Raw genomic sequence first — 49,492 nt, forward strand, 5'->3', positions numbered from 1 at the left:
TGCGCGGACTTTGGCTTGGTACGAGTTGCGGCAGTTGCGGGAGGGTTTGAGTAAGACTATTCGGAGTTTGGATCGGAATGCGGATGCTTATATGCGGGCTCATTTGGAGGAAACGCGCGATCGCATTTCTAAAGTTTTGAACGCACAGATTCAGTCGAATTAATGGGATGTGATTACTTTCCCCACTTATCAGTGTAGGTTATCTTCAACTCCCAACTCGGTTTCTGGACGGCGAGGCGTAAGTTTTGGTAAAGTTTTGTAACAAATTGGTGTGTCAGCGCATAAAATCTCCAACGACACCCTGATAGACATATAGTGAGCTCGTTCTCTAGGATGCCAAAAAGCAACCCCAACCCAACTATCCACTCTGAGGTATATGTGAAAAAATTCAAAAAAATGTTTGAACAAACTTCCTCTAGCGGGTTTGTTCAAAGTTGTCTGTCGCTGACTGCTTTGACTTTATTGGGATTTACCCCAGTTGAACCAGTCAGCGCCGCCAGTCTCCATACAGGTTTCGCTTCCTATACCATTACCGATCTCGGCCCCGGCAACACTTACAGTATCAACAATTTCGGACAAGTGGTAATGGGTAAAAATGGTGTGGGTTGGATTTGGGAAAACGGTCAATTGACTGAAGTTACCAACAGCACTTGGGCTTACCAAATCAACACTTCCGGTCAAGTTGTGGGCCGCTATCTCAGCGAAAATTGGACGGATAATGCCTATTTGTGGGAAAACGGTCAAAGGACAGACCTCGGTTATTTTGGTGGCATTAGCAGTAGCGCTAGTGACATCAATGAAGCTGGGCAAATAGTTGGTAAGTTTAACATTGCCCAAGATAAATTTAACCCCTTTTTATGGCAAAACGGTACGATGACCGATCTGGGTACTCTTGGTTTCAATGGCGGGGCTATGAGTATCAATAACAGAGGGCAAGTAGTTGGTTATTCCGGTCTTGTTTTCGGGATAACTCATGCTTTCCTGTGGGAAAACGGCACGATGAGGGACTTGGGAACTCTGGAAGGAGACAACGACAGCATTGCTTACGATATCAACGATCTGGGACAGGCGATCGGCTATTCTGCTAATAAAAACACTCAGCAAAGTAAACCTGTTATCTGGTCAAACGGTAAACTTACTGAACTCAAAACTCTCGGTGGCAATGTCAATTACGGGGTGGCAATTAATAATAAAGGACAAGCAGTCGGTTTTGGTAACACCAGTGTCAATGGCAGCCTAAGTCACGGTTTAATCTGGGAAGACGGCGAAATGGCTAACCTTAACAGCCTGATTCCTGCTGATTCTGGGTGGTTTTTACAGCAAATCAACGGCATTAACGATCGCGGTCAAATTGTCGGTCAAGGGATTAACAGCAAGACTGGTGCAAATCATGCTTTTCTGCTCAATCCCGTCAGCGGTAGTTCTCAGCGCAATCCTGTATTACCTGATAATTTTGAGGATGGTTGGCATATTTTTAATAATGTCACAAGTCGCCTGTGGTTTGATCCGCCAACCTCGGCGGGTTTTGCGTTCAAAATCGGCGAGGTTGGGGGGTCAAGTCCGATCGCATTTAATCCCAACCCAACCGAACCATCGCTATTTACAAAAATTCTCAGTTTGCCCAGTGGAATTGATGCTGACGAACTATTTTCTGTAATAGTTGGCGGTCAAGAAATCGGTAAGTTTCGCCCGAATGAAGTGGTTGATTTTGTTGCCTTACTCGGTTACGGCGTTTCCGAGTTTAACGTTACGGGCATTGATGCGCTAATCGATCCGACAAATCCCCTAGCGTTTCCGATTAAGTTAGAATCAAACCACGATAATTTCTCTTTTAAAATGCGGGCGATGGATGGTGCTGAAGCTGTTCCAGAACCTTCGGAAATCGGGGGGATAGTAACTGCGGCTGCGGTTTTTGGTGGTATGTTGTGGAAACGCAAACGCAGCCATCGAAAAGTGCAAGTCAAGTAATCTCTTGTGCGGGCGATCGATTATATTTAATTAGGTTTTGCTGAATAATCGATCGCTCGCAAACAACAAGTGCGATAACCATCAACGACATCCTCATGTTTGGCTGTGGGTTCACTCAGGGGCATGGCAACTCCATTGACTAGCTCAAATGACCTGCCGGATTTGTCATCCCAGTTAAGAAATTCCTCGAAGGAAAGGGTTTTTTGGGCGATCGCAACCATTGATATTAACCTTTTGCGTAGGTTGGCTCTCTGTTGTCTGTTTTTAGCTTAACGCTTTCGATCGATCTCCATTTTAGTTTGCATCAGAGGGGTAGCTTAGCAATACGATCGACCCATTCCTCTGCACTAGACGCTGCCCAAATCAAGAGTAGTTCTTCGATGACAACTTCCATGGGTATTTTTTGGGAAATAATAATGACTCCAGCACTTTGATTTGTAGTAATGAACTCAGCAAATTCGGATGGCATTGTTTTGCGATCGTGGCTGACAAGAACACGTCTTTGCTGTGCTGCTATTACCAGGACATCTAAATCTTTAATGCCTTCTAACCCAGCAGCAAAAGCAGTTTGAAAGTCGATTGTAGATTCTCGTCGCAGTAATCCTGTGACGATCGCCTGATTCAAGTCCGCATCAGCTTGATAGCGCACATTCACGATCGCACCTGCTTTCTTGCTGCTTTAGCTGTCATTAGTCTATTGTACAAAGCTGGATCGCTAGTTTGTAGAGGTTGAGGCATGGCATCAAATGCGGCTTCTTCGGCGGCTAAGTAAGCGTCGATTTCAGCGCGGTTGGCTAGATAAAAGGCGATCGCCCCATAAACCTGTTCCAGTGTCAGTAGTGGGAATGACTGAACAATACTTTCGGGCGATAGTCCTTGTTGGAAAGCATAGGCGATCGAGTCAAGAGAAATCCGAGTTCCTTCAACCCAATAGGCATCGCTGCGATACTCTATATAAGTTTTAACTGCTACAACTGGCATACATATTTTGGGATTTTAACTACTTATTATAGACGGATTCGCTCTAGTTCGTCGGGAGTGAAATTGCGATCGACGAAAAACCAAGAGAGCGATCGCTTATTAATTGACAAAACCTCCGCTTCTCGGTGTTACTGTCCGCGTCCTGGTTTGCAATCTACGAAACCTAATGCTTCTGTGTCGAGAAAACTGGCGATCGCCATTTCGATCACCGCTGCGATCGGATATTCAATTTCCGCAGCACGCGCAATCAGAGCCGCTTGAATTCGTTCTGGCAAACGTCCCAAAATAACTTCGGCATCAGCAGGAGAAAGTTGTTCTTGAAGTTTGGCTTGCATGGCATTCACCTTTGGGTTGGAATTTGAACGTTGTACGGAGGTTCAGTGGCTCTTAGAATGATGGCTTCTAGTTCCAATAGTAACGCAGGGTTTTCACAGTGAGAGATTAATTGCATTGCAATCCGCACATCCTCGTCATTGTACTTATCGAGCCACGCCCATAAAAAAGCCTTGTGCCCGCCGCTGAAGCGTCCTCGTAGGCTCTTGGTTTTACCGATGTAAAGTAATCCGTCAGTTATGTGCCTGACTGCATAGATGCCAGGGCGAGCAGGAATCTTATCAAACTCACGGGTCAAGGGTTGACATTGCTCGAAAGGAGTGAAGGCGATCGCATCTACAATTCTCCGCGCTTGGGCTTGCAGTTCAGAATCGTTTGTTGGCATGGAAGCAAGAAGGCTAATTGCACAGAAATCATGTTCCCACAAATTCTGTTGATTGTAATGATAACAAGACTGGTGTGGGCGATCATTGTAAGGTATTGAGAGCGATGCTTCTAATCTCTCAGACCACTTGAACCATGTCTTCTACAGAATTTTTAAACCCCAAGTATTTGAGCAATGAGGGGCATAAGCTTATTGCCGGACTCAACCAAACGACTTCCACTTGGCAGGCTTGCCATAATTGCTTTTAAAGTTTTAAAAGCAGCTCTTGCTGAAGATTGCTTTTGTGCATTATGAATATTTACAGCATTAGATAAAATTTGTACCTGTTCCAATGCCTCATTTTTGTCAGCTAAAGACAAGTTTACATCTAAATCAATTGCATCGATTAGTTGGGATAACAAGTCTTTTATGCTTTCTTGTTCTTTAATCCCTAACTCAGGTTCCTTACCAATAGAGATAATATCCGTTTGATGATGTCCTGACAGATATATTACATTATTATCAGAACCGCTTACAGTAACAAATTCTTTAACTAGATCTTCAGTTTTATAGGCTCTTCTTAATACAGCCTGTGCTACTATTTTTGAAATTGGATCAATGAATGGATATATCAAGAAGAGAATTGAAAGTCTTGCCGATAAAGCTACTATACTACCAAAGAACGGAATCGCATCAAATACTGGTGGTACTATGATAAAAATCAAACATAAAGTTATAAATTTTGTTAACTTATATCTTTCATCTTCAACCTCTTTTAATGAGCCAAGAATAAACTCAACTTCTCCGTTTGTATTATGAGGAGTCATAGTTAGGCTTTCACCTTCAGTAGGAACTACAACGAATCTAAAGATTATTTTTTCACATTTCTTAAGGGACGAAATCTTATATCTTTTTTCATGATTTTCCAATTTAAAACTTGGATCATTTTTTAATTCCTCAACCCCCATTTCTTTCTTGACATCGGGAGTAAAAACATCTATAAATTTAGTTCCCTTAGAAAAATCAAATCTGATGTATTCATCTTTAATAGCAAGGCTTCCAGTGTTTTTAACCTCACAAACAACATAATAAGAATCGTTTGCAATTTTTTGATCGTTGTAAAGTATACTGATTTTTTCTTGAAAATCCTTCTCAACCTCAACAATACCTTTTTTTATGGAGGTGTAATGAGAGAGCTGATGTTTTGGTTCATCCTTCTTTTTAAGGACTTGCAATGTATAGTTTGCGGCTAAAGTAGCTATCGCAGATACTACAGCGATAGCTACTTTAGCCCAAAAATCTTGCTGTGAATAGAATCGAGAGTTTATGGATATATTGGGAGAGCTAATTGCTCCAGGTGACTCAGGTGACGGCTTTGGAGAAGGTTTGACTTGAGAAGAAGATGTCGGAATAGGAGGAGCTTGCGCTACTATTTCGGATAGTGAATGTATAGTGAACAGTTCATTAGCCATCGCTTTTGTTAACGAAGGAGCAATCAAGATTGAAGAAGCAGATAAAGCTATCAACGTAAAAAAAAATATCAATTTTTTCGTATTTATTTGAATCACAGTTAATTACTCCTTGTAAATAAGCAGAATAAATCGGTTGCTTCTGACTGACTCGCTTGAACTGAAGACTTGGATGATAAGGATATTCCTGCCAAAGGGCATAAGCTTTATCGGCTTGTTCCTGAACTGATGCAGGAAGACTCTCTAGCCGCGTGCGAAATGACTTTGTAACACTTGATTTCATTTTTGTGTTGGGAAAACCTCATCAAGTGGAACCGTTTCTCCTCCCGCAATCTCTTGACGTACCATTGCAGCCATCTGATCCCATTGATCGTCTGTCGTGTCAGCAAAACGAGTTTCCCATTTTTGCTCCTCTTGCAACTCTGCCAAAAACCGAGCCGCGATCGCATCTTGCCGATCGGGTGGGAGTTTTTGGATTTGGGCGATCGCCTGTTGAAGGAGTTCAGTCATGATTTTGTTTGAAACCTGTATCTCTAGCTTACTTCATTTATCGATCGAAATTCACACCGCGATATAATTCTGCGATCGCAACTTCCAGCTCAATACTCTGCAACATCACGATATCACCCGCACCATAAACCACCGTTTCCCATCGTTCCCCAGCCCCATCTTTCACCCGACGACGACACTCAACTCGCATCTCATCCTGCGAGATTAAAACATACTCTTCCAATGATTCCAACTGTCGATAATCCTCAAACTTATCAGTGCGATCCTCTTCGAGGGCTTCGCTAACGAACTTTTCCGTTGCAGGTGAAAGCACCTCAGCAATCAACTTAGGATAGCGCTTCACATAGCGATCGCTCCTATCTCGCGGATCGCACGTCACAAAGGCATCGGGATAATAGAAAAACTCACCCGCATAATTCACCTTTACGTCACCGGAAAAAAACTGACAGTCCCCATCACGCAGGTGAAAATTAATAACCGTTAAAAAATTAATCCCAAGACGGCTATGATCGTCGCTACCTCCCGCCATTGCGTAGACTAAACCGCGCCGATATTCATGCCGGATAGTATTCTCATGTTCGATGGAAAGGTACTCTTCGGGGCTAAATCCAGAGGGGATAGCAATCATAGTATGGCTGGCAATTTTGATACTTTAATTGTAGCGAGTATTGTCTGAAATCTTTGTCTATAGTTTACTTTATTTATCGATCGAAATTCACACCGCGATATAATTCTGCGATCGCAACTTCCAGCTCAATACTCTGTAACATCACTAAATCACCCGCACCATAAACCACCGTTTCCCATCGTTCCCCAGCCCCATCTTTCACCCGACGGCGACACTCAACTCGCATCTCATCCTGCGAGATTAAAACATACTCTTCCAATGATTCCAACTGTCGATAATCCTCAAACTTATCACCCCGATCGAACTTTTCCGTCGAAGGGGACAACACCTCAGCAATCAACTTAGGATAGCGCTTCACATAGCGATCGCTCTTATCTCGCGGATCGCACGTCACAAACGCATCGGGATAATAGAAAAACGCATCCCTATAATTCACCTTCACATTACCCGATCGCACAGAGCAACCACTATCTCGAACCTTCTCGCGCAAAAGTTCAATGAGATTCAACGACAGTTCATCATGATCGTCGCTACCTCCCGCCATTGCGTAGACTAAACCGCGCTGATATTCATGGCGGACTGTATTGTCATGTTCCAGAGAAAGGTACTCTTCGGTGCTAAATCCAGAGGGGATGGCAATCATGGTATTACAGGCAAATTTGATAGCTTAATTGTAGCGATTTTCGACCACTATCAGGTATTATTTGTTCGTCCAAGGCAACAACATCATACTCGTGTAATACCAATTTAATGTGAAGTTGCACATATCTCGATCCCCCTAAATCCCCCTTAAGAAGGGGGACTTTGAGAAGATTCTTGTCCCCCCCTTCTTAAGGGGGGCTAGGGGGGATCGGATTCTATGCAGCCTCCTAAAAAATTGGTATAACGTCTTCATAATTATGATTATACTATACTATAATAGATTTATTTGCCCGCCCAGCCATGTATCGATCGAAGGTTGTGTATTCTCCAGCTTTGTAATCAGCACGAGCAGCTTGAATTTCAGCAATATCTTCTGAAGAATCGTCCTCATTCGCGAATAATTCAGCTTCCAAAAATTCCCATATTTTGTATCTTTCAGCAATTCCCAGTGACGAAATAGCTTCCAGCAGTGATTGGAATGAGATGTCTACTTTCACGGTATTCTCAGCCATCAGGACTTTCCTCCACTTTTAATTTTATACTATGCTAGAACCAAACCCAAAAATGGCAAAGCAACCGATGCCTATATTAAACCTCTACGAGACAGATTTCTACGCTTGGACACAGGAACAAGCAACATTACTCCGTAGCAAAAATTGGAGTCAAATCGACTTACCAAACCTGATTGAGGAGATTGAATCTTTGGGTAAGCAGCAACGCCAGGAACTTCGTAACCGTTTGAGCGTGTTGATTGGGCCTATGCTGAAATGGGAATATCAACCACAAAATCGTAGTCGGAGTTGGCTGGCAACTCTTCGCATCCAACGTCGCGATACGTTACGGCTACTCAAAGATAACCCAAGCCTCAAACCCTATCTTGATGATGCACTGCAAGAGTCTTATGAGAATGCCAGAGACTTGGCAATGGGAGAAACTGAACTACCAGAGCAAACCTTCCCTTTGAGTTGTCCTTATAGTTTGACTGAGATTTTAGACGATCGCTTTTATCCTGGTGAACCGAGTGAATTGGTAGATAATTCAGACTTTATTTAAGGGCAAATTAACGCAGAGGTATGAAAGGGACGATCGTTATGATTATGATTAAGTGATAGCAATCAATTGACTTGGTTCTGCAAGTTCTTTTTGCAGCTTTTTACTAAAATAAATCACTTCATAGTCTGGCGCTAGTTCCTGGCGTAGCTGATGCCATATACTAATTCCTTCTTGCTCAAAAGTCTCTTGAGCTTCCTCACTAGCGAACCCTGATGAAGCTGGATCGTTCCAATTGAGAGTTGCTTCGTAAATTGTGATCCAAGCAAGCAAACGCCTGAGAGTTTTTTGACTTAAAGGTAATGTCGTTGGTTCGATATTGCCAATTCTCCCAGGAGAAGCCCACCACAACGGATGGCTGCCATAGTCAGCATTTAGTTTAATGATTTCTTTCATGTTCATTCACCTTAATTTATGAAAGGGAAGCGGGGTTAGCACAAACTAGATAACCGTTGCTACCGACTGTGACTGCGATGAGCTGAATTTTACTCTTAAAAGTGACTTGATAAATTGGTCGAGTTGGAGATTGATAGCCTATAATTTCACCGAATATCACAGCCTCCATCACTGCATCTGGGATTTCTGCTTCAGATATATCTCTTGCTGCAAAATCTCGCCTGTGATTGTTCACAATATGTTGGAGGCCAGAGGCATTGTTTCCTATTTCTAAAAATACTATTGTACCATCAATTAGCTTGGCTATCCGAAGTATTGCTTCAGAACTATGTTTAATTCTGGCTTGCCTTAGTTCGTCAATGAGGGCGACTTTTTCCTTGTTTGGTTCAATAGGTTGTGAGATTTCATTTTCCGAGTTGTTCAATGGCGATTACCTCTGTCCAATTTATAGATATCACAAGAATACCCAGAGCCCCGACTTCTTTAAGAAATCGGGGCTCTAACAGAAAACTACATCACAACTGCACTAATCAAAGCGTGCACATTGTGGACAACAGCAGTAGTAAAGTTGTGAGTAGCAGGTAAACTATCCACTACGATTCCAGCACATAATAGCATCAGATACAGAATAGAGTATTTAAAGAGCGATCGCGCCGCATTCTTATCCTCTGGAGTCTGCAACAGCAACCAAGCTTTTTGAGCAAAAATCGCTCCCAGGAAAATCGCAGTACCCGCATACACCGGGCCGGCTAAATTCAGCGGATACACTAGCAGCAAAGTGGCAGGAAGCATCAATAACGTGTAAATCCAAATTTGGCGGGCTGTCTCTTCATCGCCCTCAATTACCGGCAACATCGGCACGCCTACTCCCTCGTATTCGTCGCGAATCATCATTGCTAATGCCCAAAAATGTGGCGGTGTCCACAGGAAGATAATCCCAAACAACAGCCACGCACCCCAACTCAAATCTCCCGTCACCGCAGCCCAGCCAACTAGCGGCGGAATAGCGCCTGCTGCACCGCCGATGACGATGTTTTGCACGCTGTGGCGCTTCAGCCAATGGGTGTAAATTAGGACGTAGAAAACGATGCCAGACATGGCTAGCAATGCTGCTAATAAGTTGGCAACAACTGTCAGTAATGTAAAGGAGATTGTCGCTAGGGCGATCGCAAAAATCAAAGCATCCCGTTTCTTGACGCGCCCGGAAGGAATCGGCCGCCAGCGGGTGCGCTCCATAATATAATCGATGTCGCTGTCGTAAATGCAATTAATTGTATTAGCAGACGCGGAAGCTAAAGCGCCTCCTGCGATCGTTGATACCAACAATAGCGGATCGACTTCTCCTTTGGCGGCCATCCACATTCCTGCTGATGTGGTGATTAGCAACAGTAAAATAATTCTGGGTTTTGTCAGTTGGTAATAACTTTTCACCACTTGCGAAAAGTTTTCGTGGAGGCGAGGGCTATGGTTTGTAAGAACTTCTTGCATTTGTGATTAATTATTAGTTGTTAGTTGTCACTTGTCATTTTTGATTGGGCTGTAGGGGCGGGTTTTACGAGAGATATTTGCTGTAGGTAAAAGGATTAATAAACCCGCCCCTCTCTTAGTCCGCCTCCGCGGCCGAAAGTTTGACTCGCTTTGCGGTTTCAACCGCCGAACCATCAACGCGCCCATCTCAAGCTGATAAAACCCGATCGCGCCAAGCCAAAACACTAAAGGCTACCAAGGTTGCCAACAAAGCAGCACCGACGGCTTGGTGGGCGACTGTCAGGGGTTCTACCTGAAGATGCAGCCGGAAAGTTGCCAATCCTAACACTAATTGAGCTATCAGACAAACACTAGCTAAATTTCCTAGTTTTCGCAACTTTCCACTTAGTGCCGGCTGCCGCCAAGCCATGATTGCTACTGTTAAAGTCGCTGCGGTAGCTGGTACTACCCCGATGATGTGGCTGTTCATTACCGAGCACAATTCTGAGGAACCAAAACATTGGTGCAACGCCCATCTAGAGCCTACTAATGCTCCTAGCAAACTTTGCAGGTAAACTAACAATGCTGCGATCGAACTTACCCAAGCTAATTTCCCCGTATTGCCTGTAGCTTCGTAGGGAGTTAGCATGAAACCGATGACTAACAGAGCGCAAAAAAACAGTAAAGCTGTTCCCAAGTGAGCGGTAACGATATCAAATCTGAGCAGTTGGGTTACTGTCAAACCGCCCAATACGCCTTGAAAAACGATTAAAAATAGTGCTCCAGCGCTGGCAATCGGGAGCCATTTTGGGAGGCGGTTGCGGTAAAACAAAGATAGTCCTAAAAGAGCGATCGCACTTAAGCCGATCGCCGCGGCATCCAAACGGTGAAACCATTCCAGAAATACCTGCAAATTCATTTGCGCTGTGGGGATTAATTGACCGTAGCACAGCGGCCAATCCGGGCAAGCGAGTCCCGCATTCATCACCCGCGTGGCACTGCCTACAGCCATCAGCAGCCAGGTGGCGATCGCTATTTTCCAGACTAAGCCGCGGACAATATCCTGTGGCTGCCACTGCACTCCTGCTGCGGTTGGCTGATTTAAAACTGAGTTTGCCATGAAATTCACCTTAGCCTTTGTTATCGATGGAACTTAATTAAATAGTGAACTTTTTTTTCTGGTGGCTTTCTCCGAGCTTAACACTGTTTTTCTTTAATAAACCGCCCATTGATTTGAGATTTGATTTTTGAAATTTTAGATGGGAGGACTGAAGAATTGACTTTATGTTACAAAAGATTTATCTTATTTTCCTAAACTTAAAAAAAGCTTAATCTTTCCCCTCAACCGTTTATACTGATACCAATTCCCTCAAGTCGAGCTTTGGGGTCAAAAATAAAGATATAATTAAGAAAAACTATTTATCAAACAAGTGTGATAAATGATACGGAAACTAAAGATTAAAAACTCAACAGCATTAAAAAACTTAAAAAATAGCATTAATCACAAACCAAATTTTGCTGATTGTTCTACCCTAGTAGGGGTAGGACGGCTAGTAAAACCGCAGTCAACAAATTAAACAAGCCGTAAGCCAGCGACTCCTCAGTCCAGGCGTCGCAGCCCTTACTCAAGGAGTTGAAGGATGGAAAAAGAAACAGGAAAAATACCAGCTTCGCTGTTGACCCTAGTTGGTGGACTAGCGATCGCAGCAATCAGCTTCTGGTATGGTCAAAACAACCACCTAATGCCAGAGCAAGCTTCAGAACAAGCGCCACTGGTAGACAATTTTTTTAATCTGATGACCACGATCGCCACAGCCCTATTTATAGTGGTAGAAGGCGCGATCGTCTATTTCGCGGTCAAATTTCGCTACCGCCCCGGAGACGAAACCGACGGTCCACCCATCAGCGAAAACTTTGCCTTAGAAATCTTCTGGACAGCAATACCAGCAATTCTGGTGATTGGTGTGGGCATCTACAGCGTGGAAGTCTTTAGAGATATGGGAGGCTTCGATCCCGGTGGCAGTCAAGTGATGGCTCACGTTCACGACTCCACCCACGCAGCTCATAAAATGCCCAAAGGCAGTGCCATGGCAGCTCCCCTCATCGCCGATTCAGGAACCAGAGCATCAGAAATGGCGGCAGAAATGGGTGGCACACCAACCGCAAAATACGGTTTCGGAGCCAAACCTTCGGAGACAGGAAAATTCGCAGGCGTGACTGTCAACGTCACGGGGATGCAATACGCCTGGATATTTAACTATCCCGACAGCGGAGTCACCTCTGGAGAACTCCATGTCCCCACGGGTAAATCAGTTCAACTCAACCTTTCGGCTGTTGACGTGATCCACTCCTTCTGGGTCCCCCAATTCCGGCTCAAACAAGATGCGATTCCCGGAATCCCCACGGAATTGCGGTTTGTCGCCACCAAACCTGGTGACTATCCCGTCTTTTGTGCGGAACTTTGTGGTGGCTACCACGGCGCCATGCGGACTCGCGTGATTGTTCATACTCCTGAAGAATACGAAAACTGGCTCAAAGAAAGCCAGATTGCTCAAGAGCTAGATGTCGATCGCGCGATCGCAGTTAATCCGGCTAACTTGTCAGAATCCGAATTTCTAGCTCCCTACGTTAGCAATATGGGGATTAATCCCGAAACCGTCGCTCAACTCCAACCGACTAGGAATTAAAAAAAACCAATTAAAAATTAAAAATGCCACAAAAAATTGCACATTTTTAATTTTTAATTGGACATTTCTAATCCTAGATAAATTAATTAAAATTCCAAACATATCAAATGGCACAAGCACAACTTCCGGTAAATACGCCGCCAGAAATCAAAGGCGATACTTATTCCCACCATCCAAAAGCGTGGAAATGGTATGACTACTTTACTTTCAACATAGACCACAAAGTAATTGGTATTCAATACCTAGTAACAGCCTTTATTTTCTACCTCATTGGCGGATTAATGGCGATGGCAATGCGGGCGGAACTTTACACCCCCGATTCCGACTTTCTCGACCCAAACCTCTACAACGCTTTTCTGACCAACCACGGGACGATCATGATTTTCCTGTGGATCGTGCCAGCAGCCATTGGCGGATTCGGCAACTTTTTAGTCCCGCTAATGCTCGGTGCTAGAGACATGGCGTTTCCCAAGCTCAACGCGATCGCCTTTTGGGTGAATCCCCCCGCCGGACTTATCCTCATGAGCAGTTTCTTCTTCGGAGGAGCTCAATCGGGTTGGACCTCCTATCCGCCACTGAGCGTGATTACAGCCAACACCGCTCAATCAATGTGGATTTTGTCGATCGTCCTAGCAGGAACCTCCTCAATTTTGGGTTCCCTCAACTTTGTGGTCACCATCCTCAAAATGAAAGTTCCCAGCATGAAATGGGATCAACTTCCCCTATTTTGCTGGTCAATTTTAGCAACTTCCGTCCTCGCACTGGTATCAACGCCAGTATTAGCAGTGGGCTTAACATTGCTCCTGTTTGATATCAACTTCGGCACCTCATTCTACAAACCAGATGCCGGCGGCAACGTCGTTATTTACCAACATTTATTCTGGTTTTATTCCCACCCGGCAGTTTATTTGATGATTCTGCCCATCTTCGGGATCATGTCCGAAGTGATCCCAGTTCACGCCCGCAAACCGATTTTTGGCTATAAGGCGATCGCCTATTCCAGCTTAGCCATCTGCCTAGTTGGATTATTCGTTTGGGTGCACCATATGTTCACCAGCGGTACACCTCCCTGGATGCGGATGTTCTTCACCGTTTCCACCCTAATTGTGGCAGTTCCCACCGGTGTGAAGATTTTCGGTTGGACAGCTACCCTGTGGGGCGGTAAAATCCGTTACACCAGTGCGATGTTATTTGCGATCGGCTTATTGATGATGTTCGTTTTCGGTGGATTGACCGGAGTCACCTTAGGCACTGCGCCCTTCGATGTCCACGTACACGACAGCTACTACGTCGTCGGTCACTTCCACTACGTGCTCTTTGGCGGTTCCGTCTTCGGCCTCTACGCCGGAATTTACCACTGGTTCCCCAAAATCACCGGCAGGATGTACAACGAAACCTGGGGCCGCGTTCACTTCGTCCTCACCTTCATCGGCACCAACCTCACTTTCTTACCCATGCACCAACTGGGTTTGCAAGGAATGCCCCGCCGGATTGCCATGTATGACCCCCAATTCGAGTCATTGAATAAACTTTGCACCTACGGTTCAATTCTGCTCGGATTTTCCATACTTCCCTTCTTCTTCAACATGATTTGGAGTTGGATGTACGGTCCCAAAGCCAGCAGCAACCCTTGGGAAGCCTTAACTTTGGAATGGACAACTGCTTCGCCACCCATCATTGAAAACTGGGAAGTATTGCCCGTTGTCACTCACGGCCCCTACGACTACGGTATGAATAATTTCGTTCCGAACATCGATCCTTTAGGTGTCCTGATTCCAGCAGGTAATCAAAAAGCTCAATCTTCTACCTCTGTTTTAGTGGCTGAATCTGAACCAGTTGCAACTAAGAAAGCTGACGATGGCAACGGATCGAGTCAGAATGGTCATTAATTAGTCAAAAATAGGACTGATACCAATTTAATGTGAAGTTGCATATATTTCGATCCCCCTCGCATCCCCCGCATCGTTGCGGGGACTTTGAGCGGAATCTTGTCCCCCCCTCCCACCAGGGGGGCTAGGGGGGATCAGATTCTATGCAGCTTCATAAAAAACTGGTATGACACCAAAAACCCTGGTGATTGAGCGAAGTCGAAACCTTAGTCCCTTCGAGTTCGCTCAAAGTAAAAAATTGAGCAAACTCGAAGGGAGCAAATTTTTCACCAGCCCCCGCTCATAGTAAAACAACAGCATCGTCCCATACCCGACTTCTTGGAGAAGTCTAGGATCTCAAACAAGATAGTTTCAAGCGTTCAATATTGGAGACTTTTATGCAAGGTTCAGCAATTGATAGCCCAGAAAGTGTACTCAACTCGTCAGTCCCCCCAGTAGCCTCCGCCAGCGCCGCGGAACACCATGAAGAACACCCAGATTTGCGACTGTTTGGGCTCGTGACTTTTCTAATTTCTGAATCCCTCATGTTTGGAGGGCTGTTTGCCACTTACTTATTATTGCGAGGTGGTGCAGAATCTTGGCCACCAGAAGGCACAGAAGTAGAATTATTGTTACCGACAATCAACACAATTATTCTGGTTTCCAGCAGTTTTGTAATTCACTTCGGTGACACAGCGGTGAAAAAGAATGATATCAAAGGAATGCGACTTTGGTACGCCATTACTGCGGTGATGGGACTTGTTTTCTTAGCAGGTCAAGTTTACGAATATATGACCTTGGGTTATGGCTTGACTGAGAATATATTTGCTAACTGTTTCTATGTGATGACCGGTTTCCACGGTTTGCACGTTTTTCTTGGTATCTGCTTAATTTTGGGCGTGCTGTGGCGGAGTCGCCGCGAGGGTCATTACTCAAATGTTAAGCACACAGGCATCGAAATGGCAGAAATTTACTGGCACTTCGTAGACATTATTTGGATTGTTTTGTTCTTGCTAATTTACGTCCTCACTCTTTTCTAAATTGCTAGTAGATTCAGCAAAAAACCCCCAGCCTTGGGGGTTTTTTATTTTTTTAACACTGGCTGCTCCTTCGGCGGTTTAAAACCCCGTTCATATCGTTTCCGGCTACATCGTCAGGTGATTTAACCGCAGAGAACACAGAGGACACAGAGGACACAGAGGGAGAGAATAGAGAGATGAATAATTCAGATGCTACCGGATTTGATATCAATAGTCAAACTTTCGTTTACCTCAGCAGACAAGTAAGATTGAGGGATATTTAAGCCTGTTGCTATATCAGCAGTCGGGTTTCTGGCTATAATGTAGTGTAAAAATATGATGACTTATATAGCCTTTCTCAGAAAGAGGAGGTACGATCGAGAATTGGTAATAGGTAATTGGTAATGCCCTATACTTCGACAACGCTGGAGCCCAAGTACCCTAGGCCCCATACTTCGACTTCGCTCAGCGGCAGACAAGTTGATTTACTAATCAAAAATATACAAATTATCCACCATTTAAAATTATACACCCATGTCTCAAAAAAATGAAACAGTTATTCTAGTGTTATCCTTAGCAATTACCCTGGCGCTAGCCAGTGCAGGTATTTGGTGGCTGACAAAGAGTAAAGACATCAATTTAGGGAGTAAGTCTTCGGAAAAATTGATTTCTGACAATTCCACAACAGCCAACGCTTCGCAATCACAACAGTCTATAGAGCAGCGTTTGAGCCTAGGGGAAAAACTGTTAATTCCAGGGGGAGCAACGACCAAAAAACAAGAAGCTGTAGCAGCGATCGCCTCTAGCAACTACAATACAGCTATTTCCAATCTAGAAGCCTCCCTACAAACAAATCGCAACGATCCAGAAGCCTTAATTTATCTCAATAACGCCCGGATTGGCGACCAAAAATCCTATACTATTGCTGTGGCTGTTCCCATTGGTAGCGATATCAATGCAGCTCAAGAAATTCTGCGGGGCGTGGCTCAAGCTCAAAATGAAATCAACCAAAGTGGTGGGATTAGCAGTATTCCTTTAAAAGTGCTGATTGCTAATGATGATAATAACCCAGAGATAGCCTCCAAAATAGCCAGTGATTTAGCTAGAAAATCGGAAGTTTTAGGAGTAGTCGGACATTTTGGCTCTGATGTCACCCTCGCAGCCAGTAAGGTTTATCAACAAAATCAATTAGTAGCAATTTCTCCTACCAGTACCTCTGTACAACTGTCTGGGATTGGTAGTAATATATTTAGGACAGTACCGAGCGATCGATTTGCGGCTAATGCTCTTTCTCGCTATATGTTAGGAAAATTGAAAAAGCAAAAAGTTGTGGTTTTTTTCAATTCTACCAGCAGTTACAGCAACTCTTTAAAAAATGAATTTACCACGGCTATCTACGCAGATGGAGGACAAATTATATCGGAGTTTGATTTAGCTAACGGCAATTTTAATGCTGCTGATAGCGTTGAAAAAGCGATCGCCCAAGGAGCAGAAGCTATCATGTTAGCATCAAACTCTAGCACCATAGAGCAAGCTTTGCAAGTAGTGAAATTCAACGCCAAACGGCTGCCATTATTAGCTGGAGATGGCGCTTATACGGCTAAAATACTACAAATTGGTGCAGCGGGAGCAACAGGTATGACGATCGCAGTTCCTTGGCACATTCTGGCAGATCCCCAGTCCAGTTTTCCCCAAGCATCAAAACTTTTGTGGAATGCTGAAGTCAGTTGGCGTACAGCTTTAGCCTACGACGCGGCGAAAGCTTTAATTGCTGGTTTACAGGTGAATCCGACTCGTAGCGGCATTCAAAAAGCTCTCTCAGCGTCAGATTTTTCGGTAATGGGGGCGAATGGTGCGATTCGATTTTTAGCTTCGGGCGATCGCAATCAAGCCGTTCAGTTAGTAACTGTGCAACCGGGAAATCGCACCAGTTACGGTTATGATTTTGTACCGATATCTGGTTTGTGAGCTATTGGTGAGTGTGGAATGTAGGTTATAAATTGATAATTAGGGATAATTTCTATTAAAATAGAACAACAAGTTTGGATGGTGAATCCTATGACTTCTCAAGTTGTGTCTCCGGTGATAGCTGAATCTTTGCCAGAACAGCGCGTGGTTTTGGAGGGGGTAAGTTGGCAACAGTATGAATTATTGTTAGCCACTTTTGGCGATGATTTTCCAGCTTTGCGGTTGAGCTATTTGGAAGGAATGTTAGAAATTATGAGTACATCTCCCCTGCATGAAGAGCTCAAAAAAATGATTGGGATGCTGATGGAAGCATATTTTCAGGATACAGGTACCCGCTTTCATGCGATCGGTTCGGCAACGTTTCGCAAGGTTTCTAAGCAGCGCGGATTGGAGCCTGATGAGTGCTATTGTTTGGGACAGAAAAAGGATTTTCCAGATTTAGCGATCGAGGTTGTGCTCAGTAGTGGCATTGTGGATAAGTTGGAGATTTACCGAGGGCTGGGAGTGACGGAAGTTTGGGTGTGGGAAGCAGGACGATTTACGATTCATCATCTGCGGGCGGAGGGCTATGAATGTGTTGTCAGGAGTGAGTTGTTGCCAGAATGTGACATGGAGTTGTTAGCTAATTATGTCAAGCCAGAGGAACAGTTTGATGCGGTGATTGCTTTTCGGGATGAATTGAAGATGCGATTGTCTAGCCAACCACAGGAGTGAGTTGGGTGCATCTCTATTTTGCAAGTATATTCGTAGGAGTGTTTTATTTATGTGTTAAAATACAATCTAAAATTTGATATTATTGTGCAAAAAAATAAAACCCCTGTGGTTATTTTGTCACTCTTAATGACGATCGCGATAGTAGGTATTGCTATAGGATGGTTTACACGCAGTAGCGTCAATCTGCCGACTCCATCACCACCAACTCGTACTCTTCCCAAGGCACCCACCCCAAAACCGCCATCGTCATCTCTCAGATAGATCCAGAATTTTTCAGCTTAGTTCAAAACTGGCTTCACAACCAGAATCCCTTTACCTGGGCCTTCATAAATTTCGACCCTCGATACTTGTCCACTACCAGCATAATATGTTACATCTGCTTTGGAGCGAGATGGCATTGATTGCCAAACACCATCTTTTGAAAACACCACATTAGTTGTGAACCCATCATCCCAAGTAATTATAATTTGATTGGGATTCTGCTTAATTGAACAGCCGATTGTTTGTGCTTGTGGTTGATTCTGTCCGTAAAAACTGCATTGAGATCGATAATTCTCAGTAGAGTTCTTCGTCTGGGCTTGAACGCTGATACTGAAAGCGGTGACAGATGCTAGGATCACATTTGCTACCAAAGCAGTTGTATAAAAAAAAGATGATTTGAGTTTCATGGGTTTCTTAATTTATATAAACATTGCTAACTGGATTTTACCACACTACTTTTATAGCAATCCTTGCAGTAGTCTGATTTTTTTACCCCACCCCAACCCTCCCCGAACTCGCTCTGAGGGAGTAAGAAATATGTAGCTAAACTTGGGAAACGGCGATCGCCCTAACGGGTCGATTTCTCTCAAAAATAGCCCGTGGTTTCAAAGCTATTCTCAACAACAACCAAAGCGATCGCCATTCTCCCGGTGTTTCCAACCCTTGCCACTGTCCAGGCCGACAATACAGCATTTCAATCAAACAACGGTGTTGGTTAATATTTAGGCGATCGAAGGCAATTCGGACAGTGGGAAATCCTGCTGGCTGAAAACTTGCATCCAACCGTAATTTATCCCTCACCAACTCAATCTTAGCCACAGGAATCAAACATTGCTCTTCCATTATTTCCAAAGTAGCGGATGCACAATCTATCAAATCTAGAGGAAAACTAATCTCTGTTTCCAACTCAAGCATTGACTGGAATGGCTGGCTTGAGTTGAAGTTTCCACCCTGGGAAACATTTCCCCTAACAGCATATTTTGGCAAATTTTCGGCTGTAATCAAACTATTTTTGTTGACTTTACCTTTGGGACGAAAACTCGGCTGTTGAGTCAGAGCTACTTCCGCACCACTTTCCGAAATTACAGTAGTTATACCCCAAAAAGTTGTATCCCCAATATTCAATTTTACAACCCTGCGTAAATTGAACCATTCGTAAATATCCGGTTTAGGAATATCCACCAAAATTAGTAGCGCAATTCCCAACATCAGCAAGTTGTAAACGCTCCAAATCCAGCCAAAACTCATCCCTTTTAACGCATCGGCGCTTGCTGCTACTTCCTGTCCACTACCAATATTATGAAATACATAAGTGTTTAAATTTTGGCACAAACCCCAAGCGGTAACTACAAACAAGACGATCAGAGGCCATCCCAAATTCCAGTTAAAATGAAATCGATCGCTAGCAAGTCCTTTTGGTGTCACCTGAAATCCCTTCCCAAACGGATTGAGCATCGCACTCACCACAGTCATCGCTAAAGGGATACACTGGACAAAGGAGTAGACATCGGAAAGTAAAGCAGACCGCGATCGGTAATTTAGCCAAGAAAACACCGTAATTTGGACTAAATAATAAGGCAGAAAGAAATACACTAATTCCTGGGAATTTGCCCGCACGGGAAGGATGCCTAAAAACCAGTAAGCCAAAGGCATCAACAGTAATAAAACTCTACTTAAACTGGTGAACCAGTGCACCAATCCTTCCAAGTGAGACAGTCTTTGTCGCAATTTTAACCCCGGAATGGTTAAAGGATTGGAATCTATAAAAAATGCCTGGAGGGTGCCTCGCGCCCAGCGCAATCTTTGAGTTAGGTGAGCATCTATATTTTCCGCAGCTAAACCTGCACTTAATTTTTCATTTAAATAAACTAAACTATATCCACTTGCTGATAGCCGAATTCCCGTAAAATAATCTTCGCAAACGGAATTTGTGACAAAGCCTCCCACTGCTTCTAAAGCGCTGCGTCTGAGCACAAAAGATGTGCCACAACAAATTACACTTTCTGCACCATCTTTGAGGAGTTGAATTTGTCTATAAAATACTTCTTCTTCGGAAGTAACAATGTTTTCTAATCCGAGGTTGCGGGCGATGGGGTCGTGATTGTAAAAGCTTTGAGGAGTTTGAACAAGGGCGATTTCTGGATTTTGAAAAAATCCTACAGTTCTGGTTAAAAAGTTGGTGGTTGGAATAAAATCGGCATCGAAAACAACTATGAGTTCTCCGTTGGTTAAAGCTGTGGCATGATTTATGTTGCCAGCTTTTGCGTGACGATTATCTGGTCTGCTTATATATTCGCAGCCGAGTTCTTTTGCCAATAATTTGATTTCATGACGTTGAGTATCATCGAGTAAATATACTTTTTTATTGGTATAGTCTAAGGCTTGACAACCGATGATTGTGCGCCTTAAAATAAAGGCTGGTTCGTTGTAGGTTGGGATTAAAATATCTACGGAAGGGGAAAAGTATCCTGACTCAACGGCAACTGCCATGCGATCGGCTTCTCGGCCACGATCTTTCAGTCTCAGCGTGAAGTAAAGTAGACTGCTGCTAGTGAAAACCATTAACATTTCTAGGAAAAACAGCCCCAAACTAAAGATACCATTGAGGGGATTGCTGAGATTTAGAGTAGCGAGCGATCGCCACAAAAAGTAGCGAATTGTTAAAGCCAAAACTATCGCAACTACCACAGCCTGTGACCATTTCTGGGGCTGAGGCGAAATTTTCACTATAGCGAAGACTGTTGATACTAGGATGACAGTCGGGAGTAATAAATACATCTGGCTGACAGCAGGCACTTGCAGCCACACAGGCGGGTTTTGTTGCCAAATATTGATTTGGGCAAAAATACCGCTGACAGTGCCTTCCTGGGAAAACCACGCCCCGACGATCGCACTTACGAAAGCCACTACCCCTAATAGGACTAAGGTGGCGATCGGCACGCGGCGTTTGAAGTCTAGAAAGTGAAATCTGGAATTTGTCATAAATGTGAAATGCCCGATCGAGTCTACAAAAGCTTTCAAACACCATGTAAACACATTTTAACATTTTCACAATTTTCTTCAACGCACTCTCTTCTCCTCCTCTGGGTCAAGAGCGTCCTCTGCGTTTAAATAAATCAGGTCTAACCGTAAACGACATAACACATTCAATCAGAAACTTCCAATTGCGATATTGCATAGCGCGCGACAGTCAAACTATATTTAGCCCGTTCTATTTCCGACAATTCTGCCCAAGGTTTGCTAAAAACCATCCCTAATTCTCCCCCTTCCCCTTCAACATCTCGCATCGCATAGGCCAAAGGACGGGATAAAACTTGCAAATCTTCCTCATCCCACTGAGGTAAAATATCTAACACGCACTCTACCATTTGGTCTGCCAAATATTGATATTTGACCGTGGCATTTTGGACACTTTGTGCGATGCTGGCGAGTAAATCTTGAGGAAAACTCACAAATTTATCCCGCAAAGACTTTTGCAAAGTTGTGGTTAGCCAGACTTGTTCTAATTGCGAGAATAATAATTGTGAGTTCTGGGCAATATCCGTGTCGCTGAAAGATTCGGATAGTGCAAATTCTTGCTCTAAAGCCATCAAATAAGATTCTGATTCAACCTGTGCAGGATTCCAGGGATAAGCCACATCAGTCTGAACAATTGTTGCCAGAAGTTCCATCTCAACCTGAGTTTCAGAGTCGCGAAAATATTGAGAATCAGGAGGTTGGGGAGCCATAATTTAATACCTAAATGGGAAAAAAATACAGAACGGGATGAATGGGAAGTATGAGTTGCCAGTAGTGAATATTTTGTTTAACTCCAGACTTGAGACTCAAGGTCTAAAACTTTGCCGTCCCGATCGCCGATTGCTAAAACTAGCTACACTATCACCTCCATTGGTTCCGCAATCCATTTAACTTTAGGTAGAAGTTGTTTGCACCTCGATGGTGAACTCAAAAATCTGACCTTGAGAACTGCCAAATTTTAGCTGAGTCCCCGATCGCAACAACAGTTCCTGGTGGTGAACCCTTTGCCATCCCTCATCCCCCAAGACTAGAGTCCCATAACGAGAGAAATCCCGCAGGAAGTAGCGAGGTTCTTCCCGGCCATCTTCGATATTGTTGCGACAGAAAATTTCCGCGTGTTTTTGAGAAACCCATTGTTCTCGAATCACTACATCGTTTTCTTCCCAACGTCCGACTCGAACCATTCCACCCCGAATTGGCCAAACCTGATTGGGGTTAGAACTTTGGGCTGTTTCCTCTTGTCGATCGCGCCCCCGCAAATAAGCACAGGAGGGCAAACGTCCCAGCCAAGTAGCAGAATTTATAGGCAATTCTGTTTTGATGTCATCTACCGGTTCAGTCAATTGACCATCGAACTCCGGGTGCATATACAGCACCGGCAGTGTCCAAGCCGGTTGATTGAACTTGTAAAGCGTTAGTAGCTGCTGTCTGGCGATCGCCACAGCCCGATCGATGGACATCCTTCCAGCCAAAGCTTGGGCGAAAGTTTGGATAAAACTCAGGGCTTCGCGATCGGCGATCGAATCCCGCATCCCCAACACCGCCGGCACCCCATGATGGATCAATACCTCTGCCAAACTGCTGCGGGCGATCGCCTGTTTCTGGCCACTGCTAGAATCAACCATCTCCAGGGCCGGCTGAGCTCCCCAACAGGCATTGAATACTGCCAACGTCACCCGACACCGGACTAAAACTTGAGCCAGTTCAGTGCCGTTAATAATCGTGTCCGGCCCCAAAAACAACAAACCTCCATCAGGCCCCGGCATCCCGTGGCCGGCATAAAACAAGATGTTATAGGCTTGTGTTTCCAAGCGAGAAATTAATTCTGTTGGGGTGGGTTCGATCAGAGTATCGACGTGAGTGGGAACGTTAACCTCGGAGTATTTACCACTGTCGTCGGTTTTATGGGTATTTTCCAGAACCTGACGCAAGGCTAGTGCTTCTTTTTCCAAATGCAACTGACGATGATTTGTGCTGGAAAATTGACTATTGACAACACTGCCAGGATCTGATTGTCCCAACACTAACAAAATATTGAGCGAATCGGCCAGACGCAGCGGCCCCAAAGGCTCAACATTGCTGGTAGTGCGACTAAACAGCAATTGCTGGGACAGAGAAATTGCCGGTTGACCGGCTTGAGGCTGCATAATTTCCCAAGGTAAAGCAATTAAATAGGGTTCCCGCAAGTCTAGTCGTACCCGCAGAGGTTGATTTTGTCCGATCGCGATACCTTTACTTTCTTGGAGACTACCTTGAATTGGTCCTTCAAACAGCCACTGCCAAAGGTTGATGCCAAAATGCTGCATCAAGCGACTGCTGTAGCTAGTTGGTTGTGGGGGTGGAGTTGGTTCCCCCCTCTCACCGCCACCCCTTTGAGGGACGTGGACGGATACTCCTGAAAATGGAGGTAGCTGTAGGGAGTAAGGGCTTGGTTTTTCGGTTGTGTCGAGTATTTTTTGGCTATGTTCCATAGAGATGAAACTACCATCAGAAATTGAGGGCAATTGGTGAATTGTCCCGGAGGAGGAGAACATCTCTTGCCAAGCTTGCCACGCTTGGGATAGGGTGGGGGGCCACATACAATCGTGGTGAACGTAACCGCTGGGATAGGGGGCTTGTAGCACCCAGGTAGCAAAATGGTTTGCCCCAGCGGCTTTTAGGCGAGCGATCGCTATACTGAGGCAAGGACTTTCAGGGCGCGCCATTCACAACTACCGACTCTGGATATAGGGATCGATCGAGTTTATCTATTACACATCTCCTAAACAGCTTATCTTGAACAAGCCCCATGGGAGACATCTCCCAAACAGCCAGCTTTGAACAGGGTGTTTAGCCTGTTCCACAATAATTATCGGAGAGGTCTATTTAGTAGTGTATCGGTTTAGGGGTTTTCTAGAGTTTTGAGTTTTGAAGAAGCACCAACCAGCAACAAGCCCATTTTTTTCCCTCTCCCACTCCAGAAGCAACAGACATCGGATCTAAAGACGAGTTAAGTAGAAGATCGATATGAAAAAGGAAGAATGATTATACAGCAAGCTTTTTAGCCATCTCTATTTGACGTTTAATTCGATCGACTTACTTACCGCTCAAAAATTTATCCAAATTCGGTATCTCAACCCAAGTTCCCGTCGCATGAGACTCCTGAGTCAAATCCATCAACAACTGGGAGTAAACCCCTTCCCTCAGAGACGGTATCAAAGATTCACCCCCATCAATTGCTTCTACCCACTTATCTACTACTCTAATAAACGGTGCAATTCTCCCGTCTGGATAAACTTGAGGAAACTCCAATCTTTGAGGAATTTTGATTTCAGCTAAAGGTTCTGGGCCTTGGGAACCCCACAGGCGAAATCCGTGGACATAATCTTGCTGGTTATCGCTTCCTAAAACTAAAGTCCCCTTACTTCCGTAAATCTCCACCCAGTGTCCCCGCCCTTGATAGGTAACAGAACTCAAGCAAACTTGACAAGGGGTGCCGTCTGCTAATTCCAGCATCAAAGTGCAAGAATCATCTGCATCTACTGGTTTTAATTTTCCTAATTCATCAGGGTCTGGGCGCGCCGAAATTCCTGTGATTAATTGTCCAGAAAGCCTCTTCACTGGACCGAACAGCCAGTTAATATAATCAAAGACGTGGGAACCTGTAGCGCCCAAAACACCGCCCCCTTTATCTTTCTGTGAGTACCAGTTCCAAGGGCGATTAGCGTCAGCCCGGCCCGATACCAGCCAGTCTATTTTAATTAAACGTTTTTCTCCGACATATCCTGTGGCTAATAGTTCGGCTAGCATTTGCCAAGAGGGGATGAAGCGAAACTCAAAATCCATGGTTGCGATGGTTTTCACACTTGGGGATTCTGGGTTTGTTTGAGATTTATTGGTCAATTTGTAGAGTTCTCTAGCTTCATTTGCTGTGAGGGCGGTGGGTTTTTCTAGCAATAAGTGTTTCCCTGCTGCCAAGACTTTTTTTGCCATTTCAAAATGCAGAAATGGCGGGGTGGAAATGCTGACTGCTGCTACTTCTGGGATGGCAATTATGTCTTCTATGGAGTTGCAAGCATAGGGGATATTCTGGCTAGAGGCGATCGCCTGAGCTTTGTCTAAGTTCCGGTGGTAAACAGCCACGACTTCTGTGCGGTGATGGGCTTGGAATCCGGGAATGTGAATTTTTTGACCGAAACCTGTACCGACTACTGCAACGCCAATTTTAGACATAATTTAATAGTTGGGAATTGGGAATGGGGCATTGGGAATTGGGAATTGGGCATTGCTAATTAGTAGTAAATAACCAGTAACCAATAACTAATGACTACTGACTACTGACTAATAACTACTGACTACTGACTAATAACTAATGACTACTGACTAATAACTAATGACTAATAACTAATGACTACTGACTACTGACTAATGACTACTGACTACTGACTAATGACTACTGACTAATGACTACTGACTACTGACTAATGACTAACTACCCATTCTATTACTTCTTTGCCCAAACTAACCCCATTAAACAAGTCGATTTCTCTGATCCCTGTAGGACTCGTGACATTAACCTCGGTGAGATAGCCGCCAATGATATCAATTCCCACAAAGTACAATCCGTCCCTTTGCAACACTGGCGCTAACTGACTGCAAATTTGGAGTTCGCGATCGCTAATTTCGGTTTTTGCGACTCGGCCACCCACGGCCATGTTGCCACGAAATTCATTGCCGGTGGGAATGCGGTTGATAGCACCGATCGGCTTACCGTTCAATAATATAATCCGTTTGTCTCCATCTTTTGCTTCCGGCAGATAAGTCTGAACCATTACTGGAACAGTACCTTGGTGAGTGCTAATTTCCACCAGGGAGTTGAGGTTGCGATCGCCCTTTTCCAAAAATAAAATTCCTTCCCCAGCTTTCCCACCCAAAGGTTTGAGCACTGCTGCTCCTTTTTTCTCCACAAATTGCCGAATTACCTGTTTACTTTGAGAGACAATTGTTTCTGGGATCGCTCCTTCAAATTGCAAAGCGTACATTTTTTCATTCGCATCCCGCAATCCTTGTGGACTGTTCACCACCAAAGTTTTAGCAGGATCGATGTAGTCAAGCAGGTAAGTAGCGTAGAGGTAAGGCACATTCACTGGGGGATCGGTACGCATAAATACTGCGTCCATTGCTTCTAGAGGCTGCAAAGTTGGTGCTTCTACCTCGTACCAAACCTCAGCCGCCACCCAACGTCCCTCTACCAAATTTACTGGGGTTAGTGTCACCGGACTCAGCAGACCCCAGGTTTTGCCACCGATGACGCTTAACTCGTTGGCTTGAGTCACCCAAACTTCGTGACCCAAAGTTTGGGCTGCTTCCATCAGTGCTACGCTGCTATCATGGCCTGGAATTAGCCTGTCGAGGGGATCGATGATGAATGCAAATTTCATGGTCAGTTGGCACTTATGAATGGATTTTGGTCAAATTCCGCATGAAAATAATGTTTATTTTCCTAGCATGGTGTCTAGCTTGCCCATATCTTCTAGTTCGTGGATATCGTCGCAGCCACCTATGTGTTCGTCGTTGATGAAGATTTGGGGTAAAGAGCGACGTCCGTTAGCTCGATCGCTCATTTTAGCTCGTGCTGCTTCATCTCCGTCGATCGCGTACTCTGTAAACTCCACCCCTTTGCGCTTCAGCAGTGCTTTGGCACGAATGCAAAACGGGCAGGTTCTCCAAGTGTAAATTTCTACATTAGGGGACATCAGATTTTTTAACCATCACTATATTCTTGAATTCTCATCTTAACAAATCTTATTTAAATTTTTATCTAATATTTTTCGCGAGTCTGCCCTAATGTTATTTTTTATACTTTTTTTTGAAATACCCCTAAAAACTAAAAATCACCCGTGCTTCAAGGAACGGAGACATTTTTCAGACAAGCAGCGCCTTGCACCAGCCTAGCGCTGCTGACCAACTTGCTTATTTCGTTTTTTCAGCGAAGTCACGACTCCTGCACCAGTCAGAAGCAGTGCAATTACACTACCGGGTTCTGGAATAGAAGTTGAGCTTCTCACGGGTGTGGCTGTGTATATGTTAAAAGTCGAGACCGGACTCTGTATCGGTTCTGGTGCTGACAGTGACGGGACTATCGGTGCTGGTGATGGCGATGGTGATGGTAATGGTGTTGGCTCTGTTAATAGTGGTATCGGATCTGGTGAAACTACTGCTGGTGATGGGCTTGGGCTGGGGCTTGGGCTGGGGCTTGGGCTTGGTGAGGCAACGATGGGGTCTGGTGTCGGTGCTGGTGAGGTAACGATGGGGTCTGGTGTCGGTGCTGGTGAGGTAACGATGGGGTCTGGTGCTGGTGATGCTGTTGTGGCTGTGTCTGGTGCGGGGGTGACGCAGGCACTAGAAAAATTTCCCGGCCCGCACACGTCTAGTGCGGTCGCGGGAGGGGCCACAGCTAGGTAGTAGAACCCTGTCGCGACTGTGGCAGAGATTCCAATTCTTAGTTTTGCCAGGAGCGTACACATAACTATTTAGTTAAACAGTGGTAAAATCGGATTATATCGGATGATACAAGTAGTGCTAAAGAGCGGCACTGTGTGGACAAGGATTTTGATTCTATTAGAATAAGTTGAGGTTGGAGCAAGCGGGCGCTTGTAAAGGCTAATTTAGGGTTTGAGCCGATCGCCCAAATACTAGAATAACTTTATTTTATTTCACATTCTGTCAACAATCTGTGATTTACGCCGCTTTGCCACATTTTTTGGGAAATTTTGATTGACTAACAGCTATTACCGCCATCAGTAAAGAGTATTTTTACCTTGAATAGTGCCTCCTCAAAGTAATGATTTAGGTGGGGGACAACTCACTCAATTACATTGTACTTTGCAATAACCCACTTTGACTACCATTCCATAGTCTTACAATCACTTAGGGTTTTATCTCAGTATATGTAAGTATTTTGACGGTTGTCAACTACTTCAAACTCATCTTTAAGTAATTACCGCAGGCAGAGGGCGTATTGAATGAGCTGAGCTAGTCGCTCGCGGAGTGTTTCCAGACCGAGACCTTTGGCCGCCGAAATAAATACGGCTTGGGGAAACTCTTCTCGCGCCAGGGCGAGGGTCTCCTCATCTACTGCGTCGATTTTGTTGAAGGCTACAAGGGCTGGCCCTGGGGTTACAGGCATATCTGTCAAAATATTCATGACCGATCGAATTTGGCTTTGCCATGCTGGATGAGAGAGATCGACTACGTGCAGCAAAGCATCGGCGTCAGTCACTTCTTCCAGGGTGGCGCGAAAAGCATCGATCAAGGCGGGGGGTAGTTCCCGAATAAAGCCTACTGTATCTGTCAGGACGATGGAGAGCATTTCCCCTGGGACTTGACTTTGAATGGTTAGCCGTCGGGTGGTGGGGTCGAGGGTAGCAAATAACTGGTCTGCCGCGTAGACTTCGGAATTGGTGAGCAGATTGAGTAGAGTCGATTTGCCGGCGTTGGTGTAGCCGACGATGGCGACGGAGGGTACTTCGTGGTGGTGGCGATTTTGTCGCAGTCGGAAGCGGTGGGCTAGTAGTTGATTGACTTCTTGCTGCAATCGAGCAATGCGTTTGGCGATTGTCCGTCGTTCTGTTTCCAGTTTGGTTTCCCCAGGCCCTCTGGTACCGATGCCACCACCTTGTCTGGACATGGCTTGACCGCGACCTCTGAGCCTGGGCAGGCTGTATTGTAGTTGAGCTAGTTCCACTTGCAATTGACCTTCGCTCGATCGCGCTCTTTGGGCGAAAATGTCGAGTATTACTTCTGTGCGATCCACTACGCGAATACCGATCTGAGTTTCTAGGTTCCGTATTTGTGCGGGGGAAAGGTCGCGATCGAATACTACGAGGTTAGCGCTAATTGTCTGAGCAGTCAGAGAAATCTCCTGAACTTTACCTTCACCTACAACGGTTTGGGGATGGGGGCGCGATCGCTTTTGGCGCACTGTTTGCAGTACCTGACCCCCTGCACTGTCAACTAGCCTGGTAATTTCTGCTAGTCCATCCTCAAAATCTAGCAGTGTAATTTCCTGAGTCATAACACCTACTAGCAGCACTTTATCTTGATCGGCATCAACTTGTCTGGCGACAAATTCCCTTTCAAAATCCGCTTCGAGTCCTTCTACTAAATCCAGAAAATCTTGGTTGCTGAGGTAATCCAAATTCTGAGGTTCAGACACTTTCCAGGGAAAGTGTTGAGTTTTGATTTGTGAGTTTTCAATAGAAGGTTTTTCTACCGGATTTGAACCTTCTTCTAACTCAGAAGTCAACACTGAAAAATCAAAAGTTGCTTGGTCTTTTTGAGGTATCAGGTGAGCTAGATAGGTTTCTTGGATGTAACCTGTTGCACCGCCACCCCGTCGCTGAAATCCTCCCCCTGTCAAAGTCAGCCAGACTAGGGCATCCAAGCGCTGAATTGCCATAGCTGTCAGGGCTGCTTCGCTTGGTATTTCTGGCTTCAGGTGGGTGGCGATGCAGCGAATGCCGCTGAGACGACCTCCGCCGTAGCGGGGCAATTCTAGGGGCGGAATCTGGGTTTGGCGGGGAGTACCGACACCGACGCGAATTACTTGTCCGCGACGATTGATGTAGGTGCAGATGGGTTTGTCTATTTCGGTGCTGATGGCGGCGAGGCGCTGGGCAAATTCTGTCGTGGTCAGGCGATCGCCTGGAAGTCTCTGGTGGTAAAGCTTTTCGAGTTGTTTAAGCTGACTGGACTTTAAACCTTGAAGATTGCCGTAGATGGTTTCGATAACTTTTTCTCCCGATCGCTATGTTTATCTAATTATTTTAGTGATGCTAAGGGCGATCGTGTTCTGTGTAGGATGGTGGAGGATGGTGGGCGATCGGGAAAACGGGCACTAGGAAGTGAAATGATACCACTTCCCGTTGTCTGTGAGATCTTGCACCATTCTCAATTAGCTGTAGGGGCGGGTTCACCGAAAGCCTCTCTGGTTGTAGATAGGTTAAATAAACCCGCCCTCCCCCACCGAAAATCCCCTTATTGACATTGCTGCAAGATCTCAGTTGTATCGGAATGATTTAACCGCGAAGGTGCTCTTGACGCGAAGAAAGAGAAGAGAGAGTTTAATACAGGACGGTGAAGAGAGGATTTTATGTGAGTCCTGGCCGAGCCGGATAATTTGTTTGTGATTCCTGGGTGCGATCGGTGTGTTGAAGCCATTGTCGCTTAAAATAGTTTTGGTACTTGGTCTGTTGATGAAAGCTCTTAGGATATTCCTAAAATGCAAGCACCTCTGGTTGTGAAGAAATCAACTAGGCTTTTATGGGGTTCAAAACCTTTACCTGATTGGCTTTGAGCCCTCTCTAACAGGCGAGGAGGTGCTTGCATTTTGACAAAACCTAGGCTGTGTAAGCTTTTGAGGGTTGCTGTATGTCTCTGGTTAGTAGGTTTTTTGCCATAATTGCTATCTCTGGCTGCCTTGAGTGGTGGGGTGCTTGCAAAACTGGCCAGGAGGCTTTGCTATATAAGGGTTTCAGGAACCGCTGTGCACAAACCTTTGATGCCGTTAGGCGTTGAGCACGTAGATGAGGCGTTAAAACTTGCCAAGTTATTTCTTGTGCACAAACCTTTGATGCCGTTAGGCGTTGAGCACATCCTCCCGTGATCGTTCAAGGTTACGGCTACACGTGCACAAACCTTTGATGCCGTTAGGCGTTGAGCACCATCATGACTCAGCAATCTCTAACAATTCTGTTTGTGCACAAACCTTTGATGCCGTTAGGCGTTGAGCACCCGATGAATCGCACGATCGCAACACAGCAGAACATGTGCACAAACCTTTGATGCCGTTAGGCGTTGAGCACGATTGCATCAACTGTCGCTACCAATGGAAAGAGGGTATGTGCACAAACCTTTGATGCCGTTAGGCGTTGAGCACCGAAATCCCAAAACAATTCAACAAACCTGACATCTTGTGCACAAACCTTTGATGCCGTTAGGCGTTGAGCACCTACAATGGTGTTGTCACCAAATTCGGAGCATCATGTGCACAAACCTTTGATGCCGTTAGGCGTTGAGCACGATTTAAGTGCTGGATACTTACCTCAGTCCTGGTGTGCACAAACCTTTGATGCCGTTAGGCGTTGAGCACAAAATAGAAATCAAGTTAATTTCTATCTAAAAGATGTGCACAAACCTTTGATGCCGTTAGGCGTTGAGCACACAAAGATAACATCCCCTCGGCACCTTGATCTAAAGTGCACAAACCTTTGATGCCGTTAGGCGTTGAGCACCTGAGAACGAGGGGTTTGAGGAAGCTTTGGCGAGTGCACAAACCTTTGATGCCGTTAGGCGTTGAGCACGAAAGGTGTTGTAAGTGTGGCTTCTACTGGTTCGGTGCACAAACCTTTGATGCCGTTAGGCGTTGAGCATCGAAGGTGTAGGGTGTTGTATCGTTGACCGTTGCATCGGAATGATTTAACCACAGAGAGCACAGAGAACACAGAGAGATCCCAGAGAAATGAATAATTCCGATGAAGAGAGGAATTGATATTAGGTGTCGATCGCACATTAACAAAAATTCTTACAAAACTTAACACATCATTTACGATCGCCAAATCCTTCTTTGGGCTTGTGTTTGTTTTGAGCCTATAGACAGATAGCAATATAAAAACTAGATAGTTACTATGATAAGCGAAACATTGTTAAGGAATGTAAAACATGGAAACTCGTCCTACCAACTTACCCCCTAATGCCCTTGCCTACAACGGTAAAGACCGCAACGCTTTCCTATTTGGTTTCAACCCCCAAGCAGAACTTTGGAACGGTCGCTTAGCGATGATTGGTTTCTTGGCTTATTTGCTCTGGGACTTTGCTGGATATAGCGTTCTACGGGATGTCCTTCACTTTCTGCCTACTTATATTGCTCACTAATGAGCGAACATTTCCAGTCTGGCACTATAGCGAAATATCTATACGGCCAGACTGGCTAACAGTGGCAAACTCCAGTGAAAAACACTCAGCTATTTTGTCCGATCGACTACCTCTGAGATTTTGTGCAAAATGGGAGAATGAATAATGCTCAGCTCTAACTTGTTAGCCGTACTAGAATCTGCTGTAGCTGATACAGCATCAGGCAATTGGCAAAAACCGCTAGTGATGTTTATTTCTAATATCTTAGCATTGGTAGTTCTCAGTCGCGTAATTTGGCATCCTAACGTCGGGCCGAAAATGCCCTTGCCCTTCGCCTCTTTATTTAACAATCTTAGCGTCCCCGCATTTCTAGCTTGCATGAGTGCAGGTCATCTTTTAGGAACCTTCTTGATTTTAACGCTGAGCGTAGACAAGTATATCTAGCTAAAATTGCGCGCCTTCTCAGTTCGCTACGAGTCTCAAAATGTTCCATCAGTAGCGCACAAAAATTATAAGGGGTAAGTAACAACCACGCTTACCCTAATTTAATTTCTGAATGCAAATTTATACCATTTATCTAAAATCGCGCAACAATCTTTGACCCCCCCTAACCCCCCCTTATAAAGGGGAGGGACAAGACTACTGTTGCACTCTTTTTTAAAATTGGTATTAGTTAAAAAATTCCACTTCAAGTCTCCCATCCTTCATTAACGAGGTTGAAAACAATGGAATCTACATCTACAAATTCTGACAAACAGAACCTACCTAACAGCACCGAAACCGAGCGCTGGGCATCATTAATTGGTGGCGGTGCTCTCGTACTTTTCGGTTTGTCACAGCGTTCTTTAAGAGGTGCTTTGCTGGCGGCGGCGGGGGGCGGTTTAGCAGCCCGCGGCCTAGGAATTGGCGAAGAGTTGAAGTTACCAGATATGCCTCAAAGCATTAAAGTTGAAAAAACGGTGACGATTAATAAACCCGCTGATGAATTGTACCGTTTTTGGCGCGATTTTGAAAATTTGCCCCGGTTTATGAAACATCTTAAGTACGTTAAGGTAATCGATGAGAGCCGTTCTCACTGGATTGCTAGCGCGCCCATGGGCCAAAGTTTGGAATGGGATGCAGAAATTGTCCGGGAAGAAGAGAATCGTTTAATTGCTTGGGCTTCTGTACCAGGGGCTGAGGTTGAAAATTCTGGTTTTGTGCGCTTTCAACCGGGACCAGAAGGACGCGGCACAGAGGTGAAAGTTGTTCTAGAATATAACCCTCCCGGTGGTGCAATTACTGCTACGGTGGCTAAACTATTTGGGGAAGCACCGCAACAACAAATTGCTGACGATTTGGGTCGGTTTAAACAATTTATGGAAACAGGAGAAATCGCGACAACGGAAGGTCAATCTTCGGGCCGCAAGTAGTCAGCTTACCTCAACCAAAAGATGCAGATCCCCGCAACATTTCAAGAAGTCGGGGATCTAAAGTTTCCCATCTAAAATGCGATTGCTGGTGGGACCAATACACGACCAGTATAACCCGCACTCTGGTAACGGGCGATCGCCTCAGTGGCGATGGAACTAGCTTTTTCACTCTCAATCAAAGCTACACAAGCACCACCAAAACCTCCCCCTGTCAACCTAGCACCGAATACTCCAGGAGTTTCCTGCAATATTTCCACTAGGGTGTCCACTGACGGCACCGAAAGTTCATAGTCATCGCGCAAGCTAGTGTGAGAATCATTCATCAATTGTCCAAAAACTTTTGCCGGTAGTGGCTTAAAAGCTTCAATTACCCGATTATTTTCAGTAACGATGTAGCGGGCTCGCTTTCTCAAGGGTTGGGGTAATACTTCCACGGCTTGGGAGTCTTCGATATCTCTGAGGGCTTTAACACCCAACATTTGGGCGGCTGCTTCGCACTCTACCCGTCGCTGATTGTAGAGGCTACCAGCAGGTTTGTGGGTTTCGTCGCTATCGAGGACTAAAATTTCTGTGTTTTTAGGAAATCGTAATTTACGGCGATTCAGGCTGCGAGTATCAATAAATAGCATGGAGTTGGTGTCACCTAAACTGGCGGCCATTTGATCCAAAATGCCGCAGTTAAAACCTACATATCGGATTTCGGCTAGCTGTGCGATTTGAGCTAGTCGCACATCATCTAAGGGGAGGTTCAAGAGTGTACGCAGCCCTCGGAGAGTCGCTATTTCTAAAGCAGCGCTGCTGGACAAACCGACTCCTATCGGCACATTGGAGGTAATATAAAGATTGAGTGGCGGTACTTTGTATCCTTCTTTTTCTACCAGTCCGATGCAGCCGCAAATATAACTGACGAATGTTTGGGGTATAGTATCATCGTCGGAAAAATTTATGAGTTCGTCAAATTCTGCTGAATAGAAATGATGTTTGTGGTCGTTGCTCAGACCGATTTGTACTGTGGCGCGCTGGGGAATTGCAGTAGGAATTACAAATCCCTCGTTGTAGTCTGTGTGTTCGCCCAGTAGGTTTACTCTTCCGGGGGCGCTAGCTTGGGTTTTGGGTAATGTACCAAATACTCGTTGGAATTTCATGGTTGAGAAAAAGGAAGAAGATCGATGTGAAGAAGGAAGAAGTCACCTCCAAGGGCGGAGGAGGGATGGGAAAAATTCAGGAAGAAGTAAGAAATAAGAAAAACTAGCTCTCTGAGTATTTATGACGGCTATTGGGTGAGGAAAGAGAATCACTAATTGAGAAGAAATAACTTTATTTGTTCTAGTTAATTTTTTGGCATTGTCTATTTGCGGTTGATTGCATATCTGTTAATAAAAATTCCTAGGATTGGTTTGGTGCAAAATGTCTTGATTTGTGATACAATTATAAACTAAATTTGCTAAGATTTCCAAAAATGCGATCGCCCACCCCCCGGAAACAGTTTGCTCAACATTGGCTCAAAAGCGAGAAAGCCTTGGATAAGATTGTCAAAGCGGCGAATTTGTCGGGTTCGCGGGTACTCGAAATCGGACCGGGTACGGGAATTCTGACTCGGCGCTTGCTGGCTGAGGCTGAGTCTGTTGTGGCAGTGGAAATCGATCGCGATTTGTGCCAACGCCTAGCTAAGCAACTTGGTAAGGCTGACAACTTTTTGCTGCTCCAAGGCGACATACTGGAAATGGATTTAGACAACCAACTGGTGGCTTTTCCCAAATTTCAAAATCCCCATAAAGTTGTGGCTAATATTCCTTACAATATTACGGGTCCGATTCTGCAAAAACTACTAGGAACCATATCTGTTCCGGTGCCAGAACCCTTCGAGGCGATCGTACTTTTAGTGCAGAAAGAAGTGGCCCAAAGACTTTATGCAAAAGCTGGTTCCAGAGCTTTTGGTGCTTTGTCGGTGCGGGTACAATACTTAGCGGAATGCGAGTTAATTTGCGATGTCCCTTCTAAAGACTTTTTTCCCCCACCCAAAGTGGATTCTGCTGTGGTGCGGCTGGTTCCGAGATTAATAGAAACGCCGGCAGTTAATCCGCGCCATTTGGAGAATTTGATTAAATTGGGATTTGGGAGCAAGCGTAAGATGCTGCGAAATAATTTGAAAGGGGCTGTGGATTTAGATAAATTGGTTCATTTGCTAGAAGGGTTACAGATAAATCCTGAATCTCGCGCGGAAGATTTAAGCGTGGAGCAATGGGTCAATTTGAGTAATCATATTATTTCTGAGGTGGGAAGTTAAGGATTTTGCTAGCACTGAGACTTGTTTAGAGTGGCGGGGATCTGGGTATTCTGTTTTTTTAGGCTTGGGTAACTGATGATGAGCGTCCTCCTCATGGGGATCGAAAAATAGGCGATCGCAATTAGAGAATCTCAGAGCACGTCAAACCACACTAACCTGCTCTGCCAGAGGTAGCAGTGGCCGTGGGGAATCAACGACGCCCAACTCAAAACAAATTTCCCAGAATTCCAGCATAATATTTCCTTTGAGTTATGAGAAAATGGACTCTGACTGTTGTCAATTAATTTCAACCAGGGGTTTATTTCACCCTTGGCTTAGTTACCTATGCGTTCCTATTCTCTGCTAGCTTCCGCAAAAATCAATCTCTATTTAGAAATCATAGGCGATCGCCCAGATGGATATCACGAACTGGCGATGGTACTTCAAAGTATAGATTTAACCGATCGCATAGACTTGCGGGCGATCGGTACAGACACAATTCGCGTGCGTTGCGATCACCCGCAAGTCCCTCCTGATAAGAATAACCTAGCCTACCGGGCAGCGGATTTGTTGGCGAAGCAATTCCCCGATGCTTTGGCAAAATACGGCGGTGTAGAAATTTCCATTCACAAGCAGATTCCAGTGGCGGCGGGGCTGGCTGGGGGTTCGGCAAATGCGGCGGCGGTGTTAGTCGGGATGGATTTGTTATGGCAATTGGGACTCACTCAGTCGGAGTTGCAAGAGTTGGGCGGAACTTTGGGCTCCGATGTACCTTTTTGTATTACTGGAGGTACGGCTTTGGCGACTGGGCGCGGTGATAAACTCTCGCCCTTGCCCGATTGTGGACCTTTGTATCTGGTGTTGGCAAAGTTTCGGAATCTCAGTATTTCTACAGCTTGGTCCTATCAAACTTATCGCCAACAGTTCAGTAGTTCCTATTGTGGGCCGGAGGATTTGGATTGTCGCCGGGAACGGCTGCATTCGGGCCCAATGGTGGGAGCAATTGCTCAAAAAGATCGATCGAAAATTGGTCAATTGCTACACAATGATTTGGAAAAAGTCGCTCTACCTGTGTACCCCCAGGTGTTGCAGTTGCGACAAGCTTTTGAGTCGGCGGGAGCTTTGGGAACGATGATGTCGGGTTCCGGGCCGACGGTGTTTGCGTTGGCCGAGTCTCCAGAAAGAGCACAGGAAATTCAGGAGCGGGTAAAAAGTGCGATCGGCTCTCCAGATTTGGATTTTTGGGTAGCAAAATTTAGCAATACCGGGATTCGGATTGTTTCGGAAGGAAATGATTTGAAACCCTAGGTGAACCCCGACGGAGGCTGATGGATTTTCTGAAAACCAGGAGTCTAATCAGCTTAAAAAACTGCTAACATGAAACAAAACACTGATTTGAATTTTGGTCAATTAACCCTAAATCTCAAATCTTAAATCGCAAATCTCCAATCAAAATGCCTGATTTAACTAATTCTAATTCTAGTTCTAATTCTAGTGCCACATCTCCAAGTTCTACTCAGGATGCTTTGCCACCATCGCCTCAACCACCAACGGTGTTGCGTTGCTTGACTGGTTCGCTGATGGCGGGAGGTTTTGCGGCAGCTTTGTATGCGCTTACTTTGTCGATCGCCCAAACCTTTGCTAACAAGCCACTTCATTCTGACAATGTGACTGTCATTAACATTGCGGCGGCTGTGCGGACTTTGGTCATGGGAATTGTGGCCTTGGGCGCTGGTGTTTTTGGTTTTGCGGCGGTGGGTTTGATGGCGCTGACTTTGCAGCTTTTGATTCAAAAACTGGTGAAAAAATCCACAGTTTAAAACCATCTCCTGAGACAAAATTTTGTGGGGCATGAACTGAAATAGCCAAATCAAAACCATGGAATTATTTACGATAGGTCACTCAAATCTGAGTATTGAAGCGTTTATCTTACTGCTACAAAAACATGGAATTACGGCAGTCGCAGATGTGCGTTCCCAGCCTTTTAGTCGTTATTTACCCCATTTTAATCAATCGGAAATTAAAGCATCCCTGTCTGCTGCCGGCATTCAATACGTTTTTTTAGGTAAAGAGTTGGGCGCGAGACCGGAAGATTTAAGCTGTTACGATCTTAGCGGTAAAGCTTTATACCAACGGATTGCCGCCACTCCTCTATTCTCCGAAGGAATTCAGCGCTTAGTCAAAGGTGCAGCCCATTATAAAATCAGTTTAATGTGTGCGGAAAAAGACCCGATTACTTGTCATCGGACTATTTTAGTTTGCCACAAGCTTAAAGACTTCAATGTGCAGATTAATCACATTCTGTCCGATGGAAATTTAGAATCGCATCAGGATTTAGAAGCCCGACTTCTCAACAAGTTTAACAAGGGCAAAACAAATAATGAACCAATTCAATTAAGCTTGTTTGAATTACCACCAGATAGTAAAAATGAGATCGTTGATTTAGAATCAGCTTATTATCGTCACGGATTGGAAATCGCTTATGTCACAAAAGAAAACAATTAATTTATTTACAATTGGTTTTACTCAAAAAAGTGCTGAGGAGTTTTTTGGGACTTTGATGGAAGCGGGAGTCCGCAGGGTGATCGATACGCGACTCAATAATGTATCGCAGTTAGCAGGTTTTGCTAAGCGGAAAGATTTAGAATATTTTCTGCGAACCATTGGTAATATTGAGTATGTTCATGTGCTGGATTTAGCGCCTACTCAAGATATTTTGGATGATTATAAAAAGAAACAGGGAGATTGGGATGTTTATGAACAGAAGTTTTTGAGCTTAATGGGCGATCGACAAATAGAACAAAAGATTTCGTCAGATATTATGGATTGTGCGTGTCTGCTTTGTAGCGAACCAAAACCCCATAATTGTCACCGTCGCTTAGTTGCTGAATATCTCAAGGATAAGTGGAAAAATGTCAAGATTAATCATCTTTAAAAAGTGCGGTATCTAATAAAAAAATCTCAAATCTAAAATCGAATGACTCGGATAATTTGTCTCGCTAATTCCTGGAAACGCGGCGAAAGGTGCATCGCCGGAATTAATGAACTTCAAGGTAAGTGGGTGCGCCCAGTTTCCGACTTACCAGATGGTCAGATTCCTAAAGAAATCCGGCAGATAAATAGACTTGAACCGGCATTATTAGATGTTCTAGATATTCCTCTGGCGAAGACGGGGCCGGACTTTGGTTTTGAATCGGAAAATCTGTCTATTTTACCTGGAAAATGGCGACAAGTAGGGAAAGTTCCGCCAGCATATTTGTTGAAATATTGCAACAATCACGAATATATTTTGCACAACGATCTGCGATATGTTACAGTGGAGTATATGCAGTCTTTGCCAAAAGGCGATCGCCTGACTTTGCAATTAGTCAAAGTAGTAAAATTTACCGTAAAAAAGCTAACTCAAAGATTTGAAGGTGGTAATAAATGGGAAGGATGTATTGTCACCAAATACAACCAAAAATTGACTGCTACAATTACCGATCCGGTCTTTATTAGAAAGTTAGAATTGGGATATCGACCGCAAAAAGCTTGTGTGGTTACGGTGAGTTTGAGTATGCCTTGGCGGCCCGATGATTGGGAGGGAGATGACCCTTGTTGGAAGTTGATTGCCGGTGTGATAGAGTTGCCGGAAGATATTGTTGATAATGAAGTTTTGTTTTGACCAAAATCGCACTTCCAGCTTAAATATTATGAAATTTGCAGATTTTGTGCTATAGTTGTGCCGGACTTTACATATCAAAAAAGGGTGCTTTTTTTATGAAAGCAGAATTTTATTATGACCGTTATAGATATACTTGCAGTTTAGTTCAAATGAATTTTACCCAAGAATTAAAAATTAAAAATCATCAAGGCTTTGTATTAGCAGTTAAGCAAGGCTCAAAAATGGGAATTTTGGGCAAAACTCGTGAAACTGCTAAAAAAGTTGATGTCACTCAATCTCATTTTTATAATGTAATTAAAGCTGCCATGAATGCTTTAGAATTAGAAGCTAGAGATGAGTTAATTTTAGAAAAAAATCGGACGCTTGCGGAAGCAGAGGCAAAGATTCAGGAGCAAGACAGAGAAATTCGGGTGCTGAATGAACAGCTAAAAATACTCAGAGAAAAAGTTGAACAGTTGTCAGCACAAAACCAGGAACTAGCGATGCAGATGATAGACGAGGAAATCAGGGAAAGTGAACTTAGTTAAGCAGAAGTCGATGATTTTTTTAGATAGTAAGAATTTTACTAATATCAAGATCCCAATCATTCATCTCTCTCTTATCTAATTCAGTGAACTCAGCGCTCTATAAAGCTGAAATTATTCCGCTCAAACCCGAATATATTGCATCCTATTATGACAACAACTGAGGGCAATAATTATCGGGCTTAGAAATTAAATTATTTAAAATTCCTAACTGTTGAAGTACGGGAGAAGACAAACTAATTGGTAATGAAACTGGCCCGCAGGGAATAGGGTTATGTTTGATATACATAATTCCGAAATAAGATTGAACCCCTAATTGTTTAGACAAAGCTACCTGAACAGCCAGCGGATTGTTATTATAAGTTGTAAGTTTTATCCCATATAAATAATTGTTTGTTTCTGCCACGGAAAAGCCAACTGATTTCAAAATACTAGCCGCAGAACTAGGTGTTTGGGGCTGTGGAAATGAGAGCGCGCCAAAAGAGTATGTAAATTGAGATTCTTCTGAATATTGTGCAGTTTGATGTTTGTTCAGATAGCTAATATATTGTGTCGCTTCACTTTCTTTAGCTTTGTTGATTAATCTGAGGAAAATAGGCAAAGCAATAGCCGATAATATCCCAATGATAAATATCACAACCAACAATTCAATCAAAGTAAAGCCTTTTTCACAATAGTTTAATTTTCTCCTAGGGTGGGTGTCTTTCCCGCCATTAAAAGGTCGATGGACAACAGACATAATTGATATCCTCACAGAAAATCTACAATTATTTAACTAAGGATCGACCATTTTTTTGCAATGTTTGCCAAGTCTTGGGAAACTCAGCTTTATTTTGATATATAACCGGCAACCAGCTAACACCGGGAATTTGCCCGTCATAATCTTTTAGACGCTTTCGGGCTTCTCTCACGGAAACATAAAAAGAATTTCCACCAGCAAAGGCTTGGAGAAAAGTTTTCAGAAACTCCTGGGCGATCGCATCCGACACCAGTTCTCGCATCACGATAATTTGAGGGATATCTAAATGGGCTAATTGCTTCGCCAATCCCAAACCATCGCAAGAGTTAAAGATTGCTATTTCCAAACCCTTTTCAATAGCTATTTTCAAGGAATGTTTTAACTGTTCCACACTTAAATTATCTGTATTATTGATCCAAATCACCCCCGTACTGCCATCTACTTCGCTCTGACTGTGACCCGAAAAACACAAGATATCCCACCCTGTTTCATCTGTAAGATATTTCTCAAGTTCCCTGGGATTTGGTTGTTCCAAAAATATTGTTTCGGCTCCTTGCAAATTCTCCAATATTTTCCTATCTTTATCGAGATTAATTCCTGTACTGTCGCCCAAAACTGCCAAAATTCTTACTTTTTTTCTTGATGGTACTGATTTTTTGACTCTGTTAGATAGTTTGCGACTTAAAGCTACTTCTGCTTTAGTGTAGATTTCAAAAAAATCCCATTGATGCCAGGGGAGTTTTCGCAGTAAATTGTCTTCAGTTTCGATGATTACCCGCACCTCGTCATTGTGGTTTAATTTCTCGCACAATTCTTGCTGAATTGGGTAAAATTGTTCTGATTTTAGCCAGTTTTTTATATCTATTTCTACTTGTTCTACTAAGGGTTTTAACTCCTCTACGGAAAAGTTAGTGATTTGACTTTTGTTTACTTTTATGCCACGGTTGTTTCGCTTAAGGTTAAACTCATACATTTTTTGCCACTTTTGATAGTTTTCTGAAATTTCTGGTTTTGGTGGCAATTTGCCTTTTAATGTTATCTCTAAACGCTGGCGATCGCACAAAATACCAGCACTCACCTCAAACCCTTGTTTTAAGTCACCACGGTCAAATTTTAAGAATACTACTTGTTCAGACAACGGTCTGACTATATCCTCCATTACTGATATTAAGTATTGGCGCTGTTCTGCTGAGTTTTGCAGGGCGGGTGCTTCTGTTCCTAACACTTGTATCGCTGCTTGATAGAAACTATTGAAATCATTGTTAATTTTTGCTTTATCAGTTTCAGGAGGTACGCCGATTTTAATGACTATTCCATTGCCTTTATTTTCAACACTTTGAATATTGAGTTTTATGCCAGGATTTTCTCGTTGCACCTGTTGGAAAGATTCCATGAAAGCTTTCCAGTCAACACCGTACTTAAAAATCAAGTCCACTGTATTTACAACCTCTGCAAAAAAGGTGGTAAATTCTCCTGGTTGATAGTTGTCTGTACCGCTGGGACGGCGTTCGCGATCGTCCGTTTGCGGTTTCGGTTCTTCTAGCAAGTAAACCCACTTACAATCAACCCATTCTAGTTTGGTAGTGCTGTCAATATTCCAGGTTCCCAAACCGCAAACACCAGTCATTTGGGCACTGCTAAAATCCGTGCCGATCGCCTGAACTTGACTTAAAATTGCATATTCTAAATTAGCAGCTTCCAAAGTGGCTTGACTGAGGTCTGCTGTTTGTAGTTTAGCATTTCTGAGGTCTGCACCCATCAGGTTTGCTCCTCTCAAATCCATGCCTTGATAGGATTTTTGACAACCTTTCCCGGTGACAAGCAACTCTCGCACTGCGGGATTGATTAATATTGTCTCATCGACTCTTGCCCAGTCGAGACAACGAGCCTGATGCCACATAGTTCGGTGGATATTTGCCAATCTAAAATCGGTGTTTTTGAGGGTGGCGTAGCTGAAGTTAGTATGGGCTAATTGAGTATTGCGAAAACTGGTGCCACCTGTCGCACCAATGACGATTGCTAACTGGCAAATTACGCTGTATTTATCATCTTCAGCTAACACTCTCTTAGCAATGTAAACTCCCAATAAGATTAAAGCTACAGCTAACATGACAGCTCCGGCGATCGCCGCAATAACTACAGGCGGATCGGCAAAGTTTTTGACACAATTATTCAGGAAGTCATAGCATTTATTGTTTGTGTTGTCAACTACTCCAGCTTGGATTAATACGGATGCTTTTAAATATCTCAAGGAATTTCTGGCAATAATTCCGGTGGCGATCGCACTTATAGCGACAGCTTCAAATAAAGCCAATGCTGCAATCGTCCTCCCCAGAACAATTTCAGCCAATGTTAGGGCTAAAGGAAGAGCGACAAGTGCGATCGTGGTTGCAACCACAGCCGCAGTTAAAGTCACAATTAAAAACGGAACATCGTTAGCCTTCGTTTCGCCAGACAAGGCACTCATTAAGGCACCAGCTCTAAAAGACCTTAACCAGGAAAGTATGGGATGTTTATCATTGGAGAAGGCAGACAAAAAACCAATGATAGGAACAAAGATAGCAGCCGCAATACCTAAATAATCTAAAGTTTTTTGTAGACCTTGACGAATCAGTGTAGTCAACAGCATAGCATTGACTAATAAGATGATTGCAGTTGGCAGAAAACCGATATGCTCGGTTGTTTTGGGAATGAGAGATTTGAAGGTACTATCAACAGCAATTACAGCAGCTATGCCTGATATTGCCGAGAGCAGTGCTACAATTAAGAATATTTGGATTTGGGATTTTCTGGCTAGTCCGCAGCGAGCGCGATGGAAATTAGCTCCATCGAGAGTTGCATTGGTAAAATCAGCACCTCGGATATCTGCATAAGAGAAATCTTCATTGGTGAGATTACGACCTTTAAAAGAACGACCTTGAAGATTTTGATGGCGAAAGTTTTGAAAGGTTAATGATGACATAGGGGAGTTCGGCAGCGGATTTTGTAACGGATTTAACGGATGTTTCTGGTTTATCGTTTTCTTGTTCCTAGGCTATGCCTATTGGTGACAACTTAAGACTGGAATTCATAATAAATGTCGCTTTTAGGCGAAGTCTAGATCCCCCTAAATCCCCACCCCCCCCTGCCCCCCCAAGGGGGGAAGGGGGACTTTGATCCATTTCCGGTTCCCCCCTTATTAACGGGGGTTAGGGGGGATCCAGATTTCGATACAAATAAGAGAGACTATCAGTTTAACGTTAAGTTGTCACCAATGAGCAGAGCCTAGTAACGAGGAATCAGGAATCAATAAAAATGGCTGAGGCGCTCTACCTAATGCCTACAGGATACAATTACAAACGAAAAGATTGCCTGATATTTGCATCTCCTAACACGATATTAATGCTGAACAATTCCCTTAAATCTGGAGTAAATTCAAATTTAATAAAGTTGTCAGCTTTTCTCGATTCTACCTGATAAAGTAGCTCCTCTGACTCATTAATCAGCATCAACTTTAACCCTGGTGGCAAATAAGTTTGGTTTCCCATTGGATGCACTTCTATCTCAATATTTACTTCTAGCTCTGGTTCTGGGGGGAGACTGACTATTAGTGCTACGGAGTTTTCTGCTAGTTGCATTCCTAGGTCAATTTTATGACCGCGTTTGATGGGTACTGCGTTATTGCTTCTAAAATTAAGCTGCAATTGTTGAGGATTTAATATCTCGTCAATTACTTGCCATCCCGCATCAAAAACATCGTCGAACCAGTTCATTAAATTAATTGGTTTGAGTTGTTTGATTCGATTCATGTATATGAGCAGATCTTCGAGGGAATTCATTTCATCCAGAGGCACTTGTTTAGCTACTGTTCGGGTAAATCCTAACAGCGTTGCTTGTCTCAAAGATTGGTCTAACTGTACGGCTACATAACCAATTCTGTCTCCCCAAGCATCGTAGGAAATCTGACAAGCGTCGGCATCTGGCAAGACGGGACAGCATTCTATTTTTCCTATTTGTTTAATGTCTAAATCTGCCACATCCATAAGTTTCAGCATTAACGGATTGCGGCTGTCGCTAGCGGGCCAATCTGTCTCAAATCCCATGCAGCGCAGATAAAAATCTACTGCATATACTGCGAGGGTATTAAGATAAACTTGTTTTAATTTTTTCGGACTCGATTGTTGGCTGCACTGTTGGGCAATTTCGTGTGCTTCCAAGGATAGTGGCACTGTGAAAGTTATTGGTTCAATCATTTTACTCATCATTAATTTTTCCGCTCCGGTTTAAGTCCTACTGTAATTTATTACGAATGTAATCTGAAAAATTCCGCAGATTTCGATCGAAAAAACTTTGGAGTGTGGAAATGCTTTTGGTAGGGTGAAATCTTTGAGCTATGGTCTTCCATTTTTCATCATCTAATATAGCTAAAGCTATGATTTGCCAAGTGATATCGGGACGATTTTTGATGGTTTTATTTCGGAAAAGACGATCGGGATCTTCTGCTATCAATTCACGCAGTCTTTGGGTATCTTCCATCATTTGCATTTGGGGATAGTTTTGTTGATAAATATCCGATTCTTCTTGTTCAAATTTTTCTAAGTCATCTATCGATAAACATTTAATTCTTGTTTCTCTTCTATATCGATCGCACACATCTCTAAATCTAAACTTAAAGAAGTGATTCACCCAAGCCATGACTGGTTTTTGTGAATCATAGATGTCAATGTTTTGACAGATATGCTCAACTATTTTCAACCGAGCTTCGCTGTAAATGTCTTCGTAAAGATGAAGAATGCTGTCATCACCTATGTGGGGACGAGTAAGTCTGTTATGACGGTAAATTTGGTCGATTAGTTTGGTTAATGCTATCTGTCGCTCTTGGCTTCTAGCTGGGTGCTGTTGAGCTTCTAGGGCTAGCTGTCGAAGCTGCAAATCAATTTCGTCTTCCATCGGGCTCTCCTCACTCCTCTGGGTATTTTTGTGCAGTTTGGCGGAACTTCTATTTATATTTCGGATTTGGTGGCCAGTTTTTACGCATTTATCGGGAAATTGTTACAAAACTTTATGTTTTAGGGGTTTTGGAAAAAAAGTTTTGAGGTTTGCGGAAAAAGTTTGGCTGGATTTCGTAAGTAAGAATAAGGGGGCGATTTCCTGGGGTATGGCTTTGCTGGCGCGGGCTTTTGGGGAAAGGGCGATCGTCCGCTAAATACTTTGATTGTCAACTTTTACTTTTTCAGGAGAATCATTTCTATGGCTACTGTGAAGAAATTATCAATGATTGCGATCGGAGCAGCAGTTTGGGCTGGAATTTCCAATCCAGTAAGTGCGATTATGGTGTCTTTTGGAGGTACATCAGTTCCCGGACAAGGGCAATTCTCTAGCGTACCTGGGGCAAAAACAATTGATTTCGAGTCAGGTGCGCCAACATCTGGCCCTGTTATTTACTCGGCTCCTGGTATCGGCCCTACTGTTGTTTCAGGTCAAATCAGCTATGTTTTTTCTGCACCAAGCGATGACTACACGAAATACCTTACAGTTGCGCCATTTGGCGATGGTCGAGGAAATAATAATGTCAGCATTAGCTTCGATGAAAAAATTGATTACTTTGGTATGTACTTGGGTTCCTTTGATAGTTATAATAACATTGCTTTCTACCAAGACAATGTTCTTCTAAAATTGTTGAGTGGCAATAATGAGAGCGTTAATGCTTATGTGAATTTCTTTGCAGAAAAAAACGAGTCCTTTAACAAATTAGTTCTAGCTTCTAGTAATCCTGCATTTGAGAGTGATAACCATGCTTATCGTGTTGCGGAACCTGTGCCTGAACCGACTACTGTGTTAGGTACTTTAGCTTTTGGTGCTGTCATTTCCCGCTGGCGGATGAAGCGGAAGCAGCAACAGAATTTTTTGAATTCAACGGTTGCTTAATTTGAGATATTTCACTTCGTTGTAGTAGTCCGTCGGGGGTTTAAACCCCCGCCTCATAGCAAAAGTCCTCTGAAGAGGACTGAAGAATTAATTACATATTTCCAATAAAAATATCAAATATTCTGGTCACGTTCAGGTGAAAACAGAAATTATATCGGTGTCTATTAGTCCTCTTTAGAGGACTTTAGCTATGAGCCAGGGAATTAATTCCCTGGCGGTCTTTCGGGTGAAGTCGAGACTAATAAACATCTTACGATCGCCCGTTTCAAAAAAAGTTTCCAGATTTGCGTAAAAAGTTTGGCTGGATTTCGTAAGTAATAACAAGAGGCCGATCGCATTTTTGGCAATATTGGCTTTGGCTGAATTTGATTTCATTATATCACTTTTAATTCAATCCTCGACTAGGAGTGCAATTTCAATGGCTACCACAAATGAAGTTTCCAGCAACCAGCTCATCGATGTTTTGATAACTGACACTTTACCGGGAAGTGCAGCCAAAAATTCCCTCCTCAATCCTTTAAGCAGCAGCAACAGTCAAAATATTGGCGGTAGTCCTTTGATAGCTGATACCAAAACTCAGCCGATTATTGAACCAGAAAAGCTATCCAGTGCGACTGACACGCTTAACTCAAAAAATGCGATGGCGGAGCCCAATAGCAAAAAAATAGATGATTCATTAATTGTTTCGGACACTCTAAAAGGCGGTTTAAGCGGCTCACCCAGCACCAGTATTAGTCAGAAAACTCTATCTTCCAGTCCTGGTACAGATGTCAAAGATACCCTGACTGGAAGCACAAAAGATACACCGTTAGTTGTGATTAAAGACGACAGTATTACAGCAACTGATTCCTTGACTAATCCTCAGAGTGTGGAGAAGATAGCATCTGATAAAACTCCCACTACCTTAGCCGAGAAAGAAACTAAGCCAGAAATTGCGATCGCCCCAAATACCTCTGTCGCAGAATCCAAACCAACAACTACTACCTTAGCCGAGAAAGAAACTAAGCCAGAAATTGCGATCGCCCCAAATACCTCTGTCACAGAATCCAAACCAACAACTACTACCTTAGCTGAAAAAGAAACTAAGACAGAAATTGCGATCGCCCCAAATACCTCTGTCGCAGAATCCAAACCAGCAACCACTACCTTAGCTGAGAAAGAAACTAAGACAGAAATTGCGATCGCCTCCAATACCTCTGTCACAGAATCCAAACCAACAACAACAGTTACAGAAGCTAGTAAAATCGATAAATCAACAACAGACAAACCAGCCAATACTGTCGCCGATATCAGCAAAAATAGCAACCACGAAAGCTCTCAATCTACCACACAAACAGAAAATAAAGCTGTAGAAAAAACTGAAATCTCAGTAATAGAAGCATCCAAAGAACCAAATACAATTTCTACCAATCCAAATATCGTAGCAGCAAACAACCCTTTTGTATCTGGAAAATTTATTGTTGATTCAAAAGGTCAAGTGGGCATAGATTTTGTATTTGACGGTGGCTTGTTTCGGGGACAGCTAGCCATTTTCAGCCTCAAAGGTATGGAAAAGTTTGTACCGGGTTCAGACGAATTTATTAAAGAAACAGCTTCGAGAGCACTTAGTAACTCTGCAAAAGGTCATGTAGTGATTAATGATTTGAGTGAAGGTGCAAAATTTACGGGTAATTTACCTGAAGGCAATTCTAATGAAGGAACTTACTTAGGAGTTAAGACTTTTGCGATGACTCCGGGTGAGGAATTTGGGGTGATGTTAGTGCCGAATGGGACTGTACAAGAAGTTTTGAATAATCCGGCGATCGGAGGAGACAAACGTCCTTTGTTTTCTATGGCTACGGCAAATCCCAATCAGGCGTTTCATGTAGGACAAATTGCTGATGTAACAGGGGATGGAAACACCTTTGCAATGGAGGATATGCGGGTCGATTTAGGGAGCGATCGCGATTATAATGACTTCGTATTTCAGGTGCGTGGCGCTAAGGGTAATGCGGTGCGGTTGAATGATGTGATTAATGCTGATAAAGATTGGCGCAAAACAGATATGGGTCAGGCTTTGATTGCTTATGCTAAGCCTTACGTTGAACCGAAGTTAGAGCTTAAAAAAGAGGATGAAAAACCTGTAAACAATACTCCTTCAGGTTCGGCTTTAGATGTTCCAATTCCTGATATTGCAGGTGATTCAAAGGCTGAGGATAAAAAGGCGATCGCACCTGTTTCTCCTGCTACTGAATCTGTCGATAAAACTGAAGTTATTACTTCCGAGACAAGTGTAACGCCGGTGGTGGAAATTGCAGAGGATAAAAAGGCGATCGCACCTGTTTCTCCTGCTGCTGAATCTGTGTCGAAAACCGAAGTTGTTACTTCAGATAAGGCTGTAACGCCTGCGGTGAAGATTGAAGAAGACAAAAAGGCGATCGCACCTGTTTCTCCTGCTGCTGAATCTGTGTCGAAAACCGAAGTTGTTACTTCAGATAAGGCTGTAACGCCTGCGGTGAAGATTGAAGAGGATAAAAAGGCGATCGCACCTATTTCTCCTGCTGTTGAATCTGTCGAGAAAATCGAGGTGGCTACTTCGGAGAAAACTGTAACGCCAGCGGTGAAGATTGAAGAGGAAAAAAAGGCGATCGCACCTGTTTCTCCTGGTACTGAATCTGTATCGAAAACCGAAGTTGTTACTTCAGATAAGGCTGTAACGCCAGCGGTGAAGATTGAAGAGGACAAAAAGGCGATCGCACCTGTTT

The 49,492-nt window shown here is 43.9% G+C and carries 52 protein-coding genes and 1 CRISPR repeat array (1 of these 53 running past the window's edge); of the genes, 23 read left to right on the forward strand and 29 right to left on the reverse strand.

The genetic code is table 11. From position 1 onward, the window contains the following. Both AAFP14_RS10770 and AAFP14_RS10775 read left to right on the forward strand, forming a co-directional pair. Positions 1-163 carry the final stretch of a zinc-dependent metalloprotease gene (locus AAFP14_RS10770; RefSeq protein WP_341732256.1) on the forward strand. Its footprint begins 2,711 nt before the window's first position, so only the last 163 of its 2,874 coding nucleotides appear in the window; its start codon lies off the left edge, out of view; the stop codon is at positions 161-163. Positions 164-378: 215 nt separating this feature from the next. Next, a complete protein-coding gene (locus AAFP14_RS10775; protein ID WP_341732257.1) occupies positions 379-1,968 on the forward strand; it encodes a PEP-CTERM sorting domain-containing protein in 1,590 nt (529 codons plus the stop codon). Positions 1,969-1,994: 26 nt separating this feature from the next. Here AAFP14_RS10775 and AAFP14_RS10780 read toward each other — a convergent pair whose 3' ends face one another. The 10 genes from AAFP14_RS10780 to AAFP14_RS10825 all read right to left on the reverse strand — a co-directional run bounded on the left by AAFP14_RS10780 (position 1,995) and on the right by AAFP14_RS10825 (position 7,407). Beyond that, a complete protein-coding gene (locus tag AAFP14_RS10780) occupies positions 1,995-2,189 on the reverse strand; it encodes a hypothetical protein (protein ID WP_341732258.1) in 195 nt (64 codons plus the stop codon). Positions 2,190-2,272: 83 nt separating this feature from the next. Next, on the reverse strand, positions 2,273-2,623 hold the full coding sequence (locus tag AAFP14_RS10785) for a DUF5615 family PIN-like protein (RefSeq protein ID WP_341732259.1): 351 nt from the start codon (positions 2,621-2,623) through the stop codon (positions 2,273-2,275). Then, complete coding sequence (locus AAFP14_RS10790) at positions 2,620-2,949, reverse strand: DUF433 domain-containing protein (RefSeq protein WP_341732260.1); 330 nt, start codon at positions 2,947-2,949, stop codon at positions 2,620-2,622. The genes AAFP14_RS10785 and AAFP14_RS10790 overlap by 4 nt, the downstream gene beginning before the upstream one ends. Positions 2,950-3,077: 128 nt before the next feature. Beyond that, complete coding sequence (locus AAFP14_RS10795; RefSeq protein ID WP_341732261.1) at positions 3,078-3,284, reverse strand: hypothetical protein; 207 nt, start codon at positions 3,282-3,284, stop codon at positions 3,078-3,080. A gap of 5 nt (positions 3,285-3,289) precedes the next feature. Next, entirely contained in the window at positions 3,290-3,667 is a 378-nt protein-coding gene (locus AAFP14_RS10800) for a GIY-YIG nuclease family protein (RefSeq protein ID WP_341732262.1), read from the reverse strand. 152 nt (positions 3,668-3,819) lie between these two features. Then, positions 3,820-5,214: a hypothetical protein gene (locus AAFP14_RS10805; protein WP_341732263.1), complete on the reverse strand. Its 1,395-nt coding sequence runs from the start codon at positions 5,212-5,214 to the stop codon at positions 3,820-3,822. 180 nt (positions 5,215-5,394) lie between these two features. Next, complete coding sequence (locus AAFP14_RS10810; RefSeq protein ID WP_341732264.1) at positions 5,395-5,625, reverse strand: hypothetical protein; 231 nt, start codon at positions 5,623-5,625, stop codon at positions 5,395-5,397. Between the two features lie 37 nt (positions 5,626-5,662). Further along, positions 5,663-6,253: a Uma2 family endonuclease gene (locus AAFP14_RS10815; protein WP_341732265.1), complete on the reverse strand. Its 591-nt coding sequence runs from the start codon at positions 6,251-6,253 to the stop codon at positions 5,663-5,665. A gap of 73 nt (positions 6,254-6,326) precedes the next feature. Next, positions 6,327-6,896 (reverse strand): Uma2 family endonuclease, encoded by a 570-nt coding sequence (locus AAFP14_RS10820; RefSeq protein WP_341732266.1) that lies wholly within the window; start codon positions 6,894-6,896, stop codon positions 6,327-6,329. A 265-nt stretch (positions 6,897-7,161) separates the two neighbouring features. After that, complete coding sequence (locus AAFP14_RS10825; protein WP_341732267.1) at positions 7,162-7,407, reverse strand: hypothetical protein; 246 nt, start codon at positions 7,405-7,407, stop codon at positions 7,162-7,164. A gap of 52 nt (positions 7,408-7,459) precedes the next feature. On the opposite strand from AAFP14_RS10825, the gene AAFP14_RS10830 reads away from it, so the two are divergent. Next, complete coding sequence (locus tag AAFP14_RS10830; RefSeq protein WP_341732268.1) at positions 7,460-7,948, forward strand: DUF29 domain-containing protein; 489 nt, start codon at positions 7,460-7,462, stop codon at positions 7,946-7,948. Positions 7,949-7,996: 48 nt separating this feature from the next. On the opposite strand, the gene AAFP14_RS10835 is transcribed toward AAFP14_RS10830, so the two are convergent. The 4 genes from AAFP14_RS10835 to AAFP14_RS10850 form a co-directional block, all read right to left on the reverse strand. Next, positions 7,997-8,341, reverse strand: coding sequence for a hypothetical protein (locus AAFP14_RS10835; protein ID WP_341732269.1), 345 nt, complete (start codon positions 8,339-8,341; stop codon positions 7,997-7,999). A gap of 16 nt (positions 8,342-8,357) precedes the next feature. Beyond that, positions 8,358-8,765: a hypothetical protein gene (locus AAFP14_RS10840; RefSeq protein ID WP_341732270.1), complete on the reverse strand. Its 408-nt coding sequence runs from the start codon at positions 8,763-8,765 to the stop codon at positions 8,358-8,360. A gap of 86 nt (positions 8,766-8,851) precedes the next feature. Beyond that, entirely contained in the window at positions 8,852-9,829 is a 978-nt protein-coding gene (locus tag AAFP14_RS10845) for a heme o synthase (RefSeq protein WP_341732271.1), read from the reverse strand. Positions 9,830-10,016: 187 nt separating this feature from the next. Beyond that, positions 10,017-10,928, reverse strand: coding sequence for a COX15/CtaA family protein (locus AAFP14_RS10850; RefSeq protein WP_341732272.1), 912 nt, complete (start codon positions 10,926-10,928; stop codon positions 10,017-10,019). 520 nt (positions 10,929-11,448) lie between these two features. Between AAFP14_RS10850 and AAFP14_RS10855 the strand changes: the two genes are divergently transcribed. The 5 genes from AAFP14_RS10855 to AAFP14_RS10875 all read left to right on the forward strand — a co-directional run bounded on the left by AAFP14_RS10855 (position 11,449) and on the right by AAFP14_RS10875 (position 18,064). After that, entirely contained in the window at positions 11,449-12,495 is a 1,047-nt protein-coding gene (locus tag AAFP14_RS10855) for a cytochrome c oxidase subunit II (protein ID WP_341732273.1), read from the forward strand. A 107-nt stretch (positions 12,496-12,602) separates the two neighbouring features. Next, positions 12,603-14,384, forward strand: coding sequence for a cytochrome c oxidase subunit I (ctaD, locus tag AAFP14_RS10860; protein WP_341732274.1), 1,782 nt, complete (start codon positions 12,603-12,605; stop codon positions 14,382-14,384). 377 nt (positions 14,385-14,761) lie between these two features. Next, on the forward strand, positions 14,762-15,403 hold the full coding sequence (locus AAFP14_RS10865; RefSeq protein ID WP_341732275.1) for a cytochrome c oxidase subunit 3: 642 nt from the start codon (positions 14,762-14,764) through the stop codon (positions 15,401-15,403). Positions 15,404-15,916: 513 nt separating this feature from the next. Continuing rightward, positions 15,917-17,350: an ABC transporter substrate-binding protein gene (locus AAFP14_RS10870; RefSeq protein WP_341732276.1), complete on the forward strand. Its 1,434-nt coding sequence runs from the start codon at positions 15,917-15,919 to the stop codon at positions 17,348-17,350. Between the two features lie 90 nt (positions 17,351-17,440). Continuing rightward, positions 17,441-18,064 carry a Uma2 family endonuclease gene (locus AAFP14_RS10875; protein WP_341732277.1) on the forward strand — a complete coding sequence of 208 codons (624 nt, stop codon included), beginning with the start codon at positions 17,441-17,443 and terminating at the stop codon, positions 18,062-18,064. 278 nt (positions 18,065-18,342) lie between these two features. Here the strand turns inward: AAFP14_RS10875 and AAFP14_RS10880 are convergent, their stop codons facing one another. From AAFP14_RS10880 to AAFP14_RS10915, 8 genes are all read right to left on the reverse strand, one after another. Continuing rightward, complete coding sequence (locus AAFP14_RS10880; RefSeq protein WP_341732278.1) at positions 18,343-18,732, reverse strand: hypothetical protein; 390 nt, start codon at positions 18,730-18,732, stop codon at positions 18,343-18,345. A gap of 136 nt (positions 18,733-18,868) precedes the next feature. Next, a complete protein-coding gene (locus AAFP14_RS10885; protein WP_341732279.1) occupies positions 18,869-21,307 on the reverse strand; it encodes a glycosyltransferase family 2 protein in 2,439 nt (812 codons plus the stop codon). Positions 21,308-21,471: 164 nt separating this feature from the next. After that, entirely contained in the window at positions 21,472-22,053 is a 582-nt protein-coding gene (locus tag AAFP14_RS10890; protein ID WP_341732280.1) for a hypothetical protein, read from the reverse strand. Between the two features lie 183 nt (positions 22,054-22,236). Then, complete coding sequence (locus AAFP14_RS10895; protein WP_341732281.1) at positions 22,237-24,048, reverse strand: CHAT domain-containing protein; 1,812 nt, start codon at positions 24,046-24,048, stop codon at positions 22,237-22,239. A gap of 370 nt (positions 24,049-24,418) precedes the next feature. Next, positions 24,419-25,555: a Gfo/Idh/MocA family protein gene (locus tag AAFP14_RS10900; RefSeq protein ID WP_341732282.1), complete on the reverse strand. Its 1,137-nt coding sequence runs from the start codon at positions 25,553-25,555 to the stop codon at positions 24,419-24,421. 248 nt (positions 25,556-25,803) lie between these two features. Beyond that, positions 25,804-26,763, reverse strand: coding sequence for a glutathione synthase (gene gshB, locus AAFP14_RS10905; RefSeq protein WP_341732283.1), 960 nt, complete (start codon positions 26,761-26,763; stop codon positions 25,804-25,806). Positions 26,764-26,817: 54 nt separating this feature from the next. After that, on the reverse strand, positions 26,818-27,078 hold the full coding sequence (gene grxC, locus AAFP14_RS10910; protein WP_340524521.1) for a glutaredoxin 3: 261 nt from the start codon (positions 27,076-27,078) through the stop codon (positions 26,818-26,820). 195 nt (positions 27,079-27,273) lie between these two features. Further along, positions 27,274-27,390 carry a PEP-CTERM sorting domain-containing protein gene (locus AAFP14_RS10915; RefSeq protein WP_341732284.1) on the reverse strand — a complete coding sequence of 39 codons (117 nt, stop codon included), beginning with the start codon at positions 27,388-27,390 and terminating at the stop codon, positions 27,274-27,276. 16 nt (positions 27,391-27,406) lie between these two features. On the opposite strand from AAFP14_RS10915, the gene AAFP14_RS10920 reads away from it, so the two are divergent. Beyond that, positions 27,407-27,787 (forward strand): hypothetical protein, encoded by a 381-nt coding sequence (locus AAFP14_RS10920; RefSeq protein ID WP_341732285.1) that lies wholly within the window; start codon positions 27,407-27,409, stop codon positions 27,785-27,787. Positions 27,788-28,322: 535 nt separating this feature from the next. On the opposite strand, the gene hflX is transcribed toward AAFP14_RS10920, so the two are convergent. Further along, positions 28,323-29,876, reverse strand: coding sequence for a GTPase HflX (hflX, locus tag AAFP14_RS10925; protein WP_472851042.1), 1,554 nt, complete (start codon positions 29,874-29,876; stop codon positions 28,323-28,325). Positions 29,877-29,930: 54 nt separating this feature from the next. Between hflX and AAFP14_RS10930 the strand changes: the two genes are divergently transcribed. The 5 genes from AAFP14_RS10930 to AAFP14_RS10950 all read left to right on the forward strand — a co-directional run bounded on the left by AAFP14_RS10930 (position 29,931) and on the right by AAFP14_RS10950 (position 33,648). Continuing rightward, a complete protein-coding gene (locus tag AAFP14_RS10930; RefSeq protein WP_340524523.1) occupies positions 29,931-30,083 on the forward strand; it encodes a hypothetical protein in 153 nt (50 codons plus the stop codon). Positions 30,084-30,102: 19 nt separating this feature from the next. Then, entirely contained in the window at positions 30,103-30,225 is a 123-nt protein-coding gene (locus tag AAFP14_RS10935; RefSeq protein WP_341732286.1) for a hypothetical protein, read from the forward strand. A gap of 643 nt (positions 30,226-30,868) precedes the next feature. Next, a CRISPR array of direct repeats spans positions 30,869-31,756; the repeat unit is 37 nt; unit sequence TGTGCACAAACCTTTGATGCCGTTAGGCGTTGAGCAC. Positions 31,757-32,044: 288 nt separating this feature from the next. Then, positions 32,045-32,257 (forward strand): chlorophyll a/b-binding protein, encoded by a 213-nt coding sequence (locus AAFP14_RS10940; protein WP_341732287.1) that lies wholly within the window; start codon positions 32,045-32,047, stop codon positions 32,255-32,257. Between the two features lie 144 nt (positions 32,258-32,401). Then, positions 32,402-32,680 (forward strand): photosystem I reaction center subunit PsaK, encoded by a 279-nt coding sequence (locus AAFP14_RS10945; RefSeq protein ID WP_341732288.1) that lies wholly within the window; start codon positions 32,402-32,404, stop codon positions 32,678-32,680. Positions 32,681-32,961: 281 nt separating this feature from the next. After that, on the forward strand, positions 32,962-33,648 hold the full coding sequence (locus AAFP14_RS10950) for an SRPBCC family protein (RefSeq protein WP_341732289.1): 687 nt from the start codon (positions 32,962-32,964) through the stop codon (positions 33,646-33,648). A gap of 71 nt (positions 33,649-33,719) precedes the next feature. Here AAFP14_RS10950 and galK read toward each other — a convergent pair whose 3' ends face one another. Next, positions 33,720-34,793, reverse strand: a complete 1,074-nt coding sequence (gene galK / locus AAFP14_RS10955; protein WP_341732290.1) for a galactokinase — start codon at positions 34,791-34,793, stop codon at positions 33,720-33,722. 314 nt (positions 34,794-35,107) lie between these two features. Here galK and rsmA point away from each other — a divergent pair, with 314 nt between their 5' ends. From rsmA to AAFP14_RS10990, 7 genes are all read left to right on the forward strand, one after another. Next, on the forward strand, positions 35,108-35,935 hold the full coding sequence (gene rsmA, locus AAFP14_RS10960; protein ID WP_341732291.1) for a 16S rRNA (adenine(1518)-N(6)/adenine(1519)-N(6))-dimethyltransferase RsmA: 828 nt from the start codon (positions 35,108-35,110) through the stop codon (positions 35,933-35,935). Between the two features lie 324 nt (positions 35,936-36,259). Continuing rightward, entirely contained in the window at positions 36,260-37,222 is a 963-nt protein-coding gene (gene ispE / locus AAFP14_RS10965) for a 4-(cytidine 5'-diphospho)-2-C-methyl-D-erythritol kinase (RefSeq protein WP_341732292.1), read from the forward strand. Between the two features lie 146 nt (positions 37,223-37,368). Beyond that, positions 37,369-37,734, forward strand: a complete 366-nt coding sequence (locus AAFP14_RS10970) for a DUF3082 domain-containing protein (protein WP_341732293.1) — start codon at positions 37,369-37,371, stop codon at positions 37,732-37,734. Between the two features lie 58 nt (positions 37,735-37,792). Then, positions 37,793-38,419: a DUF488 domain-containing protein gene (locus AAFP14_RS10975; RefSeq protein WP_341732294.1), complete on the forward strand. Its 627-nt coding sequence runs from the start codon at positions 37,793-37,795 to the stop codon at positions 38,417-38,419. Then, positions 38,397-38,849 carry a DUF488 domain-containing protein gene (locus tag AAFP14_RS10980; protein ID WP_341732295.1) on the forward strand — a complete coding sequence of 151 codons (453 nt, stop codon included), beginning with the start codon at positions 38,397-38,399 and terminating at the stop codon, positions 38,847-38,849. The genes AAFP14_RS10975 and AAFP14_RS10980 overlap by 23 nt, the downstream gene beginning before the upstream one ends. A gap of 42 nt (positions 38,850-38,891) precedes the next feature. Further along, the gene (locus AAFP14_RS10985) at positions 38,892-39,578 is read left to right on the forward strand and encodes a dual OB domain-containing protein (protein WP_341732296.1); all 687 of its coding nucleotides are present in this window, start codon (positions 38,892-38,894) and stop codon (positions 39,576-39,578) included. Positions 39,579-39,673: 95 nt separating this feature from the next. Next, a complete protein-coding gene (locus AAFP14_RS10990) occupies positions 39,674-40,105 on the forward strand; it encodes a hypothetical protein (RefSeq protein WP_341732297.1) in 432 nt (143 codons plus the stop codon). 145 nt (positions 40,106-40,250) lie between these two features. Here AAFP14_RS10990 and AAFP14_RS10995 read toward each other — a convergent pair whose 3' ends face one another. The 4 genes from AAFP14_RS10995 to AAFP14_RS11010 form a co-directional block, all read right to left on the reverse strand. Continuing rightward, on the reverse strand, positions 40,251-40,841 hold the full coding sequence (locus tag AAFP14_RS10995; RefSeq protein ID WP_341732298.1) for a prepilin-type N-terminal cleavage/methylation domain-containing protein: 591 nt from the start codon (positions 40,839-40,841) through the stop codon (positions 40,251-40,253). Between the two features lie 28 nt (positions 40,842-40,869). Further along, positions 40,870-43,803, reverse strand: a complete 2,934-nt coding sequence (locus AAFP14_RS11000; RefSeq protein ID WP_341732299.1) for a pentapeptide repeat-containing protein — start codon at positions 43,801-43,803, stop codon at positions 40,870-40,872. A gap of 370 nt (positions 43,804-44,173) precedes the next feature. Beyond that, positions 44,174-45,073, reverse strand: a complete 900-nt coding sequence (locus AAFP14_RS11005) for a DUF1822 family protein (protein ID WP_341732300.1) — start codon at positions 45,071-45,073, stop codon at positions 44,174-44,176. A gap of 37 nt (positions 45,074-45,110) precedes the next feature. Beyond that, positions 45,111-45,770 carry a hypothetical protein gene (locus AAFP14_RS11010; protein WP_341732301.1) on the reverse strand — a complete coding sequence of 220 codons (660 nt, stop codon included), beginning with the start codon at positions 45,768-45,770 and terminating at the stop codon, positions 45,111-45,113. A gap of 300 nt (positions 45,771-46,070) precedes the next feature. Between AAFP14_RS11010 and AAFP14_RS11015 the strand changes: the two genes are divergently transcribed. Continuing rightward, positions 46,071-46,748 (forward strand): Npun_F0296 family exosortase-dependent surface protein, encoded by a 678-nt coding sequence (locus AAFP14_RS11015; protein ID WP_341732302.1) that lies wholly within the window; start codon positions 46,071-46,073, stop codon positions 46,746-46,748. 174 nt (positions 46,749-46,922) lie between these two features. Here AAFP14_RS11015 and AAFP14_RS11020 read toward each other — a convergent pair whose 3' ends face one another. Beyond that, a complete protein-coding gene (locus AAFP14_RS11020) occupies positions 46,923-47,123 on the reverse strand; it encodes a hypothetical protein (RefSeq protein WP_341732303.1) in 201 nt (66 codons plus the stop codon). 43 nt (positions 47,124-47,166) lie between these two features. On the opposite strand from AAFP14_RS11020, the gene AAFP14_RS11025 reads away from it, so the two are divergent. Continuing rightward, the coding region (locus tag AAFP14_RS11025) for a DUF4114 domain-containing protein (protein WP_341732304.1) at positions 47,167-49,492 on the forward strand (2,326 nt) is incomplete at its 3' end.

The organism is Microcoleus sp. EPA2, from assembly GCA_020882975.1.
Classification (GTDB): Bacteria; Cyanobacteriota; Cyanobacteriia; order Cyanobacteriales; family Microcoleaceae; genus Microcoleus.

Excerpts from the sequence above, each read along its gene's own strand:
- AAFP14_RS10900 (WP_341732282.1), bottom strand. The coding sequence starts at position 25,555 with ATGTCTAAAATTGGCGTTGCAGTAGTCGGTACAGGTTTCGGTCAAAAA.
- AAFP14_RS11010 (WP_341732301.1), bottom strand. The coding sequence starts at position 45,770 with ATGGAAGACGAAATTGATTTGCAGCTTCGACAGCTAGCCCTAGAAGCT.
- ctaD (WP_341732274.1), top strand. The coding sequence starts at position 12,603 with ATGGCACAAGCACAACTTCCGGTAAATACGCCGCCAGAAATCAAAGGC.
- AAFP14_RS10880 (WP_341732278.1), bottom strand. The coding sequence starts at position 18,732 with ATGAAACTCAAATCATCTTTTTTTTATACAACTGCTTTGGTAGCAAAT.
- AAFP14_RS10975 (WP_341732294.1), top strand. The coding sequence starts at position 37,793 with ATGGAATTATTTACGATAGGTCACTCAAATCTGAGTATTGAAGCGTTT.
- AAFP14_RS10795 (WP_341732261.1), bottom strand. The coding sequence starts at position 3,284 with ATGCAAGCCAAACTTCAAGAACAACTTTCTCCTGCTGATGCCGAAGTT.
- AAFP14_RS10995 (WP_341732298.1), bottom strand. The coding sequence starts at position 40,841 with ATGTCTGTTGTCCATCGACCTTTTAATGGCGGGAAAGACACCCACCCT.
- AAFP14_RS11005 (WP_341732300.1), bottom strand. The coding sequence starts at position 45,073 with ATGATTGAACCAATAACTTTCACAGTGCCACTATCCTTGGAAGCACAC.
- AAFP14_RS10980 (WP_341732295.1), top strand. The coding sequence starts at position 38,397 with ATGTCACAAAAGAAAACAATTAATTTATTTACAATTGGTTTTACTCAA.
- AAFP14_RS10945 (WP_341732288.1), top strand. The coding sequence starts at position 32,402 with ATGCTCAGCTCTAACTTGTTAGCCGTACTAGAATCTGCTGTAGCTGAT.
- gshB (WP_341732283.1), bottom strand. The coding sequence starts at position 26,763 with ATGAAATTTGCATTCATCATCGATCCCCTCGACAGGCTAATTCCAGGC.
- AAFP14_RS10885 (WP_341732279.1), bottom strand. The coding sequence starts at position 21,307 with ATGACAAATTCCAGATTTCACTTTCTAGACTTCAAACGCCGCGTGCCG.
- AAFP14_RS10810 (WP_341732264.1), bottom strand. The coding sequence starts at position 5,625 with ATGACTGAACTCCTTCAACAGGCGATCGCCCAAATCCAAAAACTCCCA.
- AAFP14_RS10850 (WP_341732272.1), bottom strand. The coding sequence starts at position 10,928 with ATGGCAAACTCAGTTTTAAATCAGCCAACCGCAGCAGGAGTGCAGTGG.
- AAFP14_RS10985 (WP_341732296.1), top strand. The coding sequence starts at position 38,892 with ATGACTCGGATAATTTGTCTCGCTAATTCCTGGAAACGCGGCGAAAGG.
- AAFP14_RS10935 (WP_341732286.1), top strand. The coding sequence starts at position 30,103 with ATGGTTTCGATAACTTTTTCTCCCGATCGCTATGTTTATCTAATTATT.
- galK (WP_341732290.1), bottom strand. The coding sequence starts at position 34,793 with ATGAAATTCCAACGAGTATTTGGTACATTACCCAAAACCCAAGCTAGC.
- AAFP14_RS10855 (WP_341732273.1), top strand. The coding sequence starts at position 11,449 with ATGGAAAAAGAAACAGGAAAAATACCAGCTTCGCTGTTGACCCTAGTT.
- AAFP14_RS10895 (WP_341732281.1), bottom strand. The coding sequence starts at position 24,048 with ATGGCGCGCCCTGAAAGTCCTTGCCTCAGTATAGCGATCGCTCGCCTA.
- ispE (WP_341732292.1), top strand. The coding sequence starts at position 36,260 with ATGCGTTCCTATTCTCTGCTAGCTTCCGCAAAAATCAATCTCTATTTA.
- AAFP14_RS10825 (WP_341732267.1), bottom strand. The coding sequence starts at position 7,407 with ATGGCTGAGAATACCGTGAAAGTAGACATCTCATTCCAATCACTGCTG.
- grxC (WP_340524521.1), bottom strand. The coding sequence starts at position 27,078 with ATGTCCCCTAATGTAGAAATTTACACTTGGAGAACCTGCCCGTTTTGC.
- AAFP14_RS10920 (WP_341732285.1), top strand. The coding sequence starts at position 27,407 with ATGTTAAAAGTCGAGACCGGACTCTGTATCGGTTCTGGTGCTGACAGT.
- AAFP14_RS10780 (WP_341732258.1), bottom strand. The coding sequence starts at position 2,189 with ATGGTTGCGATCGCCCAAAAAACCCTTTCCTTCGAGGAATTTCTTAAC.
- AAFP14_RS11015 (WP_341732302.1), top strand. The coding sequence starts at position 46,071 with ATGGCTACTGTGAAGAAATTATCAATGATTGCGATCGGAGCAGCAGTT.
- AAFP14_RS10890 (WP_341732280.1), bottom strand. The coding sequence starts at position 22,053 with ATGGCTCCCCAACCTCCTGATTCTCAATATTTTCGCGACTCTGAAACT.
- AAFP14_RS10950 (WP_341732289.1), top strand. The coding sequence starts at position 32,962 with ATGGAATCTACATCTACAAATTCTGACAAACAGAACCTACCTAACAGC.
- AAFP14_RS10800 (WP_341732262.1), bottom strand. The coding sequence starts at position 3,667 with ATGCCAACAAACGATTCTGAACTGCAAGCCCAAGCGCGGAGAATTGTA.
- AAFP14_RS11020 (WP_341732303.1), bottom strand. The coding sequence starts at position 47,123 with ATGAAATCAAATTCAGCCAAAGCCAATATTGCCAAAAATGCGATCGGC.
- AAFP14_RS10835 (WP_341732269.1), bottom strand. The coding sequence starts at position 8,341 with ATGAAAGAAATCATTAAACTAAATGCTGACTATGGCAGCCATCCGTTG.
- AAFP14_RS10990 (WP_341732297.1), top strand. The coding sequence starts at position 39,674 with ATGAAAGCAGAATTTTATTATGACCGTTATAGATATACTTGCAGTTTA.
- AAFP14_RS10830 (WP_341732268.1), top strand. The coding sequence starts at position 7,460 with ATGGCAAAGCAACCGATGCCTATATTAAACCTCTACGAGACAGATTTC.
- AAFP14_RS10970 (WP_341732293.1), top strand. The coding sequence starts at position 37,369 with ATGCCTGATTTAACTAATTCTAATTCTAGTTCTAATTCTAGTGCCACA.
- AAFP14_RS10940 (WP_341732287.1), top strand. The coding sequence starts at position 32,045 with ATGGAAACTCGTCCTACCAACTTACCCCCTAATGCCCTTGCCTACAAC.
- AAFP14_RS10845 (WP_341732271.1), bottom strand. The coding sequence starts at position 9,829 with ATGCAAGAAGTTCTTACAAACCATAGCCCTCGCCTCCACGAAAACTTT.
- AAFP14_RS10790 (WP_341732260.1), bottom strand. The coding sequence starts at position 2,949 with ATGCCAGTTGTAGCAGTTAAAACTTATATAGAGTATCGCAGCGATGCC.
- rsmA (WP_341732291.1), top strand. The coding sequence starts at position 35,108 with ATGCGATCGCCCACCCCCCGGAAACAGTTTGCTCAACATTGGCTCAAA.
- AAFP14_RS11000 (WP_341732299.1), bottom strand. The coding sequence starts at position 43,803 with ATGTCATCATTAACCTTTCAAAACTTTCGCCATCAAAATCTTCAAGGT.
- AAFP14_RS10875 (WP_341732277.1), top strand. The coding sequence starts at position 17,441 with ATGACTTCTCAAGTTGTGTCTCCGGTGATAGCTGAATCTTTGCCAGAA.
- AAFP14_RS10820 (WP_341732266.1), bottom strand. The coding sequence starts at position 6,896 with ATGATTGCCATCCCCTCTGGATTTAGCACCGAAGAGTACCTTTCTCTG.
- AAFP14_RS10815 (WP_341732265.1), bottom strand. The coding sequence starts at position 6,253 with ATGATTGCTATCCCCTCTGGATTTAGCCCCGAAGAGTACCTTTCCATC.
- AAFP14_RS10865 (WP_341732275.1), top strand. The coding sequence starts at position 14,762 with ATGCAAGGTTCAGCAATTGATAGCCCAGAAAGTGTACTCAACTCGTCA.
- AAFP14_RS10870 (WP_341732276.1), top strand. The coding sequence starts at position 15,917 with ATGTCTCAAAAAAATGAAACAGTTATTCTAGTGTTATCCTTAGCAATT.